General features: G+C 46.6%; 32 protein-coding genes. 11 read left to right on the plus strand and 21 right to left on the minus strand.

Annotated elements, in window-relative coordinates:
* The 10 genes from A3GK_RS10475 to A3GK_RS0104990 all read right to left on the minus strand — a co-directional run.
* Positions 1-1,450, minus strand: a 1,450-nt coding sequence (locus A3GK_RS10475; protein WP_040575995.1) for a hypothetical protein, incomplete at its 3' end; no start/stop codon positions are given.
* Between the two features lie 88 nt (positions 1,451-1,538).
* Positions 1,539-1,931 carry a (deoxy)nucleoside triphosphate pyrophosphohydrolase gene (locus A3GK_RS0104950; protein ID WP_018028369.1) on the minus strand — a complete coding sequence of 131 codons (393 nt, stop codon included), beginning with the start codon at positions 1,929-1,931 and terminating at the stop codon, positions 1,539-1,541.
* A gap of 2 nt (positions 1,932-1,933) precedes the next feature.
* On the minus strand, positions 1,934-5,032 hold the full coding sequence (locus A3GK_RS0104955; protein ID WP_018028370.1) for a DEAD/DEAH box helicase: 3,099 nt from the start codon (positions 5,030-5,032) through the stop codon (positions 1,934-1,936).
* Between the two features lie 451 nt (positions 5,033-5,483).
* Positions 5,484-6,896: a tRNA uridine-5-carboxymethylaminomethyl(34) synthesis GTPase MnmE gene (gene mnmE / locus A3GK_RS0104960; protein ID WP_018028371.1), complete on the minus strand. Its 1,413-nt coding sequence runs from the start codon at positions 6,894-6,896 to the stop codon at positions 5,484-5,486.
* A gap of 147 nt (positions 6,897-7,043) precedes the next feature.
* Entirely contained in the window at positions 7,044-7,298 is a 255-nt protein-coding gene (locus A3GK_RS0104965; protein WP_018028372.1) for a type B 50S ribosomal protein L31, read from the minus strand.
* 107 nt (positions 7,299-7,405) lie between these two features.
* Positions 7,406-8,446, minus strand: coding sequence for a YqiA/YcfP family alpha/beta fold hydrolase (locus A3GK_RS11760; protein WP_018028373.1), 1,041 nt, complete (start codon positions 8,444-8,446; stop codon positions 7,406-7,408).
* Between the two features lie 150 nt (positions 8,447-8,596).
* A complete protein-coding gene (locus tag A3GK_RS0104975) occupies positions 8,597-11,701 on the minus strand; it encodes an efflux RND transporter permease subunit (protein WP_026161729.1) in 3,105 nt (1,034 codons plus the stop codon).
* Between the two features lie 16 nt (positions 11,702-11,717).
* The gene (locus A3GK_RS0104980; RefSeq protein WP_018028375.1) at positions 11,718-12,779 is read right to left on the minus strand and encodes an efflux RND transporter periplasmic adaptor subunit; all 1,062 of its coding nucleotides are present in this window, start codon (positions 12,777-12,779) and stop codon (positions 11,718-11,720) included.
* Positions 12,780-12,794: 15 nt separating this feature from the next.
* On the minus strand, positions 12,795-14,171 hold the full coding sequence (locus A3GK_RS0104985; RefSeq protein ID WP_040575997.1) for a TolC family protein: 1,377 nt from the start codon (positions 14,169-14,171) through the stop codon (positions 12,795-12,797).
* Between the two features lie 103 nt (positions 14,172-14,274).
* Positions 14,275-14,844, minus strand: coding sequence for a TetR/AcrR family transcriptional regulator (locus A3GK_RS0104990; RefSeq protein WP_018028377.1), 570 nt, complete (start codon positions 14,842-14,844; stop codon positions 14,275-14,277).
* A 679-nt stretch (positions 14,845-15,523) separates the two neighbouring features.
* On the opposite strand from A3GK_RS0104990, the gene A3GK_RS0104995 reads away from it, so the two are divergent.
* Positions 15,524-16,744 carry an ROK family transcriptional regulator gene (locus tag A3GK_RS0104995; RefSeq protein WP_040575998.1) on the plus strand — a complete coding sequence of 407 codons (1,221 nt, stop codon included), beginning with the start codon at positions 15,524-15,526 and terminating at the stop codon, positions 16,742-16,744.
* A gap of 85 nt (positions 16,745-16,829) precedes the next feature.
* Here the strand turns inward: A3GK_RS0104995 and A3GK_RS0105000 are convergent, their stop codons facing one another.
* From A3GK_RS0105000 to A3GK_RS0105020, 5 genes are all read right to left on the minus strand, one after another.
* Positions 16,830-17,432 carry a thymidine kinase gene (locus A3GK_RS0105000; protein ID WP_018028379.1) on the minus strand — a complete coding sequence of 201 codons (603 nt, stop codon included), beginning with the start codon at positions 17,430-17,432 and terminating at the stop codon, positions 16,830-16,832.
* Between the two features lie 11 nt (positions 17,433-17,443).
* Positions 17,444-19,750 carry an ATP-dependent helicase gene (locus tag A3GK_RS0105005; RefSeq protein ID WP_018028380.1) on the minus strand — a complete coding sequence of 769 codons (2,307 nt, stop codon included), beginning with the start codon at positions 19,748-19,750 and terminating at the stop codon, positions 17,444-17,446.
* Positions 19,747-22,605 carry an excinuclease ABC subunit UvrA gene (gene uvrA, locus A3GK_RS0105010; protein WP_018028381.1) on the minus strand — a complete coding sequence of 953 codons (2,859 nt, stop codon included), beginning with the start codon at positions 22,603-22,605 and terminating at the stop codon, positions 19,747-19,749. Before uvrA ends, A3GK_RS0105005 begins: the two co-directional genes overlap by 4 nt.
* Positions 22,606-23,348: 743 nt before the next feature.
* Entirely contained in the window at positions 23,349-24,995 is a 1,647-nt protein-coding gene (locus A3GK_RS0105015) for a diphosphate--fructose-6-phosphate 1-phosphotransferase (protein WP_018028382.1), read from the minus strand.
* 31 nt (positions 24,996-25,026) lie between these two features.
* Positions 25,027-25,284, minus strand: a complete 258-nt coding sequence (locus tag A3GK_RS0105020; protein WP_018028383.1) for a hypothetical protein — start codon at positions 25,282-25,284, stop codon at positions 25,027-25,029.
* 199 nt (positions 25,285-25,483) lie between these two features.
* On the opposite strand from A3GK_RS0105020, the gene A3GK_RS0105025 reads away from it, so the two are divergent.
* The 4 genes from A3GK_RS0105025 (at position 25,484) to A3GK_RS0105040 (ending at position 28,903) form a co-directional block, all read left to right on the plus strand.
* Entirely contained in the window at positions 25,484-26,386 is a 903-nt protein-coding gene (locus tag A3GK_RS0105025; RefSeq protein WP_018028384.1) for a DUF1731 domain-containing protein, read from the plus strand.
* Entirely contained in the window at positions 26,376-27,116 is a 741-nt protein-coding gene (locus tag A3GK_RS0105030; RefSeq protein WP_018028385.1) for an SAM-dependent methyltransferase, read from the plus strand. The genes A3GK_RS0105025 and A3GK_RS0105030 overlap by 11 nt, the downstream gene beginning before the upstream one ends.
* Before the next feature lie 52 nt (positions 27,117-27,168).
* Entirely contained in the window at positions 27,169-27,786 is a 618-nt protein-coding gene (locus tag A3GK_RS0105035) for an L-threonylcarbamoyladenylate synthase (RefSeq protein ID WP_018028386.1), read from the plus strand.
* Between the two features lie 193 nt (positions 27,787-27,979).
* Positions 27,980-28,903, plus strand: coding sequence for a TIGR01212 family radical SAM protein (locus A3GK_RS0105040; protein ID WP_018028387.1), 924 nt, complete (start codon positions 27,980-27,982; stop codon positions 28,901-28,903).
* Here the strand turns inward: A3GK_RS0105040 and aroC are convergent.
* The 3 genes from aroC to tyrS are packed head-to-tail and all read right to left on the minus strand — an operon-like array spanning position 28,900 to position 32,483.
* Positions 28,900-29,952 carry a chorismate synthase gene (gene aroC, locus A3GK_RS0105045; protein ID WP_018028388.1) on the minus strand — a complete coding sequence of 351 codons (1,053 nt, stop codon included), beginning with the start codon at positions 29,950-29,952 and terminating at the stop codon, positions 28,900-28,902. The two genes, A3GK_RS0105040 and aroC, sit on opposite strands and share 4 nt — an antisense overlap.
* On the minus strand, positions 29,952-31,184 hold the full coding sequence (locus A3GK_RS0105050) for a nucleoside recognition domain-containing protein (protein WP_018028389.1): 1,233 nt from the start codon (positions 31,182-31,184) through the stop codon (positions 29,952-29,954). The genes aroC and A3GK_RS0105050 overlap by 1 nt, the downstream gene beginning before the upstream one ends.
* Before the next feature lie 6 nt (positions 31,185-31,190).
* The gene (tyrS, locus tag A3GK_RS0105055) at positions 31,191-32,483 is read right to left on the minus strand and encodes a tyrosine--tRNA ligase (protein ID WP_018028390.1); all 1,293 of its coding nucleotides are present in this window, start codon (positions 32,481-32,483) and stop codon (positions 31,191-31,193) included.
* Between the two features lie 557 nt (positions 32,484-33,040).
* Between tyrS and gmd the strand changes: the two genes are divergently transcribed.
* From gmd to A3GK_RS0105085, 6 genes are all read left to right on the plus strand, one after another.
* On the plus strand, positions 33,041-34,111 hold the full coding sequence (gene gmd / locus A3GK_RS0105060; protein ID WP_018028391.1) for a GDP-mannose 4,6-dehydratase: 1,071 nt from the start codon (positions 33,041-33,043) through the stop codon (positions 34,109-34,111).
* 18 nt (positions 34,112-34,129) lie between these two features.
* Positions 34,130-35,182 carry a GDP-L-fucose synthase family protein gene (locus tag A3GK_RS0105065; protein WP_018028392.1) on the plus strand — a complete coding sequence of 351 codons (1,053 nt, stop codon included), beginning with the start codon at positions 34,130-34,132 and terminating at the stop codon, positions 35,180-35,182.
* 3 nt (positions 35,183-35,185) lie between these two features.
* A complete protein-coding gene (locus tag A3GK_RS0105070) occupies positions 35,186-35,806 on the plus strand; it encodes an HAD family hydrolase (protein WP_018028393.1) in 621 nt (206 codons plus the stop codon).
* On the plus strand, positions 35,806-36,423 hold the full coding sequence (locus tag A3GK_RS0105075) for an IMPACT family protein (RefSeq protein WP_018028394.1): 618 nt from the start codon (positions 35,806-35,808) through the stop codon (positions 36,421-36,423). The genes A3GK_RS0105070 and A3GK_RS0105075 overlap by 1 nt, the downstream gene beginning before the upstream one ends.
* 85 nt (positions 36,424-36,508) lie before the next feature.
* Positions 36,509-38,173 carry a formate--tetrahydrofolate ligase gene (locus tag A3GK_RS0105080; RefSeq protein ID WP_018028395.1) on the plus strand — a complete coding sequence of 555 codons (1,665 nt, stop codon included), beginning with the start codon at positions 36,509-36,511 and terminating at the stop codon, positions 38,171-38,173.
* A 20-nt stretch (positions 38,174-38,193) separates the two neighbouring features.
* A complete protein-coding gene (locus A3GK_RS0105085; RefSeq protein ID WP_244860725.1) occupies positions 38,194-38,859 on the plus strand; it encodes a DNA alkylation repair protein in 666 nt (221 codons plus the stop codon).
* A 151-nt stretch (positions 38,860-39,010) separates the two neighbouring features.
* On the opposite strand, the gene A3GK_RS0105090 is transcribed toward A3GK_RS0105085, so the two are convergent.
* The 3 genes from A3GK_RS0105090 to rsfS form a co-directional block, all read right to left on the minus strand.
* Positions 39,011-40,393 carry a tyrosine phenol-lyase gene (locus A3GK_RS0105090; protein WP_018028397.1) on the minus strand — a complete coding sequence of 461 codons (1,383 nt, stop codon included), beginning with the start codon at positions 40,391-40,393 and terminating at the stop codon, positions 39,011-39,013.
* A 98-nt stretch (positions 40,394-40,491) separates the two neighbouring features.
* Positions 40,492-42,522 (minus strand): ATP-dependent zinc metalloprotease FtsH, encoded by a 2,031-nt coding sequence (ftsH, locus tag A3GK_RS0105095; protein ID WP_018028398.1) that lies wholly within the window; start codon positions 42,520-42,522, stop codon positions 40,492-40,494.
* A gap of 22 nt (positions 42,523-42,544) precedes the next feature.
* Positions 42,545-42,934, minus strand: a complete 390-nt coding sequence (gene rsfS, locus A3GK_RS0105100; protein WP_021903082.1) for a ribosome silencing factor — start codon at positions 42,932-42,934, stop codon at positions 42,545-42,547.
* Positions 42,935-43,214: the final 280 nt, after the last annotated feature.

Below are 43,214 nucleotides of genomic sequence, written 5' to 3' on the forward strand. Positions count from 1 at the left end.
GATCGGTGAGGTAATCTAGGTCATAAGACAAGTTGTATGGTGAAGCATTACCTATTGTGGAAAAGGAATTAATGATATACTCATAATGGTGGTTGCGTACGACACCAAAATACCCGCCATTATCGATAGACCCACCTACGGTATCCAAGTTGGTATGAGTGATAGGGAATGAAAAGTAATTTAAGGAGTGGTAGAAATATTGAATATCATCATCCTGATATCCTTTTTTCGCTAATCCATTGTTTGAGCTATTCATAATACGACTGCCTATCTCTAGAAAGTCTTTTTCCTCATTACTAGGATTACTCTTTTTAATTAGGCTTTGATACAACTGTAAGAAGTCTGTATCAAGATAGGGCTTTCCCTTATAATTGACCCAGCCAAGATCGGGAGATTCTAATTGTGTAGAAGAGAGTTGCGACTTAAGGCTTTTAGGCAACATCCTAACACTGAGAAGAACTCTTGTAATAACTTTGGCACTTGTTTCAGATGAGGCTACCGTATTCTCAGGGATAGGTCGATAGCTACTCGTAAAGTTTGTGTCGTGGCTTGATCTTGCCCATCTTGTATAGGTGCCAAGATAAAGGAACTCATTTGTGAGTTCTTCTATACTTTTTGTGCTAAACCCACCATAATTGGGGTCGATGGGATAGTACACTTGAAATTTCGACTTGAGATGCTCATCTACTTCAGGAAACAAAATGTACTTCAGATTTTGTACGTCGGGCGAAACCAAAATATAATCACCTAGAATCTCATATTTATCATCTTTGACTGCATTTTTCCACTTAACAGAGAGTAACGCATTGATAGCAGTAAGCTTTGGTGCTGGTAGTTGGTATGTTTTATTAATAGCATTATCGTTGAATAGAGATTTGGAGATCTTAATTGGTTCGGGGCTGTGGTAGATGTTATTAATCAGCCTATTATGGTCAAAGTCTTTTTGGCGATCGTAATTTAATGTGCCAGTAATCTCAGAAAAAGGATTACCCACGGTCGTGGCACTTTTGAGCTGGTCATTGCACGATGTAAAGTAATATACAAGGTAGTTATCCGCCTTGATTTTTTCACTTCCTTTTATCTGGAAAGCGATGCCTTCGTTACTTGATGCTGGAGAGGGAAGGTAGTCAGCACCTGAGAATACTCCTGCTACAGCCTTTACATCCTTATCAAATACGTAAGCCACCTTATCTGGCTGAGAGGGGTCGTCTTTGTCTACCGAGTATAGCACTATGCGAATACCGCTAAAATGGATGCGATGTTTTAGCTTTTCTGCAGTTCCAGTTGGATAGCTTTTCAACCCGCCCTGTGAAAAGCCAGCTAGGAGGCCATTAAAAGATACTTGAATGATTTCATCGTCCGAAGTCTGTGGGGTGTATCCAAGGTCCACCCTTGAATTACATGAGCTTACGATGAGTGCTAATAGGATAATAGATAGTAGTCTTCTCATACTGTAGGATTGTATAGTTAGATATTCGAATGCGAATTTAGATAAAATTATCTTAACTGCCAAAAAGCGCCAACTTTGATTTCAGTTGTTATTTTGTCAATTGTGTTTTTAATATTCCTATAAGCTCCTTATCTGCTGGTAACCATTCCACACTATTAAGGGTTTCAGCGGTTAGCCAGCGTGCTGATTTATGTTCTCGGAGTTCAATTTCACCTGCCTCAATTTGACACAAGTAGCAGTGCATAATCAAGTGGAATGATGGATAGTCGTATTCGATTGTGTGGAGAAATTCGTTAATGGCAATATCTATACCTAATTCCTCTTGGATTTCGCGTTTGAGAGCAACATCACGACTTTCACCCGGTTCGATCTTGCCACCAGGGAACTCCCACATTCCCTCAAACTCGCCATATCCACGTTGTGTGGCGAAGTAAGACCCGTTATGATGTATAACCGCTGCTACGACTTCTATAATCCTCATCGTTAAATAGCATTTAAGTATTGTGACATTGCAGGTTTGTGCAGTTTCCAAGTTATGTTCATTGGGAAATCATCGTGCGATGAAACATAGTCTACCATACCGAAACAATGGAAAGGGGATGTAAAGCCAAATCCATCTTTCTTCTCCTCACGGACAAATAGTATGATTTTGTTTTTTGTTTTCGATTGCTCTGTATATCGGCGGCCACCATTGTTATTGTGCGAATCTGTATTCTGCGATTGCCAGTGGAAGAATTCTTCATTAATTAAGTAGTCATTATACTGCGTGGAAGGAGAGAAATCCTTTTCCGACTTGTTAAGTGTTACAAATAATAACGTAGCGTTATGTTCTTGAAGGTTAAAGACTCCAGATGCTGCACCCTGCATTTTAACTTCTGGCGTCTGACGCCCAACAAGTGTAAATATCTCCTCACGAGTGTAACAGCCATACAATTCTACTTTAGGAAGACTCTCGATACCAATTGGAGCAGTTTTGATGCTTAAATTAGCTAACAAGTAGGAAACTATTTCTGATATTTCCTGTTTGAAGCAAGCATAATTATTGTGGAATAGTAGCTCCAATGCTTCATTTATGTTTTGAAAGCCAACTTTGCTAATCTTATCCTGGAATAGTGCATAATATAGCATGATTGCATAGGTTTTATATGCTTCTTCAAGGTGTACACCTTCGCCAGCAATAAACCGTGCAACAAAGTGGAGAAATGAAACTGTATTATGGTGAATCAAATTTGCCATTCCTTTCTCTAAGTGCTTTGTTATCGCATCATCATTATATGAGATGCGTCTAGCAGCACGTTTCAATGAAGACCAGCAATTTGCTCCCTGGTATATCACGCGAATATCCTGCCCATTATTCTCTAAGAATTGTGAGATAGTCGGTATTGATGTGTAACTATTTATCTCCTTAATGATGCGTCTTTTGTTGTAGATAGCACTTGATATATTATCGAGAATATATTGTCGTGCCATCTTCTCCATTACAATACTACACCCCATAGGAAGTAGGGTGAAACCTTCTTCTATCTGTTTTTTGATATTTTTTTCAGGGTGTAATGTGAGTGCGCGGAATCGGCTTGCGAAATCATATTTGCAGTTGGCTTGTGCAACGAAATCAAGGACTGTTAGCTCTGTCTTTCCAGCAGAAAGACGCAAACCACGACCTAATTGTTGAAGGAAAATTGTTAAGCTTTCGGTAGGACGAAGGAATAATACAGTATCAACCTCTGGAATATCGATACCCTCGTTGAAGATATCAACAACACAGAGATATTGAAGAGAGCCATTTCTTAAATTCTTTGAGAGCTGCTTACGCTCATCAGGTGGCGTGTCTGATGTGAGGCTTTGTGCCGTGAATCCATATAGTCTCAACTGATCGGCCATAAAGTTTGCATGGCGTTTATTTACGCAGAAACATAATGCTCGGCATTTGTATTCATCAGCCAGATATTTTTGTAATGAATCAGCTATAAGTTTTGCTCTTGCCTCAGAGCATAGTTTATCAGCAAGACGATCATTATTATACTTCAATCCACTCCATAAACTTTCGTCGCTTAGGTCTATGTCGTCAGAGATACATAAGTATTGGAATGGTGTTAGCAATCCTGCCTGCAACGCCTGAGGTAATCGTATTTCAGCACTTATTCTGCCACCAAAATCGGGGCGTAAGTCTTGACCATCCATACGCTCCGGTGTTGCTGTTAAACCAATAAGGAGCTTTGGATTAAAGTGATCAAATAGTTTACGATAGCTATTTGCTTGGCTATGATGTGCTTCGTCAATTACAATGTAGTCGTAATAGTCCGCTTCCAACGATGCAAAGAACTCCTCGAAACGAGAATTGAACATATTAATAGAGACAAACAAATGATCGTAGTCACTTGCGTCATAAGGACGATTTGCTCCAACCCAAAGTGTTCCGAAATTGGCATCTTGCAATACACTTCGAAATGTACTCAACGATTGTCTCAGAATCTCTTCTCTGTGAGCTGTGAAAAGAATGCGAGACCTTGAATGTCTTCGGGCGAACTCTTGGTAATCGAATGCGGAAATGACAGTCTTGCCTGTTCCTGTTGCGGCCACAATAAGATTCTTGAAGTTACCTCTCTCCTCACGCTCTACACGTAGCTTGTCGAGAATCTGTTTCTGATGTGGTAACAGCGAATATCGTTGATAAACCATTTCAGAAGTATTTGAGTGGAATAAGTTGCGATGAATTTCTTTATTGAATTTCTCAATGCCCCCTATACGGAAATCCTCAAAGTTGGGACTATTCCAATACATCTCGAAAGTCGCAAGCACAGTCTTAATAATATGTGGGTTCTCAATACTCGTAACACGCATATTCCATTCCAAGCCATCAGTCTGTGCCGACTTGGATAAATTTGATGAACCGATGTAGGCTGTGTTCATGCCAGAATTGCGAACAAATATATACGACTTGGCATGCAATCGTTCTATATTGGTATTGTATAAAATTCTTATCTCTGTATTTGGCAATTCAGCTAACTGCATAATGGCCTTTGCCTGTGTGGCTCCGCAGTAGGTCGTGGTGATGATACGCAAACGAGTCCCCTCACGGCTACAAAATTTAGTGAGCTCATCGAGCAAGAGGCGGACACCAGAAACTTTTAGAAATGATACGATAAAGCATATCTCATCGGCACTTGCGATTTCTCGACGGATCTCCTCGTTCAAAGAAAGTGTGCTACTACCACCAGTAAAAAGGTTGCTAACACGAAAGCCAGATATAGGGCGAACTGTATGTGTATTGCTCTGAGTTTGTAGAATAGCCTTCTGCTGGCTCATCACCTCAGCTAATAAGTCTGAAGGTTTTACGATTTGCTTGTCATCAAGCAATCCTGCATCAATCATAATACGATTGATAAGATTTACCCGATCTTGTTGCTCCTCAATATCTTCAAGCTTCTGACGAATAGCTTTTGCAAGATAATTTGCCAATATTTGTGGCGACTCGGCACTGTCTATAGGCTGCTGAATGCATACTAATCCAGACAGTTCTGCTTGTTGAATATCACGTTCTGTTTCCTTATTAATTATATGTTCGTATATTCCAGACTTCATTACGGTTCTATTGATTGCTTTTATAATCTTTACGGGGCAAAAGGTATGGTCTTTGCTATCTCAAATGGTACTTCAAAGATAGGTTGATAACCATAGAAACATATGAGCACAAGATACAAATAAATCTCGCATGGCTTATTGAATTCCAAGTTTCCTTGGTCCCATAGGCTTAAAAAACAAGTGCGATTTCGCAGGACTTCTTTATAGGTATCTTACTTCTAGCCATACTTCGTCCTCATTTCGCCATGTTTTTGTTTCATACTGCATATTGGCGTCTCTCTGTGTTACATGAGTCCAGCACCTATGGGGGAAAAAAGTGTATGGGGTAGGTATGCAGTTCAGAAAAGGACGTAATAACGACTGAAAAGTTGACGAACGAGTGTTTTGGATAAAACAAAAGGCACTCAATTTGAGTGCCTTTGTGATGGTTTATTAGGATAGTAAGTAGTCCTTATTTTCCGATGCAGAAGTTAGCGAAGATGGAGGAGAGGAGGGTGTCGGTGGTGACTTCGCCGATGACGGTGCTGAGGGAGGTGGTGGCGGCACGTAAGTCTTGGGCAATCAGTTCGCCTGAGAGGTGGGCTTGGATGCCCTCTTCTACGGAGAGGAGATGCTGAGCAGCCTCCCTAAGTGCTGTGGATTGTCGTAGGTTGATAGCCATTAATTGGTCGTCAGCCACTGCTAGGTCAGAGAAGTGGTGGTGAAGTAGTTCTTTTACCTGCTCTATGCCCTCACTTTTCATTGCACAGATGGGTAGAATGGTATTGATCTCTTGCTCTACTAGCCATCCTTTCAGCACTTCAACCCGATCCTTTGGGGCAATATCTATCTTATTGATGATGCCTACGATTTGTTGCTTAGAGGTTTGGGGTGCGATCCTATCTAGTACACTTTGCCATTCTACAGCCGTCTCAGTTGAATCTATCACCCATAGGATGAGCTCTGTATTGGCCACCTTTTCAAGCGTCCTCTCAATTCCAATGAGTTCTATTGTGTCGGTCGTCTCTCGCAGTCCAGCCGTATCAACTAGTCGGAATTGCTGACCTTTTATATATAGAGTGTCCTCAATCGTATCTCTCGTGGTGCCGTGAATGTTGGAGACAATGGCACGCTCCTCATTCAGTAGCCCATTAAGAAGCGTTGACTTGCCTGCATTGGTAGCTCCAACGATAGCAATGGGAATACCATTTTTGATCACCTCACTAGTGGCGTAGCTTTCGGCTAGCGACGAGACACTTTTTCGGATCTGTTGGCATTGGTTCAGCAGTTCATCTCTCGGGACAAACTCAACATCTTCCTCCGAAAAGTCCAGCTCCAATTCAATAAGGGAGGCTAAACGGATGAGTGGTTCCCTTAGCTCTTCAATCTTTTTGCGAAAAAGACCTCGCATCTGAGTAATAGAAAGGCGGAGAGCTGCTCTATTGGTGCTAGCAATCACATCTGCTACAGCTTCGGCTTGAGAAAGGTCGAGCTTGCCATTGGAGAGCGCCCGACGGGTAAATTCGCCTGGCTCCGCCATCCTCGCTCCCGCTTGAATCAATAGATCCAAGAGTAATTGGGAGATCAGAGGGTTGCCATGATACGTTATCTCCACTTGATCTTCGCCTGTATGCGAATGTGGAGCCCTCATTACTAGGATGATACAGTCATCTATCCTACTTCCATCCTTGGGGTCGTATAGCCAACCATACTGAGCAGAGTAGGGAGCTGCGGTGAGTAGTGAAGTATCTTTTTTCGTAGGCCTAAACAGGCTATTGACTATCTCAATTGCCTTTGTCCCTGATACCTTAATGGTACTCTGTGCTCCCATGCCGTGTGGTGTGGCTACTGCACAGATTGTATCCTCGAAGTTATTGTGCTCCATTGGCTTCTACATATAGCATAAAGAATCCATCCATGGCGTCCACCTTTCCTCTCGCGAGGTACCCCAAAACGCCAGGATGAATTCAAAAATGTTTCTTATCTGTCCGCTATAGCGGTTCCCTCCTCAAAAACTAGAAGGGCGGTAGAATCACTTCTTGTTGCGATTACCGTAACGGCTACGGAACTTATCTACACGTCCAGCAGTATCCACAAGAGTGGCTACACCAGTATAGAATGGGTGTGAGCTACTTGATACCTCGACTTTAATTAGTGGATAAGTCACACCGTCAATCTCAATTTCCTCACGTGCATTGGCACATGAGCGAGTGATGAATGTCTCGTCATTTGACATATCCTTAAATACTACCTTACGATAGTTCTCAGGATGAATACCCTTCTTCATTATTATCTTATGCTTTAATTAGTTTCTGACTAATATTCTCTATTGGATTGCAAAGGTACATATAATACCATACATTTCCAAATATTTTACGCTTGCACTTCTCTTTTTTATCTTTGTATGAGAATCTCTTGGATCAGCGGAATAATATTCTCTCTTATTCTGATCGGGTTATTTCGATGCTCTCCTGGTACTGCGAAGGCGTGCGAGGAATCGAATAACTGGTCAAAGAGGGAACGATAGGAAAATAGCTCATCATTTTCAGCAAAAAGAGCCCACGTGTTTTTTACTTCAAAGGGCGAGGGCGCCAATGACTCTTCCAAATGAATATACTTATCTATCTCGGTTTGAGTGGCATTGCCGAATTCTGGCAAATATAATAACTCCGAGGGTTTCATGCAGGGGTTGATGACTATTCTAGGGCATCCCTTAATTCGTAGCGCGGTAAATCCTCCCATGCTAGAGCCGATGACTAAGTCAATTCCTTCATTATCCACCAGCATTTGTGCTTGATGGATATTTGCCAGCATATTTTCGAAGGAACTCAACTCATTGCTAAAGGCTGGAGCAAAAAGGGTAGCCCCCTCTCCTAGTTGCCTTTGAAGTTCGGTTGCTGTGGCACCGAAAGCCCCACCACTGTAGCCATGGATAAAGAGTATTCTCGGCTTTCTCATTTTCTTATATTGAGCACTTAAGTAACGGTACTCCTCCTCGTATTGCTGATGCTTCGTGAGATCTTTTTCGGTAGGGTTAGGAATTCGAGAAATATCTAAATTGTGCTCCAAGTCGTGGAGTTTCACTGCCGTTGCCACTGGGTGCTCTCCGATTGCTTTGATATAGGCTTCTCTGGTGCCATACCGATGGCTGTTGAGTAGCTTAAGTACCATCTTAAGCGTCTCCCGTGCTTCAGAAGGCAGTTTCTCGCCTGCAATCTCCTCAAGTCTCTGAAGAACCTCAGCAGTAGAGTGAGGCGTATCTTCACTCGCATCATGGAGGTATCCAGCTATCACCTCCAGCCAAGTCTCCCCCTTGCTCGCTACCATCTGAAGGTGCCCTTCAAAATAATCCTTCCCAGCCTTATCGCACTGACCCTTGTGGAGTTGCTTAGCCAAGCGTCTGGCACTCTGGATAAATAATGAGTAGTTAATCATATAAACTCTCTTTGGACCTAATAATACCAATGGCAAATATACCGAAAAGAACGCTTAACCGCTCTGCTGTTGCCTTGATAAAGTATAAGACAAAGGTGGTAGAGAAGCCCTATTCCTCTGCCACCTTTGTCTTATAATAAAGATGGGCAGTTACTCTCTCATCATCTTATCAATGTCTATCACCTCATGGTGCTTCTTCTGCCGAGCGTGGAACGCTTTGTAAAGGGCAGGTACTACGATGAGGGTGAGAAGGGTCGAAAGGGCCATTCCTCCGATGATTACCCAGGCCATGCCAGTTCGTAGCTCGGCACCAGCTCCAGTAGCTAGTGCTACGGGGAGCATTCCGATAATCGTGGATAGTGCCGTCATAAGAATTGGACGGGTGCGAAGCTTCACAGCACGTATCACTGCCACATCTACTGCTAGCCCTTCTGCCATTGCTTCATTGGCGAAGTCTACTAATAGAATTGCATTTTTGGCTACCAATCCTATCAGCATTACCATTCCGAGCATCGCATAGATACTCATAGCTGTATTGCTGAGTGCTAGAGCGAGTAGGGCACCTACTACAGATAAAGGAATGGAGATCATCACCACGAGTGGGTCGGTCCAGTTATTGTGGAGGAGTACGAGTGATAAATAGATCAGCAAGAGTGAAAGCAGAATGGCGGTTTGGAGCACACTCATAGAGTCCGACATCTTCTTCATGTCACCCGTAGCTTGTACCTCGACCCCTTGAGGCATCTCCGCCCGGTCCAGTGCCTTCATAAATTGCTTTGAGATGGCCCCCGGTGATACCCCGTATGCCTGAGCACGTAGCGTGACAGAGCTATTGCGATTATATCGCTCTAGACGGCTGGGCCCAATGCCGAGGTGTATATCGGCAAACTGTGCTAAACGGATCTGGTCGCCACGACCATTGGTAAACATCAGGTTGGAGACATCGTCAATAGATTGACGGGATGCTTTATCGGAGCGAATGTTGATAGCATACTCCTGCTCCCCTTGGGTGTATCTCAATTGGTCATTGCCTTGGAAATACATTTGCATCATCATACCTACGTTGTCAAGGGTGAGTCCGAGGTCGGCCATCTTGTCCCTTTGTACCTTTACCACCACTTCGGGTGTGGCGTTTTCTACCGAAAGGGTGGGCTGTACTACACCTGGGATGCCCCTCATTATATCAAGGGCTTTATCGGCATAGGTAGCTACCGAATCCTTGTCGGATCCTGAGATAATGTACTCCACCGCTGCCTTGGAGACGGTGCCAGTCATGCTCACGCTATAGATATTCACTCGGGCGTCCACTAAGTGGTCAGATAGCGGTTTTCGGATCCGCTGGATATAGGCTTCGGTTCCCTCTTTCTGCTTTTTGAGTTTTACATTGAGCTCAGCCAAATAAGGAGTTCCTTTATTGCTCTGTGAATTGTCGCTGGTTTGCCCTACCATAGTCACCACTTTCTCCACTTCAGGGCGTTTCATAAACCAGATTTCCGCCTTCCGAACCAATCGGTTGGACTCCTCCATGGAGATATCTTTGGGCATCTCTAGTTGCACAATGCACTCACCTCGGTCCATATAGGGCTGGAACTCAAAGTTCACAAAGCCCAATGGGAAGAGTAGTAGCACGGAGCCCATTACACAGAGTACAATCACTAAGAGGAGCCACCTATGCGAGAGCCCCCACTGGGCGATAGAGGAAATGTGAGTAGCAAACTTGTCGATCCCATTTTCAAAACCATTGAGTATCCGTCCGAATGGTTGCTCTTTATCCAGTTGCTTAATATTGCCAAAGCGAGAAGTAAGCAAAGGAACTAATGTAAGTGCAGCTAGTAGACTGAGGAGGATCGCAATAACGATGACCCCACAGAACTGCCGTAGAATATCGGAAACCAGTGTGTTTGTGAAGATGATAGGGAGAAAGACTGCCACCAGTACTAGGGTGACTGAAATAACGGTTAGCCCAATCTCGTTCATCGCATCAAAGGTGGCCTTGAAGCGATTTTTGCCCATCTCCATGTGTCGGTAGACGTTTTCAATCACCACAATAGCATCATCCACCAATACGCCGATCACGAGGGAGAGGGCTAGGAGCGACATCATATTGAGGGTAAAGCCAAATAGCTTCATTCCGATGAAGGAAGAGATGAGGGATACAGGCACTACCACCATCACGATGAGTGCATTCCGTACGTTGTGTAGGAAAAATAGAATCACAAGGGAAACCAGAAGCACTGCCAAAAGGAGGTCGGTAAGTACCGACTTGATGGCATTGCTCGTGAAAGTGGTGGTATCCTGTGCCATCTCTATTTTAAGCCCTTTGGGGACATACTGATTTTCAAGCAACTCTATCTGCTTATGGACCGCTTTACTTACTTCAATGGCATTGGCATCGGACTGCTTTAGGATATTAATCAGAATAGCTTCTTGTCCGTTGACACGACCAATTTTTACAGGGTCTTTAGTGCCATCTGATACCTCTGCCACATCCTCCAAGCGAATCATGGCTCCATTGGCGGAGCGAATCACTATCTTACGTAGTTCATCAACCGAAGTGATCTTGCCCGATAGCCGAACTGCCATCTGAGTGGAGGGGCTCTGTAGATATCCAGTAGGGAAGTCTAGGTTGGCACCTCGTATGGCACCTTGGACCATCATTGGGCTGATGCCGAGGTCGTGCATACGGTCTTGATTGAGATTGACCTGAATCTCGCGCTGTACACCACCCACGAGGTCTACATTGGCCACTCCTCGGATATGAGAAAGGTCGGAGCGTATTCGTTTGTCCACCAAGTCAAATAGCTCAGTAGAGCCTATGTTGGCTCGTGCGGAGAGGATGAGGATCGGTTTTTCATCTACGGAGACTTTGGAGATTCGTGGGGAGAGGATATCACGTGGAAGCTCTGCCCGCTTGGCATTGAGACGATTTTGGGCTTCGGTCATTGCTTTATCAATGTCGGTGCCAAACTCAAAGGAGACCATAATCATCGACATTCCTTCAAAGGAGTAAGACTGTATATGATCAATGCCCTCCATACTGGAGAGTGCCTCCTCGGATTTCTGAGTGAGGGAAAGCTCAACCTCGCTCGGAGAAGCCCCAGGGTATACGATCTGAACCGTGAGGATAGGTGGGGTGAACTTAGGCATCAGCTCTGCACTCAGGCTCTTGAAGCTCAGATATCCCAAAACGGCCAATAATATAAAAAGAACCGTAACGTATATGGGGCGTTTGATTGAAGTTTCAACTATTTTCATCGCCTTATTCGTTTAATTATTCTTTGATGCTTTTGACTGGGGCACCATCGGAGATGTTGATCAGGCCAGCAACTACTAGGCTATCGCCTTTTTGAAGCCCATCGAGAACCTCGATGTGATCTCCTACCGTGTTGCCAGCGGTGATGGCCTTTTGCAATGCCATACCATTGCGTACAATGTAGACTTTTGCATCATTGATACTTCCGATGATGGCTTTACGAGGGATGAGTATGCCAGTTTGCTCCGATGCGCCACCGAAGGAGATGGAGAGGTACATTCCTGGGTGTAACCCTTCGGAAGTCTCATTATCGAGCATCACATCTACGGGAAACGAAAGGGCTTGGTTGGCTTTGTCGCCGATCATGGAGATGTGTCCGGTGATCTCTCGGGTGGGGAAGAGCTCGCTCGTGAGGCGTACGCTCTGGCCTTTGGTGAGCTGAAGGCGCTGTCGCTCGGTGACGTAACAAGAGACTTTGAGCTGGGAGTCATCGACGATCTCAAAGAGCTTGGCACCAGGATTGACAAAGCTCCCAACCTCCACGTAACTTTTGTAGACTTGGCCTGAGGTGGGGGCCACGACCGAAGCATCGGTAAGGCGGCGACGAGCAGCAGTGTAACGCCCTTCTGTGGCGACCATCTGGGTATGCATAGCGGCTAGTTGCTGGTCGGAAACCCCTCCTTGTGCGTGTGCATTTTCGAAGCGTTGGTAGTCTCGCTGAGCTGCCTCAAAGGCTACCTTAGCCGACTCAGCATCGGCACCGAGGGTTTCGGCATCGATCTGCAGGAGCAATTGCCCCCTTGAAACTCTATCGCCTTCTTTTGCTCGAAGGGCAATGACTCGCCCACCTATCGCTGAAGTAAGGGTTTGGTCGTGAATGCCACGCACCAGTCCGTTGGCGGTGAAGTCTAGGGAGTAGGGGTGTTCGTTGACGATTTCTGTGCGAACTGCTACGGCTGTTTGGTCGAGTAGGATACCCTCTGTCTTGGCTGCAGTACTTCTTTTATTGCCAATCAGGGTGAGCACGATGATCCCGATAACTACTATGATGACTATCGGGAGGAGAACTTTCTTTTTCATAAGAATATATATCGTTTAATGGTTGTTGGTGATCATTTCCATGACTTCGCCATTGACTTTCTTTAGGTCTATATAGGCTTGCATGTAGTCTCCTAAGGCGCTAGCATAGGAGAGCTGTGCTTGTATGAGGGATTGGGTGGCATTGAGTACGTCGGAGAGGGAGGCGAGGCCGGAGTCGAAGTTTTTCTGTGCTAGGTGGAATACCTCTTCGGCGAGGGCTTGGTTGTCTTTTTGTAGGGCGATGGTACTCTTGGTGTCTTGTAGCTTGAGAAGGGCATTTTGGCGTGCCATCTGTAGCGATTGCCCTAGCATCCGTAGATCCTCCTGTGCTTTGAGGAGGTCTATGTGGCTCTCCTTTACCTTGGCACTTCTCGAGAGTCCGCTGAAGATGGGGATCTTAAGGTTAAGGCCTACCATGGCGGTGGGATAGCTATAGCTGTTACTACTCTTGAAGAGTTGGTCGCTCATCCTATTATATTGTAGGTTGAATATCAGGGTGAGAGTAGGAAGATACTCGTACTTCTTGGCTCTATTTTGTAGTTGAGCCATCTTTTCGCGTGCTAGTAATTGTCGGTAGGCGACTTGCTGCATGAGGTTGAAGGGCCTGAAGGTATCGGCTTGGCTCTGACTGTCTACTAGTGAGAAGTCCATTGCCGGTAGCGAAATAGGTTGGTCGATATTCCATCCCATTTGTAACTTGAGTAGGTTTTTCTGTACCTCAAGGCCGCTTTCAATAGCCGCTTTTTGCGTCTTTAGGTTGGTGAGATTGACCCGTACTCGGTCTACATCGATACGCTTGACGAGGCCGTTGGCGTAGTTGACCTCCATCATTTTCAGCATCTTCTCTACAAGGTCTACACTTCTCCCCATCTGCTGCACTGCATAGTCTGTTACCTGAATGCCGTAGAATAGAGTGGCGGTTTTGGCCACCACCTCTTCCTCTGTAGCTTTGGCACCAAGTGTAGCCATCTCTTGGGATACCTTAGCGATGTTGAGAGTATTGAAGAGTGGCATATTGAGGATCTGCTGGCTAAGGGCTACCCCTGCATTAGCCGTGTACTTTGTGCCCATCTCCACGGTCATGTATTGCGATGCATTGGGGTCGCGCATCTTCTCTGGGAGCATATTATTCATGAAGTTGGGCATCACAAACTTTGCCTTCTTTAGGTTGTCATTGACGCCAGCAGAACCATTGATTTGAGGAAGAAGTGCTCCGAGCACCTCCTGACGAGCCAGCTTTGCCTTTTGCTGCTCGTAAGCAGACTTCTGGATGTCGCTATTGTGCTGCAGCGCATATTCCAGGCAGTCGGATAGCGTGTAGACCTCTTGGGCAGTGGCCTGCACGGGCATGACCATCAGAAGTAGGGCGGTGTACACAATCCACTTTCTCATCTTGCCAATTGAGGCGAAGGTGTCTGTGAATCGACCACCATCAGCATAAATGTTTTTGGATAGATACATGGTTGTGTGTTATTATTGTGTTGGTTGTTAGTTTTTATTCTTTGAGGAGCGCCCTCAGATAATACTTTATAATGTTGGCAAAGTATTCTTCCGAATAGGGGAGGCGACTACTGGTGACGGAGTGGATGTAAAATCCAAATATGGAGTAGGCCATATACTCACAGACGAAAGAAATGTCGATATCTGGGCGATAAACCCCTTCCTGGATCCCTTGCTGGAGGTTATTGGCCATTTTCTCCCGGAATAAATTGGAGCCCATAATGTGTCCGAGCATCGCTTGATTGGGGTTGCTTTGCATCAAGTCGGAGAAAAATACCGGATTGAGCTCGGTAAACAGGTTGTCGAGCTGATTAAAACAGCGTATGACGCTCTCTTCGGCACTTATATTGGGATTATCTAGATCTTTCAATGCGGTCTTGAAGTCTTCAGAGATCGCCTGGACGCACTCTTTAAGTAGTTCATCTTTAGAGCTGAAGTTATTGTACAGGGTTTTCTTGGTGATGCCCATCTTCGTCGCCATCTCATCTAGGGAAAGTCTGAAGCCTTCTTGCTTTAGGATCTCTATTGCCTTTCCGATATATTGTTTTTTGCGGTCAGTACTCATATAGTTGGTTGTTTTTAGTATGATTCGTTGTATCTTGGGACAAATATACACTTTTTCCACTAGAATAGTGTAATTAGTGCATATTTATTTCTTTCTTGGCTCTAATATTTTTGTATTAGGCATATAATCAATTGGTTATAGGATTGTTAAAATTAGGCTTTTGTGGGGTTTGCGAAGAAAAAGACGGGTATTATTGTTTTTCGCCCATATTATTGCCGAAAAATGGTGCGGATAGGGATTATTTGGGGCGTTTGTAACCTATTGGAGACTGTTGCACGAAGGCGATCTGCTACGTTGCTTTCGGGATTCGGGCTCGGTCACGTACGTGAGTACGCTCCCAGCGCCCTCACCCTCAGCGCCTTGCATCTCATCCTTCGTGCAACATTCTCTATTGATAATGAGTGCTGTATTTTGGCGTTAGTTGAGTTGCAACTAAGCAATTGCTTTGTTGCATCTCGTCGTTTGCTTAGTTGCAACTCGCCGATTGCTTAGTTGCAACTCAACTTTTGGCCTGCGCGGTTCTTAGATTTTTGGGGAAGTTATCGGGGAATAGCTTCTATCTAATTTAAGTAAATAGGTGCTTTCTTACTTAGAAATTGGTAAGATTGAGGTGATAATTTGATTAGTTATGAAATTATTATATATATTTGTAGGTAGTAATAGTTGCAATATTAATATTATGACGGAGAACGAATTTAGATTGCTATTTGATACCAACCCTAAGAATCTGCAGTATAAGCGACAGATTGTGGAGTATCTAGTGGATAATGGTCCTGAGACCTTGCCGGTATTGGCTCGTTTCTTGGGGGTGAGTGTGCCCACCATCAGTAAAATGGTGGGGGAGCTGGTGGATCATGGGCTATTGCGTAATTTTGGTAAGCTCGAGGCCTCTACCGGTCGGCACCCCTTTCTATTTGGTCTCACCGATAAGGACTTTTACTTCCTAGGGGTGGACTTTTCTTCCGAGCATATTAGCTTTGTACTGATGGACTTCTCGGGTAATCAGGTGCACTCCCAGATGGATATCCCCTTTAGGTTTGCCAATACAAAGGAGTGCCTTAATACTATTTGCAATGAAGTCAATAATTATATGGATCACGAAATAGATGTGCCACGTCACTCTATTGTGAGCATCGGTATCAATATTCTGGGCCGTCTCAATCCACATACTGGCTATAGCTATACCTACTTTAATTTTGAAGGGACTCCTCTCGCTACTTATTTTACTAATACCTTTGGCATCCCTACATTTATTGATAACGACTCGCGTGCTGCTGCATACGGGGAGTATATGTTGCATTATCGGCAGAAGGGGGAGAATCTGCTCTTCGTGCATGCTACGTGGGGGCTTGGTCTAGGCATCATTATAAATGGTGAGCCCTATGCGGGAAAGTCGGGCTTTAGTGGAGAGTTTGGGCATACCCATTGCTATGAGAATGAAGTGATTTGCCATTGCGGCAAGAAGGGGTGCCTGGAGACTGAGGCCTCTGGACGTGCGATGCACCGTAAGTTTATAGAGCGTGTGAAGCAGGGCGACCGCTCTATCATCACGGATAGTGGAAAGAGGATTGAGGATATCACGCTGGATGACCTGATTGAGGCGACGCTGAAGGAGGATATGCTCTGTATTGAGATCCTGGAGGAGGTGGGTGAGCAGCTAGGCTTGCATTTGGCCAACCTCATCAATCTCTTCAACCCTCATGTGGTGGTGATTGGTGGTCCGCTGGCACAGGTGGGTGACTACCTTATCCACCCCATCCAAAGTGCTATACGTAAGTATTCGCTCAACATGGTCAACCAAGATACCGAGCTAAAGCAGTCTATCCTCCTCCGCTATGCTGGTGTGATGGGGGCTTGTATGCTAGCAAGGAAAAAGGCAATCGCCTCCCTCACTGATTGACATAGTCTTTTCCATAAAATCAAAGGTCGTTCAAAGCGTTGGCTCTGAACGACCTTTATTTTGTATGCTTAGATCTCTTGTTTATCTATTCTGCTGTTTTCTTGATGCGGGCAAGATAGCAGGAGCGACAGAGGCAGGCGTATTCTTTCATAGCTCCAAGCACTACTACGCGATCATCATCTCCAAGGCGGTAGGAGAAATTGGCTGGGGCACCACAGTCCATACAGACTGCATGCACCTTCGTGACTCTATCAGCGATACTCATCAGAGCCGGCATAGACCCGAAGGGACGGCGCATAAAGTCCATATCCAGTCCTGACACGATCACCCGAATGCCATTATCAGACAATTTCTGACAAACGTCTATGATGCCGTTATCAATAAACTGAGCTTCATCTATGCCCACCACATCTGCGTCCTTAATCAGGTCTAGCATTTGTGCTGAGTTGGAAATAGGGATGCTTGGAATGGAGTTTTTGTCATGACTTACCACATTCGTGGCATGGTAGCGGGTATCGGTGACCGGCTTGAAAACCACCACCTTGAGTCGTGCGATCAGAGCCCTCTTGATACGTCGCATCAGCTCCTCCGTCTTGCCCGAAAACATTGAGCCACAGATGACCTCAAGCACTCCTGTCCGCCCCCCTTGTTGGTGATATCCTTCTGTGATTTGATCGTCTAGTGTCATATCTTATCAAGTTATTCTTTACGTAGTTTGGCAAATTTAAGAATCAATTGGCGAACTGAGTTATCCTCCAATCGCACACTCACTTTACTTCCCATAATTGAAGTCTCCACGAAACCAAGGATTTCACACCTTCCTAGGTGATTGTGATAGACGATGTCCCCTTTCTTTAGGTCGGTATCGGCTGCCGTATCTGTCAGCACCTCATTTTCTCTACCACTTGGGCCATCACTACCTACCTGCCGACTATGCTTGATGCGAGTCATCCGCTTTGGAGCAGAGGGAGTGGGGGGAAGGTCACGATGCAATTGTTGTAGCTTTTCAATGGCTTTCTCCATAACTCCTCCCGAAACGATTCCAGAGTTATCTTTCACATACTTCGGGTCTAGCTCCCTCAGGAATCGACTTGGCATGGCCATATTAGTTTGCCCATTTACCATCCGCTCCCTAGCATAGCTCAGGGTGCAGTGTTCTTTCGCACGTGTAATTGCCACGTAGAGTAGGCGACGCTCCTCCTCAATATCAGCTATACCAGTGCTTCTATTACTTGGAATTATACCCTCCTCTAGTCCCACACAAAATATATGGTCAAATTCAAGGCCTTTGGAGGCGTGCATGGTCATCAGAGTCACCTTTGGGGTGTCGTCGTCTTCAGTATCTTGATCGGTATAAAGCGTCATCTCCCTTACAAAGTCCTCAAGAGAGGGCTCTTCTTCGCCTTGCTCCAGTTTTCTTCGGGTGATAAAATCATCTAGGGCACTCACCAGCTCCGCAATGTTGTCCATTCTAGACTGTCCCTCTACGCTCCCATCATTGTACATCGCCTTTAGCCCTGTTAGTTCAATTACCTTCTGGAGATAGGGGATTGGGGCTAGATCATCAGCTAGACTTGTAATCACCTCTATCAGCTCCACGAAAGCACTTAGCTTGCTGATCCCTGCACCTCGCACCACACCTGAGAGTTGCTCTGGACTTTTGGCGGTGCTCATCAGAGACAACCCCTTTTCATTGGCCACTTTAGCTATGCCTTCAAAGGTCACCGCCCCAATTCCTCTTGCCGGCACATTGTAGACCCTTCGGAAGGCCTCATCATCATCAGGATTGATCACCAACCTTAGATAAGCGAGTAAATCCTTCACCTCTTTTCTATCGAAAAAGGAGAGCCCGCCATAGATGCGGGTGGGGATGCTAAACATCTTGAGATACTGCTCTAGCAATCTACTCTGTGCATTGGTGCGATATAGAATGGCAATATCCTCAGGGTTGGTATCAGAGTGGATCAGTTGATTGACCTGTGCCGCTACCTGCTGAGCCTCCATAGGTGCACTAAACGACTCAAAAAGCAGAGATTTCTCACCTTTACCAGCTACTGCCTCTACCACCTTAGGGATCCGCTTTTCATTTTTGGCGATCAACCCATTCGCTAGCTCCACAATATTGCCAGTCGAGCGGTAATTCTTGGTGAGCTTAAATAGCTTAGCCCCAGGGAAGGTAGTTTGGAAGTTGATGATATTATCTATCACCGCCCCTCTAAAAGAGTAAATACTCTGAGCATCATCACCCACTACCATCAGCTCCGTAGAAGGTCCTTTGAGTTGCTGAACAATCTTATGCTGAACCCTATTAGTATCTTGGTACTCATCGATGAGAATATACCTAAACCTCTCATGGAAGGTGGCTTTTACATCTTCATGTTGTTGCAACAGTCGAAGCATATTCAGCAGAAGGTCATCAAAGTCCATCGCATTAGCTCGTTGGCACCTCGTCTCGTACTCCCGATATATTTTGGGCAATGCGGGTACGCTTTTTCGGAGGTCATGCCTATGGGCTACCATCTCATCTGCTAGGTCTCTAGGCGAAAGCCCACTATTTTTAGCATTAGAGATCTCCGCCTGAATGTAGCTAGGCTTGTACATCTTTTCATCTAGTTGGAGCTCTTTCACGATCATCTTCACCAAAGACTTAGAGTCGGTGGTATCATAGATTGTATACGAATGATTGTACCCTAAGCGGTCGGCATAGCTCCTCAAAAAGCGAGCAAATACCGAGTGAAACGTCCCCATAGTGATCAATCCTGCCACCGGGCCTCCTACCAGTGTGCCGATACGCTCTCGCATCTCCCGAGCTGCTTTATTCGTAAAGGTCAGTGCCAATATCTGGAAAGGAGCCACCCCTTCGGTAAGGAGGTAGGCGATCTTTGTGGTGAGCACCCTCGTTTTGCCCGACCCAGCACCTGCCAGTATCAAGCTATCAGAGCCGCTATGGACTACCGCCTCTTTTTGCTCAGGATTGAGCTCCTTAAGTAGTTCTTCTCTATTCATTTTTGCTTTAATTCATCCCTTAAGAAAGGAGTGGTATACCCCTTATCTTGTGCGATCATCTCTTCTGGAGTTCCTTCAAAAACAATGCGACCTCCCTTTTCGCCCCCCTCAGGACCTATCTCAATGATGTGATCCGCCACTTTGATGACATCTAGATTGTGCTCAATGATCACTACCGTATTGCCTTTGTCTACCAATTTCTGAAGAATATTCATCAGTACCCGGATATCCTCAAAATGAAGTCCTGTAGTGGGTTCATCTAGGAAGTAAACCGTCTTCCCCGTATCCCGCTTCATCAATTCTGTGGCGAGCTTTACCCGCTGTGCTTCTCCGCCAGATAGCGTATTGCTCGACTGTCCTAGCTTGATATAGCCCAGCCCCACATCTTGCAGAGCCTTTATCTTCCGTAGGATATTTGGCTGGGTGTCGAAAAACTCTACCGCCATATTCACTGTCATATCCAGTACATCGGCGATTGATTTTCCTTTGTACCTCACCTCCAACGTCTCCCGATTATAGCGACGCCCTTTACACGTCTCGCACGGCACATAGACATCGGGTAGGAAGTTCATCTCAATCTTTTTATAACCATTGCCTTTGCAGGTCTCACATCGTCCACCCTTCACATTAAACGAGAAACGCCCTGGCTTATAGGCACGAATCTTGCTCTCCGGCATCTCCACAAAGAGATTGCGGATATCTGTAAACACCCCCGTATAGGTCGCAGGATTGCTTCGTGGCATCTTTCCAATGGGTGATTGATCTACCTGCACCACCTTATCCACCTCTTCAATCCCCTCAATTGTTTTATAGGGTAGGGGTTCCTCCAAAGAGCGATAAAAGTGCTTGGAGAGGGCTGGGTAAAGGGTGTCATTGATGTAGGTTGACTTCCCGCTCCCCGATACCCCCGTCACCAGTACTAGCTTTCCTAATGGAATCTCTAGCGTATCCCCTTTGAGATTATTCCCAGTGGCGCCAATCAATCGGAGCGAACTTCCTTTCCCCTTTCTCCGACTAGTGGGTACCTCAATAGCTTTGGTGCCATTAAGATACTGTGCTGTTAACGTATCCGCCGAGAGCATCTCCTTTGGCGTGCCACTATAGATTACCTTTCCACCCTTGCGTCCAGCTCCAGGACCCATATCTACGATGTAGTCCGCTGCCAGCATCATATCCTTATCGTGCTCTACCACGATCAGCGAATTGCCTTGATCCCGAAGTCGTTTTAGTGATTCTATCAGCCTTGTATTATCTCTCTGGTGCAGACCGATGCTCGGCTCATCTAGAATATAAAGCACATTCACCAGCTTACTTCCTAGCTGTGTAGCCAGCCTAATTCTCTGCATCTCTCCGCCCGAAAGCGAACCAGTAGTGCGATTAAGCGTGAGATAGTCCAACCCCATCTCCAGTAAAAACTCCAGACGGTTCACAATCTCCTTGATAATCTCCTTCGCCACCACCTTCTTCCGCTTCTCAATCTTGTCGGAGACCCCCGTGATCCACTCTAGCAGCTTAGGAAGCGACCAATTACAAACCTCAGAAATATCGTGCCCATCAATCTTAAAAGAGAGTGCTACCTTATTAAGTCGCTTACCTCCGCAAGATGGACAACACTTGTAAGTACTAAACTGATTGGCCCACTTACGTATTTTGCTCGATTCCTCCTCGTCTGCTAAAGCCCTGAGATAGGCAATCAGCCCATCATACGAAAAGAGACGCTCCACCTTACCTGTTGCCTCCACTTTGTGCTTGAGAGGATAGTCTACACCATTCATAATATCATCCATCAGCTCCTCTGGAAACTCCTTAATCGGGTCATTGATGGTGAAACCGTGGTGCTCAGTGATCGCCTCTAGTTGCTTAAATATCATATTGGGCTTAAAGTTGCCCAATGGAGCCAGTCCTCCCTGACGAATGGTTCGAGAGGGGTCGGGGATGATCTTGCTCATATCAGGAGCCGGAACCTCCCCAATGCCCTTACACTTGGGGCAAGCTCCCTGGGGTGAGTTAAAGGAAAAGGTATGTGGTGCTGGCTCTTCAAAGCTTTCGCCCGTCTCGGCATCCATCAATTGCTTACTGTAAAATAGGGGCTCCTCTGTAGATTGATACTTCTGAACCATCACGACGCCTTTTCCAAGATGAAGTGCCACTCGAAGTGCCTCCTTTAACCGAGAAAGCGACTCTTCATTCTCTTGTAGAGCCAACTTATCAATAAGCACCTCTACCCTATGGTTTTGGTATCGTGCTAATGCCAGTCCAGGTTTCAGCTCCAGCATCTCTCCATCGGCACGAACATAGAGATAGCCCTTTCGTCGCATACTCTCTAGAAGCTCCCGGTAGTGCCCTTTTCGATCCCGCACTATCGGGGCAAATATTTGGATGCGTTGGTTGTTGAAGTCCCTACATACCATAGCGAAGATTTGCTCCTCATTGTGGCTGACCATCGCCTTGCCCCCTTTGCTATAAGCGGTAGCGGTGCGTGCATAGAGCAGTCGCAAAAAGTCATAGATTTCTGTCGTGGTGCCTATGGTACTCCTTGGGTTCTTGACAGTGGTCTTTTGCTCGATGGAGATAACAGGCGAGAGCCCAATGATTTGGTCTACGTCTGGACGTTCGAGATTACCGAGGAAGCCTCTTGCGTATGCCGAAAAGGTCTCAATATAACGTCTATTCCCCTCCGCATATATGGTGTCAAAAGCAAGCGACGACTTTCCACTACCACTCAAGCCTGTGACTACGGCAAGTGAATGGCGAGGAATCTCTACATCTATATCTTTGAGATTGTGTTCGCGAGCCCCCAGCACCACCAATTGTTGCTCTTGTGACTGGCTATTTATATTATTATTCTTGTCCATTTTTACTACCCTATATGACTTGCAAACTTAACCATTTTATTTGAGGTGTTCATCTAAAATAATAGATGGGGTCAGCAGATTCTCCTTGCGGGTTAGCCCCCTTGTCAAGAACAAGACAATTACATGGGTAGATCGCCATCTCTATGTGCCTCCATAAAACCTCCATGCTGGTAGGGAAAAGTTGAGATGCAACTAAGCAATCGGCGAGTTGCAACTAAGCATTTGCCGAGTTGCATCTCGCCGATTGCTTAGTTGCATCTCGGTTGACGCTAATATATAGTGTTGAATTTCAATTGATTGTAAAAGGAGTCTCAAAGACCCTTTTTTAGCCTGATTCTTCATCTTATTTTGCAGCTTGAAATTCTGAAAAGTAGGGTGCCTCGTGTGGGGGTAAAGTATATGATTACAATGCCACAGTTGCTGAAATGCGAAGAGGCATATTACCTTCCTTGAGACTGTTGCACGAAGGCGATCTGCGGCATTGCTATCGGAATTCGGGTTCGGTCACGTACGTGAGTACGCTCCCTTCACCCTCATCCTCAGCGCCTTTTTGAGTACCTTGGCAGCCTAGCGGCTGCCTTGCATCTCATCCTTCGTGCAAAGTCTCGGCACATTTGAAGCAAATGTGCGAGAATGGCACTTCGTGCAACATTCTCTTCCTTCATTTTGACCCGATCATAAAAATAGAGGAGCAAAGGGAGTTCATTATCTCCCTTTGCTCCTCTAAATATGCTTGTTAAGTCTTACTCTTGCTCTAGGCGAAGAGTCTCAGTTGTCTGGTCACAAACCTCGCTAGGTCCAAAATATTGGATCGGTCCTGGATAAACAAAGCAGGTCTCGTGAGCCCACTTATCACGATACTGTTCAAAGGTCTTGAAAGGCTTGCCCTCAAGTTCTACCAGTGCCTTGCGAATAACAGGTTTCATAGAACCGTGGCGGCGCTCCATATTCATCATCATAGTGATAGGAATACCACCAGCTTTCCACTCTGCTGCAGGGCGAGTAGTATTGCGGATAGAGCTCATATAGCCCGTCTTGCCTGCTGCAATCAATTGAGCTGCATTGTAGCCAAGGCTATAGCAGTAGTCGGCATCAAAGTTGGATGGAGCAGCACAACGACCTTCGTACCCGAAGAAGTGACGCTGGATGCTAAATTTACCTACATACTTACCCTCTGCCTTCCACTCTTTGAGCTTCTCCTTAACCATTTCGGCAAGGAGCTTCTCAGTCTCGATCAGCGATACCTGCACATTGCCGTGAGGGTCACGGTCTAGAGTGAGCTGGCGTGCCACATCCTCTGGCAGTGACTTGAAGACCTTGCTATTCTCTGCAGAAAGACGGTCTATCACAAACTCTCTCTGAGCCTCCTTATTTAGCTTGGCAAATGCATCGCCCTCATGGGCTAATAGATCATTGAGCTCGGCAATGAGGGCATTCATTGCTGGGATAAACTCGATCAAACCCTCAGGAATCAATACGGTACCGAAGTTAAGGCCTTCTTTCGCTCTATCAGCCACGATCTGAGCAATGTATGTGACGATATCATCAAGACTTTGTTCCTTTGCCAGTACCTCCTCAGAGACGATGCAGATATTAGGCTGGGTTTGAAGAGCACACTCCAAAGCAATATGCGAAGCGGAGCGACCCATCAACTTGATGAAGTGCCAATACTTACGTGCAGAGTTGCAGTCTCTCTGGATATTGCCAATCAATTCAGAGTAGACCTTAGTGGCGGTATCAAAACCAAAGGAGCTCTCAATCTGCTCATTCTTAAGGTCGCCATCAATAGTCTTTGGGCAACCCAATACCTGAACACCAGCATTGATCTTCTTGTAGTACTCTGCCAAAACGCATGCATTGGTGTTGGAGTCGTCACCACCGATAATGACGAGTGCCTGGATATCTAGCTTACGAAGGATGATTAGACCCTTATCAAACTGCTCCTCAGTCTCAAGCTTGGTACGACCAGAGCCGATGATATCAAAACCACCAGTATTGCGGTACTCATCCATAATTTCGCTGGTGATCTCCATATACTTATGGTCGATAAGTCCGGCAGGACCCATTAAGAATCCATAGAGCCGGCTATCCTTATTTATCTTCTTGATGCCGTCAAAGATACCTGCAATCACATTGTGTCCGCCAGGAGCTTGACCCCCTGATAGGATCACGCCGACGTTGATTGGCTTGGTATGCAATGGTGCATCTCCCTTTTCAAATGCAATCGTAGGAAGTCCGTAGGTGTTTGGGAAGAGTTGCTTAATCTCTTCTTGGTCATCTACTGAGTGGGTAGGATTACCCTCTACTACCTTTACATTGCCCTTTAGTGCATTGGGAAGTTTAGGCTCATATTTTGAGCGAGCCTTTTGAAGTGGACTAATTGTTCTCATCTTTCTTATCTAAATTATATAGTTGAATAACCTATCTATCTCTATGAAAGTCGAAGCGCTTTGGCTCTCTATCTCTGCTTCGACTGCCTGGGCGTTTTTGGTCATTGGTACGGACAAATATCAGCATCAATGCTAGATTAACCACCAAAATCAAGGTGCAACCCCCAAAGAGTAGCCCCTTGGCGCCTGGTAGTAGTACAAAGAAGAGTATACTACCTATCAGACACAATACAATCAGCACAAGAAGTGTCCGCTTAAAACCTTTCCAAAATCCAGCAGATGGTGCCATAACCTTACTTATAAACTATTTTAATTATCGGCTTACTTTACAAAGATACTCATTTATCGCCAATAAACCGCTATTTAATAGGTAATTTAGGGCCTTTATAAAGAGACGTTTTTGTGGTGGTTGCTACTTTTTTGTATCTTTGAAGAAGAGGTATGGGAGTGATGAAATATACTATATAATATAGGAGTGCGAGAAGAAGATGGAACGGATTTTAGTAACAGGTGGTGAGGAGCTATTGGCTCGACACTTTGAGAGGATGTATCGTGGGGTCTATGATGTACGACTGCTTTGTCGGCGTCCTTCAAGAGCTGGTGAGTTTTATTGGAATCCTCTACGTGACGAGCTAGACCCGGCCGCTTTAGAGGGGGTGAATCATATAGTACATACGGCTGGTATAGCTGGCGTGGGAAGTCGCCTAGACCTTAGAGGTAGGGATCGCTTGTGGCGTGAGCGTGTGGGAGGTGCCGCTTTGATCGGGCGTCATCTATTGGCTAGTGGTGCTCAGCTTGAGAGCTTCGTAAACGTTTCTTCTACAGCTATATATGGAAGTGGCCTAGACCCATACATTCACACTGAAGCATCACCTGTCGGGAGTGGTTTCCTTGCCGGTCTCTATGTAGGTGGTGAGGAGGAAGCGTATCTACTTGAGGCCGAAGCATTGGCTAAGAGGTGGGTATCGCTTAGAATGGGGAAGGTGCTTTGTGGTTATGGCGGAGTGCTACCATATATGACCGTTGGTGGTAATTATGGACTTGCCCTACTGTGTGGCATAGGTCAACAGCTAGTACCTTGGGTGCATGTGAGTGATGCCATGAGGTCTATTTGGCTAGCTATTGAAAACCGTGAGATGCGTGGGGTGTACAATGTCGTTGCTCCAGAATGGGTTAGTTATCGGGAGATAGCTACATTATCGGCTCAGATGAGGAGTGGACGGTCACTCCCTCTACCTATCCCTCGTGGTGTATGGCGTGCTGCTGTCGGGGCTTGGGGCGGTCCACTGATGCATAGCCAGAGGGTCGCTTCTGAGCGGATTGAGGAGCTGGGTTTTGACTACTTATATCCAGATATTTCTGGAGCATTGCAACATATTTATGGGGAATAATGAAGGATTGGGAAAGCTTTACCTAATCCCCATAGAGCTGGGTAATGTGGAGGTAGAGCAGTATCAACCACAGCGGACATTGGAGCTCCTTGGTCGACTTCGCTATTATGTGGTGGAAAATGCTCGGACTGCTCGGAGATATTTGTCCCGGTCGGTGCCAGGGCTAGATATTTCCTCTTTGACAATCTATGAGCTAGATAAGCATCAAGGGTATTCCTATCCTCGGGAGGAGGTTATGGAGCTACTTCGTCAGGGTGAAGATGTGGGAGTGATGAGTGAGGCAGGTTGCCCTGGGGTAGCCGACCCTGGTCACCGTGTCGTGATTGATTGCCACCGTGCTGGTATGCGAGTGGTTCCCTTGGTAGGGCCTTCGTCTATCTTACTTTCTCTAATGGCTTCTGGATTTAATGGTCAATATTTTACCTTTTATGGTTATCTCCCACATGACCGTGCCTCACGGCGTCAGCAGCTACTAGAGTGCCAACGTCGTGCGCTGGATAAGGGAGAAACACAGATATTTATTGAAGCACCTTATCGTAATGACCAATTGATAAGAGAGCTGTGTGACCTTCTCTCCCCAGCGCTGTACCTTTCTGTAGCAGTGGACTTGACTACAAGTGAGGAGGAAATCACCACTTTGCCTCTTTCTCTTTGGTCAAAGCATCTAAAGGGAGGTCTTTCGTACCACAAGCGCCCTGCAATCTTTTTGCTTGGTAGAGGAGACGACTAGTCAACTCATCTTATTAGCAGCTTTTATTTATGGGATTATATTGTAAGAAGAGATGATGATTAAGGTGTATGATGATTCTGCAACACCAGAGAGGGTGCTTGCAACGCTATCTGAGGCTTTGGGGCGTGGAGAGCTTTTGATTCTCCCTACCGACACTCGATACAGCTTGTGTGGTGACGCACTCAATCAGGTGTGTGTCAAGGAATTAGCCAGAATAAAGGGAGTTGAAGTAGAGCGTACTACCTTTTCACTCCTCTTGAGCAACCTCTCACAGGTTAGTGAATATGCTCGTATGGATGACTCAGCTTTTCGACTCATGCGTCGCAATTGTCCAGGTCCCTTTACCTTTGTTTTACCAGCGGGTCACAACCTTCCACGGCTATATCGTGGGCGTAAGGAGGTAGGGATTCGTATACCTAGACATTGTTTTGTGAGAGAGCTTGTCGACTATTTTGGTCATCCCTTAACTGGTTTTTCACTGCCTTTAGATCGAGATGGTACTGATGATGAAGCTTATGGCTATGACCCAAGTCTGATGGAAGAGCAGTGGGGAAATGAGGTGGCTTATGTAGTAGATGGAGGAATAGGGCAACTTGTAGATAGCACTGTAGTCTCTTGCCTTCAAGAACCATTTGAAGTGATAAGAGAGGGAGTAGAAGTGCTTAAATAATATAGAATATGACTTAATTAAGGCATAAAATAGATTAAAACGGCACCCTTCCTAAAAATATTCATCTAAATACTTGCATAAGTAAGAAATATCTCTTATCTTTGCACCGTGTTTTTCATAGTATTAGATTTTAGGTTAATATTAAGATTGAAGGTTGTCGTGAGACAGCCTTTTTCTTTTTTATAGTAGTGGTATGATAAGTGAGGGGATTTTTAATGACTATGGAAGCTATCTAAGAAGTGTTTTTCCTGATTTTAAGGTGCAGAAGCTCTCGGTGAATGTAGGCTTGACTTGCCCCAATCGTGATGGCACAAAGGGTAGGGGCGGGTGTACCTACTGCATCAATAGTTCTTTTAGTCCTAGCTATGTAGGTAAAGGTGGAGTAGCTGAGCAGTTGGAGGCTGGAAAACGTTTTTTCGGACGTAAGTACCCCAATATGAAATACCTCGCTTACTTCCAATCATATACCAATACCTATTCTTCTTTGGACCATCTTGTGGCTCTATATGAGGAGGCCTTGGCTACCCCTGATGTGGTAGGTCTTGTTGTGGCAACGCGACCCGACTGCGTTGATGAGGAGGTGCTAGATTATCTTACTGAAATAAATCAGCGGACGTTTGTGGCAATTGAATATGGGGTGGAGAGTACACTCGATAAGACGCTTGAAAGCGTTCATCGTGGTCATACATTTGCGGAGGCTGAAAAGGCGATTCATGATACTGCTACACGGGGTATTACAGTAGGGGCACACCTTATTATAGGATTACCTGGTGAGACATATTCCGACTTTGAGTTGCACATTGATCGCCTCGCCTCTCTCCCCATCACTACGCTTAAGATGCACCAATTACAGATCCTAAAGGGAACGATTATGGCTCATCAATATAGGAGCAATCCTGAGACATTCAGCCTTTTCACACCCGAGGAGTATGTAGATGTGATTTGTAGACTTCTACGGAGGTTGCCAAGAAGAATATATCTTGATCGATTCGTTTCCCAATCCCCTCCTGAGCTATTGATGGCTCCTAAGTGGGGGTGGAAAAACTACCAATTTGTACACCTTATAGAACGAAGAATGCGTGAAAATGGGTGGCAACAAGGCGACCTTTTCCTTTAGTGGTTGGAGGCGAGCATCTCATCGGCGAGGACGAGGCTGGTCATCGCTTCAATGATGGGGAGGACGCGGGGGAATACGGAGGCGTCGTGGCGCCCTTTTATGGTGATCTCTGTTGGTTGACCGGAGGTGGTGACGGTTTGCTGTGGTATGGCGATGGAGGGGATCGGTTTGAAGGCTGCTCGGAAATAGATCTGGCTTCCTGTGGAGATACCGCCCAAGACGCCGCCAGAGTGGTTGGAGGTCATCTTGATCACTCCCTTCTCTGAGGTGAAGGAGTCATTGGCCTGTGACCCTTTCATTGCTACCAACTCAAATCCATCTCCCATCTCAAAACCTTTGCAGGCATTGATACCGAGCATTGCCTCTGCTAGCCGAGCATCGAGTTTGCTGTAGAGTGGGCTACCCCAACCGACGGGTACCCCCTCCACCACTACGGTAGCGACGCCCCCAAGGGTATCCCCCTCCTGCCTCACCTTTGTGAGGAGTTGGTGCATCTCTTGATCTACTTGAGGGTCTGGACAGCCCATCTCTCCTAGTTCCTCCCACTGGTATTGGTAGTGGCTTGGGAGTTTTATTTCGCCTATCTGCGAGGTGAAGGCTCTGAGCCTTATTCCCTGCTCTCGGAGCAATTGGTAGGCGATTGCCCCTGCCACCACGCGTACCACCGACTCTCTGGCACTTGCCCTTCCGCCGCCTCTATGGTCGCGGATACCGTATTTCATCTGATAGGTAAAGTCGGCATGAGAAGGGCGATAGACCTCTTTGAGGGCATCGTAGTCGCCACTTCTTTTCTGCTGGTTTGGCAGAAGAAATGCGAGGGGTGTGCCGGTTGTTTTTCCCTCCATAAGGCCTGAGATAAACTCTGGCTGATCGGCTTCGGTGCGTGGGGTACTGACCCCTGCCAATCCTTTACGACGTTGTAGTGCCTCTTGAATCAGCGTGAGATCTAGCTCCACTCCGGCGGGACAACCATCGATCACTCCACCCACATAAGGACCGTGCGACTCGCCAAATGTGGTGAGCCTAAAATATCTACCAAATGTATTCATCACCCATAAAATGCATAAGCCAATAAAATTGCTGTCACCGCTCCCACTGCATCGGCAATGAGCGAGACGCCAAGTGTGTAGCGGGTTTTGGTGATGGCCACACTACCGTAGTAGAGTGCCAGCACGTAGAAAGTGGTATCGGTGGTGCCCTGAACAATACAGACTAGGCGACCGACAAAGGAATCGGCACCAAAGGTGGACATGGCATCAATCATCAATCCTCTCGCCCCACTTCCGCTGAGAGGTTTCATCAGAATCGTTGGCAGTGCATCTACCCACGTGGTATCTACTCCTATGGCTCCAAATAGCGAGGCGACTCCCATGGTGAGCCAATCCATGGCTCCACTAGCTCTAAATATTGCCACTGCTACTAGTATTGCTACGATGTAGGGAATGATGGTCACCGCCGTCTGGAATCCCCCTTTTGCCCCCTCTATAAAATCTTCATACACATTTCGCTTGGCGAGGAGGCCACTGCCTATAAATAATGCCACGGCACTCAGCAATACCACATGGCTGATGGCGGTAGAGTAGGTGGTGAGGAGCTCTTTATCGGCCCCTTTCACCATAAACGAAAGGGACACGACCAACGCCACAAATAGACCTGCTGGAAGTAAGAAGGGCCACTTAAGTAGGTTGATCCTCTGCTTCCACGATACCAGCAATACCGCCGTAAGGGTGCTTGCACCCGTTGCTATGAGAATGGGTAGAAAGATATCGGCCGGCGACGCACTCCCCAGTTGGTGTCGGAACATGATGATGGTGATGGGGATGAGGGTGAGCCCACTCGCATTGATGGTGAGGAACATGATCATCGCATCAGATGCGGTATCCTTTTTGGGATTGAGGGTCTGTAGCTCCTTCATTGTCTGCAGTCCCAATGGGGTAGCTGCATTGTCGAGCCCCAGTAGGTTGGCACTGAAATTCATCAGCATCGTACCTAGTACGGGTGCCCCTTTCGGTAGGGTAGGGAAGATGACTTGAAAGAAAGGGGCGGTCCACCTTGCGAAGCGAGCGATGAGGCCGCTCTTCTCTGCCACACGAAGTAGCCCTTGCCAGAGTGCCAGGATCCCTGCTAACCCTAATGATATATTAAAAGCGGTGGTGGCAGTATCAAAGAGTGCCTGCACCATCTCACTAAATAGGGTGGCATCACCTGAGGTGATTACCCGTACTACCCCTACGAGTATCCCTACCAGGAAGAATGCCACCCATATATAGTTGAGGAGCATAAGCCGCTACACCATCTTCACGAGGAAAAAGTTCTTCTTGCCCCTCTGTATCAGCATATACTTGTCGTTCAGAAGGTCGGCAGAGGTGGGTTGGTACTGGAAGTCCGTCACCTTCTCGCCATTGAGGCTTACCCCGCCACTTTGAATCAGTTTGCGTAGCTCACTATTGCTATTGAAAAACTTGCACTCGCCCACTAAGAGGTCCATGAGGCCTATAGAGGCTGATAGCTTATCCTTGGAAACCTCTGCCATTGGCACGCCTTCAAACACGCTGAGGAAGGTCTCTTCGTTGAGCTTATGGAGTGTCTCTACACTGGAGCGACCAAATAGAATTTCTGAGGCCTGCACTGCTAGGTCGTACTCTTCACGAGAGTGTACCATCACTGTGATCTCCTCTGCTAGCTTTGACTGTAGGATTCGCTTGTGAGGAGCCTCACGATGCTCTGCCTCTAATGCCTCTATCTCTTCACGGCTGAGACTGGTAAAGATGCGGATGAAGCGGCCAGCATCTTCGTCGGAGACATTCATCCAGAACTGGTAGAACTTGTAAGGCGAAGTATATCGTGGATCGAGCCACACATTGCCACTCTCAGTCTTGCCAAACTTGGTGCCATCGGCTTTGGTGATGAGTGGGCAGGTGACGGCGTAGGCTTGACCTCCTAGGCGACGCCTGATCAATTCTACTCCTGTGGTGATATTGCCCCACTGGTCGGAACCACCCAACTGTACACGGCACCCTTGGTGCTCGTAGAGGTATTGGTAGTCGTAGGCTTGAAGCAACTGGTATGAAAACTCGGTGAAGGAAAGGCCTGAACCACCTTCGCCTGCTACCCGCTTCTTCACGGAGTCTTTTGCCATCATATAATTGACGGTGATGTGCTTGCCAACGTCGCGGATGAAGCTGAGGAAGGAGTAGTCTTTCATCCAATCGTAGTTGTTCACCAATACCGCGGCATTGGGGGCATCACTTTCAAAGTCCAAAAACTTGGAGAGCTGTTTCTTGATGCACTCCTGATTGTGGCGAAGGGTCTCCTCGTCCAAAAGCTGGCGCTCGGCCGACTTGAGGGAGGGGTCGCCAATCATACCGGTAGCTCCACCCACTAGGGCAATAGGTCGGTGACCTGCCTGCTGAAAGTGGCGTAGCATCATCACTCCTACTAAGTGACCAATGTGGAGCGAATCGGCGGTGGGGTCGATGCCTACATAACCCGAGGCCGGCCCCTTCATAAGCTCTTCTTCGGTCCCTGGCATCATGTTGTGAATCATCCCTCTCCACTCTAATTCCTTAATAAAGTTCATCGCTAATACCTTTATATAATGTATGGAAAAATCAATCGGTTACAAAGCTACCAAATTAATGGCAGATAAGTGAGTGACAACGTGAAGTAAAATGAAAAAAGAGGTGCTTTTGGGGTGTCTTATCGGACAAGTCGGACAAGTCGGAGCACCCTCCTGGGTGCTCTCTTCTATGAGAATGGCACTTCGTGCAATTTTCTGAATTTGTAAGAAGCTGATATTCAATACTATATAAAAGATAAAACTTAGTTGCAACTAAGCGATCGGCGAGTTGCAACTAAGCAAATGCCGAGATGCAACAAAGCAATTGCTTAGTTGCAACTAAACTTTTGACCACTTGAGACTGTGGCTTTTTAGGCTCCTTTTTGGTGGGGCTTATCGGACAAGTTGGACAAGTCGGACGGATCGGACGAGTCGGACTGTGGTTTCCTGAAAAAGGTTGTTAGGCCCTGGCTCCACTCGGCAGGGGGTTCTGTAGAGAGTGATATTTTTGGTAGCTTTGCAGTAAGGGAGGGAGTGAGGAATATTGACTATTTAGAGAATAAGTTTTGGGTGTTGGCATGAAGGTAGCACTTATTACAGGTATTACGGGTCAGGATGGTTCGTATCTTTCCGAGTTTTTACTCGGAAAGGGGTATGAGGTGCATGGTGTGATGCGTCGGAGTAGTTCTTTCAATACGGGTCGTATTGAGCATCTTTATCTAGATGAGTGGATCAGGGATATGCACGAGGGGCGGTCACTGCACCTTCACTATGGTGATATGACCGACTCTAGTTCACTTCTACGTATTCTGCAGGAGGTGAAGCCAGATGAAGTGTACAACTTAGCGGCACAGAGCCATGTGAAGGTCTCCTTTGAGGTGCCTGAGTACACCGCTGAGACGGTGGCTCTTGGGACGCTGAGACTTTTGGAAGCGGTTAGGATTCTTGGGATGGGAGATAAAGTGCGGATTTACCAAGCCAGTACCTCGGAACTTTTTGGGAAAGTGGTGGAGAGCCCACAGAACGAGCAGACCCCCTTTCGACCCTCTTCGCCCTATGCGGTGGCGAAGCAGTATGCCTATTGGATTTGCCATAACTATCGAGAAAGCTATGGAATGTACGTGGCGAATGGGATCCTCTTTAATCACGAGAGTGAGCGGAGGGGAGAGACCTTTGTGACGCGTAAGATCACCTTGGCGGCGGCGAGGATCGCGGCTGGAGTACAGGATAAGCTCTATTTGGGTAACCTTAGTGCCCTTCGTGACTGGGGCTATGCCAAGGATTATGTGGAGTGTATGTGGCTGATGCTACAGCAGGAGTCTCCTCGGGACTTTGTGATTGCGACAGGGGAGCAGCACTCAGTGCGGGAGTTTGCAACACTTGCCTTTGCCTTTGCTGGTATTGAGCTCGAGTGGGAGGGGAGTGGCTTGGAGGAGAAGGGTGTGGACCGTAAGAGTGGTCGGGTATTGGTGGAGGTGGACCCTCGTTTCTTTAGACCATCGGAGGTGGAGACGCTTTTGGGAGACCCTGCAAAAGCACGTAAGGAGCTGGGCTGGAATCCGAGGGCTACCTCTTTTGAGAAGTTGGTGCAGAAGATGGTGGAGCATGATATGGCTCTGGTACAGAGTAGTGGTGGTGCAGTGCGCTAACAGGGGGTGTGTTGGGTGATGAATAAGGATAGTAAGATATATGTGGCTGGGCATCGGGGGTTGGTGGGCTCGGCAATTTGGAACAATTTAAAAGCACGTGGGTACCATAACCTTGTGGGACGGACGCATCGGGAACTGGACCTTTTGGATCCCGTGGCTACTCGTCGGTTTATGGAGCAAGAGCAACCGGAAGGGGTTATCCTAGCGGCTGCTAAGGTGGGCGGTATTGTGGCTAATCAGCGGTATCGGGCCGACTTCATCTATGAGAATCTGCAGATTCAGCAGAATGTGATTGGGGAGAGTTGGCGGTGTGGGGTGCAGCGGTTGCTCTTCTTGGGCAGTAGCTGTATCTATCCTCGTGATGCGGCTCAGCCTATTCGGGAGGAGGCCTTGCTGACAGGGCCTTTGGAGTACACCAACGAACCGTATGCTTTGGCTAAGATTGCGGGGCTTAGACTTTGTGAGAGCCTCAATCTACAGTATGGCACCAATTATATTGCGGTGATGCCGACCAATCTTTATGGTCCGAATGATAACTTTGACTTGGTGAATAGCCATGTGCTTCCTGCGATGATTCGGAAGATTCACTTGGCAAAGCTCTTGGGTATTGGTGACTTGGGCGGCGTGAAGAGGGACTTGGTACGACGCCCTGTGGAGGGGGTTGTGGAGCCTGAGGAGTTGGCGAAGATGGGGATTTACCCTAATGAGGTAAGACTTTGGGGAAGTGGGAAGCCACTGAGGGAGTTCCTCTGGAGTGAGGATATGGCGGATGCATCGGTGCACCTATTTCTGAATACTGACGTTGCCGACCTCTACCCTAAGGGAACGGAAGAAGTACGTAATTGCCATATCAATATCGGGACAGGCAAGGAGATTAGTATCAAGGAGCTGGCTCAATTGATAGCTCGGGTGGAGGGGTTTGATGGGGTGATCTCGTGGGATAGCACGAAACCAGATGGCACTCCACGGAAGCTCTGTGATGTATCGCGACTGCATGCCCTTGGTTGGAGGCATCGCGTGGAGCTAGAGGAGGGAGTGGAGCGATTGTATCAATGGTATTTGGAGAATTAGAGAGTGATTAAGAATATATTATTTGACTTTGGAGGGGTATTTGTACGACTGAATAGAGAGGAGTCGGTAAGGCGTTTTGAGACTTTAGGAGTACATGATGCAGATGGTCTACTAGATCCTTACCAGCAACAAGGTCTTTTCTTGAAGTTGGAGGAGGGACAATATGATAAGGCGGAATTTACTGAAGCATTGAACGGGGCTTATTCTCTTGCCCTTAGTGAAGAGCAGGTAGGATGGGCTTTGATGGGGTTCCTTGCCGAAGTGCAGCAGTATAAATTTCACTACATACGCGAAGATCTACCGAAGGAGTTGCGGTTGCTGGGGATCAGTAATATCAATCCTTTTATCTGGGAGTATGCTCGGTCGGGTGAGATGATTGATGGTGGTTACTCGGTGGATGACTTTTTTGAGAAGGTTTATCCCTCCTATGAGTATGGGGTGTGTAAGCCAGATAGAAGGTTTTTTGACCTGATTGTGAAGGAGTCGGATATCCGCCCTGAGGAGACACTTTTTATTGATGATGGTCCTGCTAATACGGAGGTGGCGAGGAAGCTGGGCTTTGTCACCTTCTGCCCTGAGAATGGTGAGGATTGGCGACCTATTTTGGATAAGATGCTGGGGTGATGGAGGAGCTGTTCTCTAGTTATCGAACTCTTAAAAGCCGTTCGGAGGCTATTTACACGGAGCAGAGGAGTAAGTTTATTGCCTTTGCAATACCAGTGGAGTCGGAGGAGGCGGCTATGGAAGAGATTCAGGAGTTGCGGAAGCGATATTATGATGCTCGGCATGTCTGCTGGGCGTACCGCATCGGGAAGGGGGAGCCTATAGAGCGACAAAATGATGATGGTGAGCCGAGTAGTACCGCAGGGAAGCCGATATTGGGTCAGATGCTTAGCTATCAGCTTACCGACCTATTGATTGTAGTAGTGCGGTATTTTGGCGGAGTGAAACTGGGTACTGGTGGATTGATTGTGGCCTATCGCACTGCAGCGGAGGAGGCGATCAAGAATAGTGAAATTGTGGAGGTGACCCTTTATAGTCACTATCGGCTTACTTTCCCTTTTGACCTTATCAATCCTGTGATGATGCTCTTGAGGCAATATGAGGCGGAAACGGTGCTGAGTGATGCGGATACGGAGGGGCATATATGGGAAATAAAGGTGCCTAATAGTAGGGCGAGGGAGTTTGAAGAGGGAGCGAGTGCCATTTATCAGCTACAAATAAAGGAGGTAGCGAACTAATGGGGGTGCACCTTTGTTGTATGTGTGGGGAGGGGTAGTGATGATTGTAATGTAAAACTATAGAATAACATTGATTAACTAACTTATGAAGACAGACATCGAAATCGCAAGAGAAGCGAAACTGAAGAAGATTGACCTAATTGCTGAGGAAGCCGGTATCCCAGAGGATCGACTATCCCCCTATGGAAAGTATATGGCTAAGGTGGATAGCACTCTCCTTGAGGAAAAGCACGATGAGGGTAACCTGATTCTTGTAACAGCTATTACTCCAACCAAAGCGGGTATCGGTAAGACAACAGTATCTATTGGACTAGCACTTGGACTTAACAAGATAGGAAAGAAGGCTTTTGTAGCATTGAGAGAGCCATCACTCGGACCAGTATTTGGTATGAAGGGTGGTGCTGCTGGAGGTGGATATGCACAGGTATTACCTATGGATCAGATCAATCTCCACTTTACTGGTGACTTCCATGCTATTACTTCGGCGAATAATACGCTTGCCGCACTTGTGGATAACTATGCTTATCAGAATAGAAATAAGCCTGAGGGCCTCAGCAGCATCGTTTGGAAGCGTGTGCTTGATGTGAACGATCGTAATCTACGTAATGTGATTACTGGTCTTGGTGGGGTAGGTAATGGTGTGCCTCGTGAAACTGGATTTGATATTACTCCAGCTTCTGAGATTATGGCAATCCTTTGTCTGGCTACAGATATCAAGGACCTCCGCAGAAGACTTGATAATATCCTTGTGGGTTATCTAAAGGATGGTTCGCCATTTAGAGTAAAGGACCTTGGTTGCGGTGGTGCACTTACTATCCTTCTGCAGGATGCTATTAACCCTAACTTGGTGCAAACAACGGAGAATACTCCTGCCTTTATCCATGGTGGTCCATTTGCTAATATTGCACACGGCTGTAACTCGGTAATGGCTACTAAGATGGCCTTGAAGTATGGCGAATATGCTATCACGGAGGCTGGCTTCGGTGCCGACCTAGGTGGTGAGAAGTTCTTTGATATTAAGTGTCGTCACGCTAAGCTACAACCAAAGGCAAGTGTGCTGGTAGCTACTGCTCAGGCATTGAAGCTACATGGTGGTGCCGATGAGAAGAACCTTAAGGCTGAAGACCTTGAGTCGCTGAAGAAGGGCTTTGGCAATATGGATCGCCATGTGGAGAACCTCCGTAAGTTTGGGCAGAGTGTAGTGGTTTGTATCAACCGCTTCCCCACTGATACGGATAACGAGATTGCCCTGATTAGAGAGCACTGTGAGCAGAACAACCTACCATTTGCAGTGAATACTGCGTTTGGCGAAGGTGGTGAGGGTGCCGTAGAGCTTGCAAAGGTGGTGGTAGATACCATTGACAATAACCCTTCTAAGCCTCTACAATTCTTGTACGACAATGAGATGTCTATCAAGGAGAAGGTAGATGCGATCACCAAGAATATCTACAGAGCATCGCACGTCAATTATGAGACGAAGGCGATGAAGGCGATTAAGAAGCTCGAGGAGCAGGGATTTGATAAGTTCCCAGTATGTATTGCCAAGACTCAGTACTCATTTACCGATGATGCTAAGCGCTTCGGTGCTCCTGATAACTTTGAGCTCAACGTACAGGACGTGGTGGTGAATACTGGTGCTGAGCTGGTAGTGGTGATTATGGGTAGCATCATGCGTATGCCTGGTCTGCCTAAGGAGCCAGCTGCTATGAAGATGGATTTGGTGGATGGTGTGATCCACGGCCTTAGCTAATGCCTTGTACTGACCAAGAAATGAGATCGGCAGTAGAGCAACTCCTCGACGAGTTTCGCTCTACTGCCGACCTATCTTATAAGTCTTTCAATACCAAGCTAAAGGTTTCTTGCTATCCAGATAGTATTCTGGGAATACGGATGCCAGTGGTACGACGAATAGCCCATAAACTTTCCAAGTATCTAACTTCCGATGGTGCTATTACACTTCTATACCCTCTTGCAAAAAGATGGTATGAGTACAAACTGTTATTAGGACTGGTATTAAAGGAGGTGACGCAAGAGGATGAAGTCGGAAAAACTATCCCAGTGCTTTATTCGCTATGCGACGGATGGGCTGTATCAGACCTATACCAAGAGGTGCTTGGACATTTTGCCAAATTATGGAGCCTTGAAGAGGTGCTTTTGTCCACTAAGAAGTTTGCAACTAGTCCAAATGAGTTCGCTCGTAGGCTCTCCATCGTTGCTTACTTTCCACTGCTGCGACAAGAGCTGGTCAGTGTCGAGCAAGTGCTACAGCATATTGCCCTACTAGAAAATGATTCTGCCTACTATGTGGAGATGGCTAATGCGTGGTTGCTTGCCGAAATCAAGCTGACCCACCCAGAGGTCTCGCCTGTGATTTCTAACCCTTCACTCAAAAAGCGATATCTCCAGAAGCTACGTGAGTCGCTTCGTTACCACTAATAAACTCTAAAAAGAATGCAGTACCGGTCTTGTAACAGTCTTTCATAGTGGATGGCGACTTATTTCGTGCTCATTTGGGTGGGTGGATATTAGAGGAGGGGAGTAGAGCTGTGGAATTAGCTCTACTCCCCTATTATATGAAGTGTTTTAGTTAAATCTCTTCAAAGCGTGCGGTGAAGAACCGAAGCTGATGAGGCTCGTAGGTGAATCGTAGCCCCTTGATCGTCTCAGCGTGGCGATAAAGCTTGATCACCGACTCTGCTACCACCTGCATATGTGCATAGGTGTAAACTCGTCTTGGAATGGTGAGACGTACTGTCTCGAGCTTTGGCCTATGGTTTTCCCTGGTCTTAGGATCTCTACCTGCGCTTACAATTCCCCTCTCCATAGAGCGTACGCCGCCCTCTACATATAGATTTGCAGCGAGTGCCTGTGCTGGGAATTGGTCTTGTGTTAGGTGCGGACAGAAACGACGTGCATCAATAAATACAGCATGCCCTCCAGTGGGTTCTACGATAGGTACCCCTCCCTCACGGAGTAGGTCACCAAGATAACGTACTTGGCGAATGCGGTGCTCAATGTACTCAAATTGAAGTGATTCCTTGAGCCCTATTGCCATAGCTTCCATATCCCTACCAGCCATACCTCCGTAGCTTGGCATTCCCTCGAATACTACCACTAGTTCCTTGGCTTTTTGGAATAGCTCCTCATCATTCATACAGAGGAATCCACCAATATTCACGATACAATCCTTCTTACCACTCATGGTGCAGCCATCGGCGTAGCTAAACATCTCACGCACAATCTCCTTGATGGTCTTATCGGCATAGCCCTCCTCCTGCTCTTTGATAAAGTAGGCATTCTCTACGCAACGTGTTGCATCGAAAAAGACCTTCACCCCATACTTATTGCAGATATTCCGCACCTCTCGCATATTCTTCATTGAGACTGGCTGTCCACCAGCGAGGTTTACCGTTACTGCAAGGCAAACATAGGCGATGTTTTCCGCTCCCTTTTCCTTGATGATCTGCTCTAACTTCTCTAGGTTGATATCCCCCTTGAAAGGAATAGAGCAAGAGGCATCGTGTGCCTTATCACGGATAATATCCAAGAAGATAGCCCCATTGGCTTCTTGATGGTAGCGAGTAGTGGTAAAGTACATATTACCCAACACATATTGTCCTGGCTTAATGGCAATACGACTTAAGATGTTCTCTGCACCACGACCTTGGTGCGTAGGCACTAAGTGCTTAAAACCAAAAATGTCTTGAACGGTCTCCTCAAGGTGATGGAAATTGCGACTTCCTGCATAGGCTTCGTCACCAATCATCAGTCCACTCCACTGCTTGTCGCTCATCGCATTGGTTCCAGAGTCGGTCAGCAGGTCAATATAAACATCTTCCGAATTGAGTAGGAAGGTGTTGTAACCTGCTTCCTTGATAAGTCTTTTTCGCTCCTCGAGCGAATTCATCTTCACAGTTTCTACAGCCTTAATTCTAAAAGGCTCGGCTGGATACTTGTTTAGGTCTAGCATATTTGTTTTAGGTTTAAGAGTTAATAAAATAACTATCTCCAGTCTGCCTCAAATATACTATTATTCTTCCAACCACCCAACTATTTAGACTGTAAAAACTACTCCTTTTCCGTTGCCTCAGTAGGGGTTTCTATTGTAGGCTCCTGCTCTTTTGACTTATTTTCCGCATCAAGCAATTGATCTGCCCTCGACTTCCACGGTCTTTTACCAAGGATTTGTTCCACATCTTCGGTGAAAATCACCTCTCTACTAAAGAGCAAGTCAGCAATCTTTTGGTGCCCGTCTCTATGCTCCATAAGTATCTGCTTAGCACGCTCATACTGAGTATTGATGATTTGTAGTACCTCCTCATCGATCATCTTAGCCGTTGCTTCACTATAAGGCTTTGTAAATCCATATTCATTTTGGTTATCCTCATAGTTGATATTTGGGAGCTTCTCACTCATACCGAAGTAGGTGACCATAGCTTGTGCCATCCTTGTTACCTTCATCAAGTCATTGGCTGCCCCTGTAGAGATCTTCCCGTAAGTGACAAATTCAGCTGCTCTACCTCCTAGTGTAGCACACATCTCATCCAGTAGTTGCTCCGTAGTTGTGATCTGTCGCTCTTCAGGAAGATACCACGCAGCACCGAGTGAGCGCCCACGTGGCACAATCGTGACTTTGATCAATGGATTGGCATGCTCTAGAAGCCAACTAACTGTAGCGTGACCCGCCTCGTGGATTGCGATAGCTCGCTTCTCCTCCTCCGTGGTGATTTTGGTTTTCTTCTCCAGACCGCCCACGATCCTATCAATGGCACTCATAAAGTCCGACCCTTGGATCACCGACTTATTGGCCCTTGCGGCGTGTAGTGCTGCTTCATTACAAACATTGGCAATGTCGGCACCCGAGAATCCTGGCGTCTGACGAGAGAGTAGGTCAATATCCACCGTATCATCCATCTTAAGCGGACGCATATGCACTTGGAAAATCTCCTTCCGCTCATGCACATCTGGTAGCTCCACACTAATCTGGCGGTCAAAACGACCTGCTCTAAGGAGTGCTTTATCTAGAATGTCTACACGGTTGGTCGCAGCGAGGATAATCACCCCGCTATTAGTGCCAAAACCATCCATTTCAGTAAGCAGTTGGTTGAGCGTATTCTCACGCTCATCATTGCCACTAAAGCCTGCGTTCTTGCTTCTTGCTCTACCGATGGCATCGATCTCATCAATAAAGATGATGCTTGGCGACTTCTCCTTGGCCGTTTTGAATAGGTCCCTAACTCTTGAGGCACCCACACCCACAAACATCTCCACGAAGTCTGAGCCCGAGAGCGAGAAGAATGGCACCCCCGCTTCTCCAGCTACTGCCTTTGCAAGGAGTGTTTTACCAGTTCCTGGAGGTCCTACAAGCAGAGCTCCCTTAGGTATTTTACCTCCCAATTCAGTGTACTTCTGAGGCTCCTTAAGGAAGTGAACAATCTCCTCCACCTCCTGCTTTGCGCCACTTAGTCCTGCCACATCTTTGAAAGTGACCTTCACTCTATTCTCGGCATCAAATAGCTGTGCTTTAGACTTGCCTACATTAAATATGCCACCTCCAGAGCCACCTGAGCCTCCACCCATGTTGCCCATCATGCGTCGGCTCATCCAGACCCAAAAGAATATAATAATCAAAAGGGGCAAGAAGCTAATAATGATATTGAGCAAATTAGCGGTGTTATTGACATAAGAGACCTTGGCCGAGATAGGCTTCTTCCCCGCCATGATCTCCTGATAGAGGTCATTGAAAGCACCGGCTCCAGGAATCTCCGACGTCACCTCAATCTTAGAGAGTAGGGAAGGACGCTTCTGATCCTTTTCCTTACTAGCAATTTGGTACTTCTTTACTTTTGACTCAGCCTCCTTTTTGACTACAGCATGCACAGTGCCTTTAGAGCTATATACCGTCACCTCTTCAAAGAGGTCATCTTGGAGCATCGCTTGAAAACGGCTCCACTCCACCTCTTCTCCACTAGAACCATTTGAGAAAAGCAAAATCCCCAAAATTGAGAGTAGCATCAGGGTATAAACCCATCCCAGTCCAAATCCCTTTTTCTTCTTTCGATTTGGAGAGTTTTTTGGATTATTTTGTTGTAGTGCCATGACCTTGTTATTTCTTTTTTACTTACTCCTCATCAGGGATGATTGTCTGCTTTGCATCTGCCCACATTTGCTCCAGCCCGTAGTAGTTTCTAAGCTCAGGCACCATGATATGAACCACTACATCTACGTAGTCCATAGCTATCCACTCACCTGATCCTGTATGGGTGTGTATTGGTTTTTCGCCTGTCAGCTGGAGCACCTTATCCCATACCGCCCCTTCGAGGGCACCTACCTGCGTTGCCGTATTGCCTTCTGCCACTATCATATAGTCACAAAAAGCCTCCTCCACACTCCTCATATCTATGAGAGTGATGTGCTTACCTTTCTTCTCCTTGATTCCCTCCACGATAGCTTCTGTAAGCGCTATTGTTGTCTTATTTGATGTTTTCAATGGGTGATTACGTTCTGTCACTGATACTTAAATTTTACATTCCACAAATGTACCAAAAAATAACCGTCGCAGTGCCAATTGCCACTTCTTTTTACTTTATTAGTAGTAGAGATAGGATTACCCCTCTGGAGACTGTTGCACGAAGGCGATCTGCTACGTTGCTTTCGGGATTCGGGCTCGGTCACGTACGTGAGTACGCTCCCAGCACCCTCACCCTCAGCGCCTTGCATCTCATCCTTCGTGCAAAGTCTCTGCACATTTAAATCAAATGTGCGAGAATGGCACTTCGTGCAACATTCTC

The sequence above is a fragment of the Porphyromonas somerae DSM 23386 genome (genome assembly GCF_000372405.1).
Taxonomy (GTDB): domain Bacteria; phylum Bacteroidota; class Bacteroidia; order Bacteroidales; family Porphyromonadaceae; genus Porphyromonas_A; species Porphyromonas_A somerae.

What these genes read in the sequence shown, in the direction of transcription:
- A3GK_RS0104955 (WP_018028370.1), bottom strand. Translation starts at nt 5,032, where the DNA reads ATGAAGTCTGGAATATACGAACATATAATTAATAAGGAAACAGAACGT.
- A3GK_RS0104990 (WP_018028377.1), bottom strand. Translation starts at nt 14,844, where the DNA reads ATGAGTACTGACCGCAAAAAACAATATATCGGAAAGGCAATAGAGATC.
- A3GK_RS0105005 (WP_018028380.1), bottom strand. Translation starts at nt 19,750, where the DNA reads ATGAATAGAGAAGAACTACTTAAGGAGCTCAATCCTGAGCAAAAAGAG.
- A3GK_RS0104995 (WP_040575998.1), top strand. Translation starts at nt 15,524, where the DNA reads ATGACGGAGAACGAATTTAGATTGCTATTTGATACCAACCCTAAGAAT.
- A3GK_RS0104965 (WP_018028372.1), bottom strand. Translation starts at nt 7,298, where the DNA reads ATGAAGAAGGGTATTCATCCTGAGAACTATCGTAAGGTAGTATTTAAG.
- A3GK_RS0105065 (WP_018028392.1), top strand. Translation starts at nt 34,130, where the DNA reads ATGAATAAGGATAGTAAGATATATGTGGCTGGGCATCGGGGGTTGGTG.
- mnmE (WP_018028371.1), bottom strand. Translation starts at nt 6,896, where the DNA reads ATGGAGCACAATAACTTCGAGGATACAATCTGTGCAGTAGCCACACCA.
- A3GK_RS0105085 (WP_244860725.1), top strand. Translation starts at nt 38,194, where the DNA reads ATGAGATCGGCAGTAGAGCAACTCCTCGACGAGTTTCGCTCTACTGCC.
- uvrA (WP_018028381.1), bottom strand. Translation starts at nt 22,605, where the DNA reads ATGGACAAGAATAATAATATAAATAGCCAGTCACAAGAGCAACAATTG.
- A3GK_RS0105075 (WP_018028394.1), top strand. Translation starts at nt 35,806, where the DNA reads ATGGAGGAGCTGTTCTCTAGTTATCGAACTCTTAAAAGCCGTTCGGAG.
- A3GK_RS0105020 (WP_018028383.1), bottom strand. Translation starts at nt 25,284, where the DNA reads ATGGCACCATCTGCTGGATTTTGGAAAGGTTTTAAGCGGACACTTCTT.
- A3GK_RS0105025 (WP_018028384.1), top strand. Translation starts at nt 25,484, where the DNA reads ATGGAACGGATTTTAGTAACAGGTGGTGAGGAGCTATTGGCTCGACAC.
- A3GK_RS0105000 (WP_018028379.1), bottom strand. Translation starts at nt 17,432, where the DNA reads ATGACACTAGACGATCAAATCACAGAAGGATATCACCAACAAGGGGGG.
- A3GK_RS0105080 (WP_018028395.1), top strand. Translation starts at nt 36,509, where the DNA reads ATGAAGACAGACATCGAAATCGCAAGAGAAGCGAAACTGAAGAAGATT.
- A3GK_RS0105050 (WP_018028389.1), bottom strand. Translation starts at nt 31,184, where the DNA reads ATGCTCCTCAACTATATATGGGTGGCATTCTTCCTGGTAGGGATACTC.
- aroC (WP_018028388.1), bottom strand. Translation starts at nt 29,952, where the DNA reads ATGAATACATTTGGTAGATATTTTAGGCTCACCACATTTGGCGAGTCG.
- A3GK_RS0105030 (WP_018028385.1), top strand. Translation starts at nt 26,376, where the DNA reads ATGGGGAATAATGAAGGATTGGGAAAGCTTTACCTAATCCCCATAGAG.
- A3GK_RS0105035 (WP_018028386.1), top strand. Translation starts at nt 27,169, where the DNA reads ATGATGATTAAGGTGTATGATGATTCTGCAACACCAGAGAGGGTGCTT.
- A3GK_RS0105090 (WP_018028397.1), bottom strand. Translation starts at nt 40,393, where the DNA reads ATGCTAGACCTAAACAAGTATCCAGCCGAGCCTTTTAGAATTAAGGCT.
- tyrS (WP_018028390.1), bottom strand. Translation starts at nt 32,483, where the DNA reads ATGAACTTTATTAAGGAATTAGAGTGGAGAGGGATGATTCACAACATG.
- A3GK_RS11760 (WP_018028373.1), bottom strand. Translation starts at nt 8,446, where the DNA reads ATGATTAACTACTCATTATTTATCCAGAGTGCCAGACGCTTGGCTAAG.
- A3GK_RS0104980 (WP_018028375.1), bottom strand. Translation starts at nt 12,779, where the DNA reads ATGAAAAAGAAAGTTCTCCTCCCGATAGTCATCATAGTAGTTATCGGG.
- gmd (WP_018028391.1), top strand. Translation starts at nt 33,041, where the DNA reads ATGAAGGTAGCACTTATTACAGGTATTACGGGTCAGGATGGTTCGTAT.
- ftsH (WP_018028398.1), bottom strand. Translation starts at nt 42,522, where the DNA reads ATGGCACTACAACAAAATAATCCAAAAAACTCTCCAAATCGAAAGAAG.
- A3GK_RS0104975 (WP_026161729.1), bottom strand. Translation starts at nt 11,701, where the DNA reads ATGAAAATAGTTGAAACTTCAATCAAACGCCCCATATACGTTACGGTT.
- A3GK_RS0104985 (WP_040575997.1), bottom strand. Translation starts at nt 14,171, where the DNA reads ATGAGAAAGTGGATTGTGTACACCGCCCTACTTCTGATGGTCATGCCC.
- A3GK_RS0105015 (WP_018028382.1), bottom strand. Translation starts at nt 24,995, where the DNA reads ATGAGAACAATTAGTCCACTTCAAAAGGCTCGCTCAAAATATGAGCCT.
- A3GK_RS0105040 (WP_018028387.1), top strand. Translation starts at nt 27,980, where the DNA reads ATGATAAGTGAGGGGATTTTTAATGACTATGGAAGCTATCTAAGAAGT.
- A3GK_RS0104950 (WP_018028369.1), bottom strand. Translation starts at nt 1,931, where the DNA reads ATGAGGATTATAGAAGTCGTAGCAGCGGTTATACATCATAACGGGTCT.